The 55,668-nt window shown below is 57.7% G+C and carries 53 protein-coding genes (1 of these 53 running past the window's edge); 32 read left to right on the forward strand and 21 right to left on the reverse strand.

Annotated elements, in window-relative coordinates; all coding sequences use genetic code 11:
* The 5 genes in view from D467_RS0115880 to glyA are tightly spaced (at most 46 nt apart) and all read right to left on the reverse strand, a layout consistent with a single transcriptional unit that may run on beyond the window.
* Nucleotides 1-606, reverse strand: the 5' portion of a protein-coding gene (locus D467_RS0115880) for a sarcosine oxidase subunit gamma (RefSeq protein ID WP_018918525.1). It extends 27 nt beyond the left edge of the window; the window shows 606 of its 633 coding nt (coding positions 1-606); it begins with the start codon at nucleotides 604-606; its stop codon lies beyond the left edge, outside the window.
* Nucleotides 599-3,640 carry a sarcosine oxidase subunit alpha family protein gene (locus D467_RS0115885; protein ID WP_018918526.1) on the reverse strand — a complete coding sequence of 1,014 codons (3,042 nt, stop codon included), beginning with the start codon at nucleotides 3,638-3,640 and terminating at the stop codon, nucleotides 599-601. The genes D467_RS0115880 and D467_RS0115885 overlap by 8 nt, the downstream gene beginning before the upstream one ends.
* Entirely contained in the window at nucleotides 3,637-4,026 is a 390-nt protein-coding gene (locus tag D467_RS0115890) for a sarcosine oxidase subunit delta (protein ID WP_018918527.1), read from the reverse strand. The genes D467_RS0115885 and D467_RS0115890 overlap by 4 nt, the downstream gene beginning before the upstream one ends.
* A 12-nt stretch (nucleotides 4,027-4,038) precedes the next feature.
* Nucleotides 4,039-5,289, reverse strand: a complete 1,251-nt coding sequence (locus tag D467_RS0115895; protein ID WP_018918528.1) for a sarcosine oxidase subunit beta family protein — start codon at nucleotides 5,287-5,289, stop codon at nucleotides 4,039-4,041.
* A gap of 46 nt (nucleotides 5,290-5,335) precedes the next feature.
* The gene (gene glyA / locus D467_RS0115900) at nucleotides 5,336-6,661 is read right to left on the reverse strand and encodes a serine hydroxymethyltransferase (RefSeq protein ID WP_018918529.1); all 1,326 of its coding nucleotides are present in this window, start codon (nucleotides 6,659-6,661) and stop codon (nucleotides 5,336-5,338) included.
* A gap of 436 nt (nucleotides 6,662-7,097) precedes the next feature.
* Here glyA and fdhA point away from each other — a divergent pair, with 436 nt between their 5' ends.
* Nucleotides 7,098-8,285 carry a formaldehyde dehydrogenase, glutathione-independent gene (gene fdhA / locus D467_RS0115910; protein WP_018918531.1) on the forward strand — a complete coding sequence of 396 codons (1,188 nt, stop codon included), beginning with the start codon at nucleotides 7,098-7,100 and terminating at the stop codon, nucleotides 8,283-8,285.
* Between the two features lie 162 nt (nucleotides 8,286-8,447).
* Here the strand turns inward: fdhA and gbcB are convergent, their stop codons facing one another.
* Nucleotides 8,448-9,554 (reverse strand): glycine betaine monooxygenase reductase subunit, encoded by a 1,107-nt coding sequence (gbcB, locus tag D467_RS0115915; protein ID WP_018918532.1) that lies wholly within the window; start codon nucleotides 9,552-9,554, stop codon nucleotides 8,448-8,450.
* Between the two features lie 368 nt (nucleotides 9,555-9,922).
* Between gbcB and gbca the strand changes: the two genes are divergently transcribed.
* A complete protein-coding gene (gbca, locus tag D467_RS0115920) occupies nucleotides 9,923-11,209 on the forward strand; it encodes a glycine betaine monooxygenase oxygenase subunit (RefSeq protein ID WP_018918533.1) in 1,287 nt (428 codons plus the stop codon).
* 98 nt (nucleotides 11,210-11,307) lie between these two features.
* Here gbca and D467_RS0115925 read toward each other — a convergent pair whose 3' ends face one another.
* The gene (locus tag D467_RS0115925; protein ID WP_018918534.1) at nucleotides 11,308-11,541 is read right to left on the reverse strand and encodes a hypothetical protein; all 234 of its coding nucleotides are present in this window, start codon (nucleotides 11,539-11,541) and stop codon (nucleotides 11,308-11,310) included.
* A gap of 193 nt (nucleotides 11,542-11,734) precedes the next feature.
* Here D467_RS0115925 and D467_RS0115930 point away from each other — a divergent pair, with 193 nt between their 5' ends.
* The 3 genes from D467_RS0115930 (at nucleotide 11,735) to D467_RS0115940 (ending at nucleotide 16,205) form a co-directional block, all read left to right on the forward strand.
* On the forward strand, nucleotides 11,735-13,312 hold the full coding sequence (locus D467_RS0115930; RefSeq protein ID WP_018918535.1) for a BCCT family transporter: 1,578 nt from the start codon (nucleotides 11,735-11,737) through the stop codon (nucleotides 13,310-13,312).
* A gap of 163 nt (nucleotides 13,313-13,475) precedes the next feature.
* Complete coding sequence (locus D467_RS19340; RefSeq protein ID WP_018918536.1) at nucleotides 13,476-15,215, forward strand: sodium:solute symporter family protein; 1,740 nt, start codon at nucleotides 13,476-13,478, stop codon at nucleotides 15,213-15,215.
* 87 nt (nucleotides 15,216-15,302) lie between these two features.
* Entirely contained in the window at nucleotides 15,303-16,205 is a 903-nt protein-coding gene (locus D467_RS0115940) for a DMT family transporter (RefSeq protein ID WP_018918537.1), read from the forward strand.
* A gap of 260 nt (nucleotides 16,206-16,465) precedes the next feature.
* Here D467_RS0115940 and etfB read toward each other — a convergent pair whose 3' ends face one another.
* The 7 genes from etfB to gbdR all read right to left on the reverse strand — a co-directional run bounded on the left by etfB (nucleotide 16,466) and on the right by gbdR (nucleotide 25,775).
* Nucleotides 16,466-17,290: an electron transfer flavoprotein subunit beta gene (etfB, locus tag D467_RS0115945; protein ID WP_018918538.1), complete on the reverse strand. Its 825-nt coding sequence runs from the start codon at nucleotides 17,288-17,290 to the stop codon at nucleotides 16,466-16,468.
* A complete protein-coding gene (etfA, locus tag D467_RS0115950; RefSeq protein WP_018918539.1) occupies nucleotides 17,280-18,557 on the reverse strand; it encodes an electron transfer flavoprotein subunit alpha in 1,278 nt (425 codons plus the stop codon). Before etfA ends, etfB begins: the two co-directional genes overlap by 11 nt.
* Entirely contained in the window at nucleotides 18,554-20,575 is a 2,022-nt protein-coding gene (locus D467_RS0115955; protein ID WP_018918540.1) for a (Fe-S)-binding protein, read from the reverse strand. Before D467_RS0115955 ends, etfA begins: the two co-directional genes overlap by 4 nt.
* An 82-nt stretch (nucleotides 20,576-20,657) precedes the next feature.
* On the reverse strand, nucleotides 20,658-22,730 hold the full coding sequence (gene dgcA / locus D467_RS0115960) for a dimethylglycine demethylation protein DgcA (RefSeq protein WP_018918541.1): 2,073 nt from the start codon (nucleotides 22,728-22,730) through the stop codon (nucleotides 20,658-20,660).
* Nucleotides 22,731-22,741: 11 nt separating this feature from the next.
* The gene (locus tag D467_RS0115965) at nucleotides 22,742-23,275 is read right to left on the reverse strand and encodes a 4-vinyl reductase (RefSeq protein ID WP_018918542.1); all 534 of its coding nucleotides are present in this window, start codon (nucleotides 23,273-23,275) and stop codon (nucleotides 22,742-22,744) included.
* 90 nt (nucleotides 23,276-23,365) lie between these two features.
* Entirely contained in the window at nucleotides 23,366-24,343 is a 978-nt protein-coding gene (locus tag D467_RS0115970; RefSeq protein ID WP_018918543.1) for a dipeptidase, read from the reverse strand.
* A gap of 292 nt (nucleotides 24,344-24,635) precedes the next feature.
* Nucleotides 24,636-25,775: a choline metabolism transcriptional regulator GbdR gene (gene gbdR / locus D467_RS0115975; RefSeq protein WP_018918544.1), complete on the reverse strand. Its 1,140-nt coding sequence runs from the start codon at nucleotides 25,773-25,775 to the stop codon at nucleotides 24,636-24,638.
* A gap of 348 nt (nucleotides 25,776-26,123) precedes the next feature.
* On the opposite strand from gbdR, the gene mscL reads away from it, so the two are divergent.
* Nucleotides 26,124-26,636, forward strand: coding sequence for a large-conductance mechanosensitive channel protein MscL (mscL, locus tag D467_RS0115980; RefSeq protein ID WP_018918545.1), 513 nt, complete (start codon nucleotides 26,124-26,126; stop codon nucleotides 26,634-26,636).
* An 82-nt stretch (nucleotides 26,637-26,718) separates the two neighbouring features.
* On the opposite strand, the gene D467_RS0115985 is transcribed toward mscL, so the two are convergent.
* Together D467_RS0115985 and D467_RS19345 are read right to left on the reverse strand one after the other, a co-directional pair.
* Nucleotides 26,719-27,981: a heme biosynthesis HemY N-terminal domain-containing protein gene (locus D467_RS0115985; RefSeq protein ID WP_018918546.1), complete on the reverse strand. Its 1,263-nt coding sequence runs from the start codon at nucleotides 27,979-27,981 to the stop codon at nucleotides 26,719-26,721.
* Entirely contained in the window at nucleotides 27,978-29,216 is a 1,239-nt protein-coding gene (locus tag D467_RS19345) for a uroporphyrinogen-III C-methyltransferase (RefSeq protein ID WP_244147842.1), read from the reverse strand. The genes D467_RS0115985 and D467_RS19345 overlap by 4 nt, the downstream gene beginning before the upstream one ends.
* Between D467_RS19345 and D467_RS19880 the strand changes: the two genes are divergently transcribed.
* The gene (locus D467_RS19880; protein WP_155826516.1) at nucleotides 29,185-29,589 is read left to right on the forward strand and encodes a hypothetical protein; all 405 of its coding nucleotides are present in this window, start codon (nucleotides 29,185-29,187) and stop codon (nucleotides 29,587-29,589) included. The two genes, D467_RS19345 and D467_RS19880, sit on opposite strands and share 32 nt — an antisense overlap.
* Before the next feature lie 34 nt (nucleotides 29,590-29,623).
* Here the strand turns inward: D467_RS19880 and D467_RS0116000 are convergent, their stop codons facing one another.
* Both D467_RS0116000 and hemC read right to left on the reverse strand, forming a co-directional pair.
* Nucleotides 29,624-30,418, reverse strand: a complete 795-nt coding sequence (locus D467_RS0116000; RefSeq protein ID WP_018918549.1) for a uroporphyrinogen-III synthase — start codon at nucleotides 30,416-30,418, stop codon at nucleotides 29,624-29,626.
* On the reverse strand, nucleotides 30,415-31,359 hold the full coding sequence (hemC, locus tag D467_RS0116005) for a hydroxymethylbilane synthase (protein ID WP_018918550.1): 945 nt from the start codon (nucleotides 31,357-31,359) through the stop codon (nucleotides 30,415-30,417). The genes D467_RS0116000 and hemC overlap by 4 nt, the downstream gene beginning before the upstream one ends.
* A 228-nt stretch (nucleotides 31,360-31,587) precedes the next feature.
* Here hemC and argH point away from each other — a divergent pair, with 228 nt between their 5' ends.
* The 7 genes from argH to D467_RS0116040 are packed head-to-tail and all read left to right on the forward strand — an operon-like array spanning nucleotide 31,588 to nucleotide 37,625.
* Complete coding sequence (gene argH / locus D467_RS0116010) at nucleotides 31,588-32,991, forward strand: argininosuccinate lyase (RefSeq protein WP_018918551.1); 1,404 nt, start codon at nucleotides 31,588-31,590, stop codon at nucleotides 32,989-32,991.
* On the forward strand, nucleotides 32,988-33,110 hold the full coding sequence (gene lptM, locus D467_RS19735; protein WP_018918552.1) for an LPS translocon maturation chaperone LptM: 123 nt from the start codon (nucleotides 32,988-32,990) through the stop codon (nucleotides 33,108-33,110). Before argH ends, lptM begins: the two co-directional genes overlap by 4 nt.
* Nucleotides 33,111-33,133: 23 nt before the next feature.
* The gene (gene lysA / locus D467_RS0116020) at nucleotides 33,134-34,405 is read left to right on the forward strand and encodes a diaminopimelate decarboxylase (RefSeq protein WP_018918553.1); all 1,272 of its coding nucleotides are present in this window, start codon (nucleotides 33,134-33,136) and stop codon (nucleotides 34,403-34,405) included.
* Complete coding sequence (gene dapF, locus D467_RS0116025; RefSeq protein WP_018918554.1) at nucleotides 34,405-35,253, forward strand: diaminopimelate epimerase; 849 nt, start codon at nucleotides 34,405-34,407, stop codon at nucleotides 35,251-35,253. The genes lysA and dapF overlap by 1 nt, the downstream gene beginning before the upstream one ends.
* Nucleotides 35,254-35,273: 20 nt before the next feature.
* Nucleotides 35,274-35,984 (forward strand): DUF484 family protein, encoded by a 711-nt coding sequence (locus tag D467_RS0116030; RefSeq protein ID WP_018918555.1) that lies wholly within the window; start codon nucleotides 35,274-35,276, stop codon nucleotides 35,982-35,984.
* Nucleotides 35,977-36,888: a tyrosine recombinase XerC gene (locus tag D467_RS0116035; RefSeq protein ID WP_018918556.1), complete on the forward strand. Its 912-nt coding sequence runs from the start codon at nucleotides 35,977-35,979 to the stop codon at nucleotides 36,886-36,888. The genes D467_RS0116030 and D467_RS0116035 overlap by 8 nt, the downstream gene beginning before the upstream one ends.
* Nucleotides 36,885-37,625, forward strand: coding sequence for an HAD family hydrolase (locus tag D467_RS0116040; protein ID WP_018918557.1), 741 nt, complete (start codon nucleotides 36,885-36,887; stop codon nucleotides 37,623-37,625). The genes D467_RS0116035 and D467_RS0116040 overlap by 4 nt, the downstream gene beginning before the upstream one ends.
* Here the strand turns inward: D467_RS0116040 and yihA are convergent.
* Nucleotides 37,622-38,266, reverse strand: a complete 645-nt coding sequence (yihA, locus tag D467_RS0116045; protein WP_018918558.1) for a ribosome biogenesis GTP-binding protein YihA/YsxC — start codon at nucleotides 38,264-38,266, stop codon at nucleotides 37,622-37,624. The two genes, D467_RS0116040 and yihA, sit on opposite strands and share 4 nt — an antisense overlap.
* A gap of 347 nt (nucleotides 38,267-38,613) precedes the next feature.
* On the opposite strand from yihA, the gene D467_RS0116050 reads away from it, so the two are divergent.
* The 8 genes from D467_RS0116050 (at nucleotide 38,614) to dtd (ending at nucleotide 45,219) form a co-directional block, all read left to right on the forward strand.
* The gene (locus D467_RS0116050) at nucleotides 38,614-39,231 is read left to right on the forward strand and encodes a c-type cytochrome (protein ID WP_026285803.1); all 618 of its coding nucleotides are present in this window, start codon (nucleotides 38,614-38,616) and stop codon (nucleotides 39,229-39,231) included.
* Between the two features lie 97 nt (nucleotides 39,232-39,328).
* Entirely contained in the window at nucleotides 39,329-39,961 is a 633-nt protein-coding gene (locus tag D467_RS0116055) for a thiol:disulfide interchange protein DsbA/DsbL (RefSeq protein WP_018918560.1), read from the forward strand.
* A 35-nt stretch (nucleotides 39,962-39,996) separates the two neighbouring features.
* Nucleotides 39,997-40,833 carry an endonuclease/exonuclease/phosphatase family protein gene (locus D467_RS0116060; RefSeq protein ID WP_018918561.1) on the forward strand — a complete coding sequence of 279 codons (837 nt, stop codon included), beginning with the start codon at nucleotides 39,997-39,999 and terminating at the stop codon, nucleotides 40,831-40,833.
* A gap of 104 nt (nucleotides 40,834-40,937) precedes the next feature.
* Entirely contained in the window at nucleotides 40,938-41,486 is a 549-nt protein-coding gene (locus D467_RS0116065; RefSeq protein ID WP_018918562.1) for a TRAP transporter small permease subunit, read from the forward strand.
* Nucleotides 41,486-42,901: a TRAP transporter large permease gene (locus D467_RS0116070; protein WP_018918563.1), complete on the forward strand. Its 1,416-nt coding sequence runs from the start codon at nucleotides 41,486-41,488 to the stop codon at nucleotides 42,899-42,901. The genes D467_RS0116065 and D467_RS0116070 overlap by 1 nt, the downstream gene beginning before the upstream one ends.
* Nucleotides 42,902-42,909: 8 nt before the next feature.
* Nucleotides 42,910-43,731 carry a bifunctional hydroxymethylpyrimidine kinase/phosphomethylpyrimidine kinase gene (thiD, locus tag D467_RS0116075; RefSeq protein ID WP_018918564.1) on the forward strand — a complete coding sequence of 274 codons (822 nt, stop codon included), beginning with the start codon at nucleotides 42,910-42,912 and terminating at the stop codon, nucleotides 43,729-43,731.
* 156 nt (nucleotides 43,732-43,887) lie between these two features.
* Nucleotides 43,888-44,733 (forward strand): universal stress protein, encoded by an 846-nt coding sequence (locus D467_RS0116080; RefSeq protein ID WP_018918565.1) that lies wholly within the window; start codon nucleotides 43,888-43,890, stop codon nucleotides 44,731-44,733.
* 48 nt (nucleotides 44,734-44,781) lie between these two features.
* Nucleotides 44,782-45,219: a D-aminoacyl-tRNA deacylase gene (dtd, locus tag D467_RS0116085; RefSeq protein ID WP_018918566.1), complete on the forward strand. Its 438-nt coding sequence runs from the start codon at nucleotides 44,782-44,784 to the stop codon at nucleotides 45,217-45,219.
* Here the strand turns inward: dtd and abc-f are convergent.
* A complete protein-coding gene (gene abc-f / locus D467_RS0116090) occupies nucleotides 45,216-47,174 on the reverse strand; it encodes a ribosomal protection-like ABC-F family protein (RefSeq protein WP_018918567.1) in 1,959 nt (652 codons plus the stop codon). The genes dtd and abc-f overlap by 4 nt on opposite strands.
* A 28-nt stretch (nucleotides 47,175-47,202) precedes the next feature.
* On the opposite strand from abc-f, the gene D467_RS0116095 reads away from it, so the two are divergent.
* The 7 genes from D467_RS0116095 (at nucleotide 47,203) to D467_RS0116125 (ending at nucleotide 53,536) form a co-directional block, all read left to right on the forward strand.
* Nucleotides 47,203-47,766, forward strand: coding sequence for a TIGR02444 family protein (locus D467_RS0116095; protein WP_018918568.1), 564 nt, complete (start codon nucleotides 47,203-47,205; stop codon nucleotides 47,764-47,766).
* Between the two features lie 192 nt (nucleotides 47,767-47,958).
* A complete protein-coding gene (locus D467_RS0116100) occupies nucleotides 47,959-48,975 on the forward strand; it encodes a TRAP transporter substrate-binding protein (RefSeq protein WP_018918569.1) in 1,017 nt (338 codons plus the stop codon).
* A gap of 314 nt (nucleotides 48,976-49,289) precedes the next feature.
* Entirely contained in the window at nucleotides 49,290-49,868 is a 579-nt protein-coding gene (locus tag D467_RS0116105; protein WP_018918570.1) for a TRAP transporter small permease, read from the forward strand.
* 30 nt (nucleotides 49,869-49,898) lie between these two features.
* Nucleotides 49,899-51,182, forward strand: a complete 1,284-nt coding sequence (locus tag D467_RS0116110; protein WP_026285804.1) for a TRAP transporter large permease — start codon at nucleotides 49,899-49,901, stop codon at nucleotides 51,180-51,182.
* A gap of 20 nt (nucleotides 51,183-51,202) precedes the next feature.
* Complete coding sequence (locus D467_RS0116115; RefSeq protein WP_018918572.1) at nucleotides 51,203-51,646, forward strand: universal stress protein; 444 nt, start codon at nucleotides 51,203-51,205, stop codon at nucleotides 51,644-51,646.
* Nucleotides 51,647-51,793: 147 nt separating this feature from the next.
* The gene (gene bamJ / locus D467_RS0116120; protein WP_018918573.1) at nucleotides 51,794-52,474 is read left to right on the forward strand and encodes a BamJ family beta-barrel-assembly machinery protein; all 681 of its coding nucleotides are present in this window, start codon (nucleotides 51,794-51,796) and stop codon (nucleotides 52,472-52,474) included.
* Nucleotides 52,475-52,477: 3 nt separating this feature from the next.
* A complete protein-coding gene (locus tag D467_RS0116125; protein ID WP_018918574.1) occupies nucleotides 52,478-53,536 on the forward strand; it encodes an alpha/beta hydrolase family protein in 1,059 nt (352 codons plus the stop codon).
* A 53-nt stretch (nucleotides 53,537-53,589) separates the two neighbouring features.
* Here D467_RS0116125 and D467_RS19350 read toward each other — a convergent pair whose 3' ends face one another.
* Nucleotides 53,590-53,883: a hypothetical protein gene (locus D467_RS19350; RefSeq protein ID WP_018918575.1), complete on the reverse strand. Its 294-nt coding sequence runs from the start codon at nucleotides 53,881-53,883 to the stop codon at nucleotides 53,590-53,592.
* 105 nt (nucleotides 53,884-53,988) lie between these two features.
* Between D467_RS19350 and D467_RS0116135 the strand changes: the two genes are divergently transcribed.
* From D467_RS0116135 to D467_RS0116140, 3 genes are all read left to right on the forward strand, one after another.
* Nucleotides 53,989-54,903, forward strand: coding sequence for an AEC family transporter (locus D467_RS0116135; protein ID WP_018918576.1), 915 nt, complete (start codon nucleotides 53,989-53,991; stop codon nucleotides 54,901-54,903).
* Nucleotides 54,904-55,199: 296 nt separating this feature from the next.
* Complete coding sequence (locus D467_RS19740; protein ID WP_081621249.1) at nucleotides 55,200-55,337, forward strand: DUF2256 domain-containing protein; 138 nt, start codon at nucleotides 55,200-55,202, stop codon at nucleotides 55,335-55,337.
* Between the two features lie 86 nt (nucleotides 55,338-55,423).
* A partial coding sequence (locus D467_RS0116140; RefSeq protein ID WP_018918577.1) for a helix-turn-helix domain-containing protein occupies nucleotides 55,424-55,668 on the forward strand: 245 nt, incomplete at its 3' end.

Below are 55,668 nucleotides of genomic sequence, written 5' to 3' on the forward strand. Positions count from 1 at the left end.
TGAGGCGTCGAGCAGCCAGCGGTAGCAGTAGTCGGCAAAGCTGCGCCGCACGACTAGCTCCCAGTGCGCCTCGGAAGGGCGGCGTAGGACAACGGTAGCCTTGGCAAACACCGTGGTCACGCCCTTGCCGACCGGGAAGGCATTAGGATGTACATCGTAGGACGTCGACTTCATCAGCACATCGCGGGCGTTAGCGCCGCTAAGCGTCAATACCGTCTGGCCACCGCTGGCGTTGACGATGCTGAAGTGAGCGTCTCCCAGCGCCTCGCGCAGTGCACGTTCGAGTTTGAACTCCTCGCCACCCGGCACTATCACCAGCCACTCGTCAGGTGAGAGCCACTGGATGGAGCGCTCGCCACTGTCATCATGCTCCAGTGCATTGGGCTTGGCCGGTAGGTTCATACCCAGCGTTGCGCGAACTGCTTCATCCAGCACGATGGCTCCGCCACGTAGTACCAGGTGGCCCATCAGCGCTTTTTCACGCAGGACAACACCTGCCTGGCCGTTAGCGCGGGGCGCCGGGTGCTGCTGGTAGCTCCATGCCATTGGAGATTCGACCTGCGGGTTGCCGTCTGGCACGGTATTAAACTCGCATACATTAGACATGCTGGCGCTCTCCTTTCGGGTCGATAAACACAGGGCTTACGATTTCAGCTTCATGCACCGTGCCATCGGTCATGGGGATATAGACGGTCTGGCCCATTCTCTCGTGGCCACCCATCACCACGGCCAGGGCGAAGCCGTGTTTGAGCGAGGCGCTGTAGTAGCTCGACGTGACGTGGCCCTTCATGTCCATGGGAATCGACTGCTTGCCGTCGAAGACGATCTGCGCGCCTTCCTCCAGCACTACGCTTGGGTCTTTCGGTTTCAAGCCGACAAACTGCTTGCGGTCCTTGCGCCGAGTATCGGGACGCGACAGGGCCCGCTTGCCGACCCAGGGGAAAGGCTTGTCGTAGCCGATCGCCCACTGCATGCCGAGATCTTCCGGAGTCACCGAACCGTCGGTATCCTGGCCGACAATAATCAGGCCTTTTTCAGCACGCAGAACGTGCATGGTTTCAGTGCCGTAGGGCGTCAGGTTGTACTTCTCGCCGTGCTCGAAGAGTTTTTTCCAGACGTGCATGGCGTAGTTGGCCTGCACGTTGATCTCAAATGCCAGTTCACCGGTAAACGAGATGCGGAAAATTCGTGCGGGTACTTCGGCGACCGTGGCATCGCGCCAATCCATGAACTTGAAGTTCTCTTTATCGAGATCCATGTCCGTTAGTTCGGAGAGCAGCTTGCGCGCGTCTGGTCCGGTCACGGTCATGGTCGCCCAGTGATCGGTCACCGAATTGAAGTAGACCTGAAGCTCTGGCCATTCGGTCTGGTGCCACAATTCCAGCCACTCAAGCACGCCTGCCGCGCCGCCGGTGGTGGTGGTCATCAGGAAGTGGTTATCACCCAGGCAACTGGTGGTTCCATCATCCATCAGCATGCCGTCGTCTTTACACATCAGGCCGTAACGCACGCGGCCAGGGGCGAGCTGGGCCCACTTGTTGGTGTAAACGCGACCCAGGAACTCGCGGGCATCCGGGCCTTGAATATCGATCTTGCCAAGCGTCGAGGCATCAAGAATGCCCACGCCTTCGCGCACCGCCAGACACTCGCGGTTGACCGCATCGTGCATGGTTTCTTTCTTGCCATTCACAGTGCGGGGGAAGTACCACGGGCGTTTCCACTGGCCCACGTCCTCGAACTCGGCACCGTTTTCCACGTGCCACTGATGCAGCGCGGTGTAGCGCTCAGGATCAAACAGCTCGCCGCAGTGACGGCCAACGATGGCGCCAAACGTCACCGGCGTATAGTTGGGTCGGAATACAGTGGTGCCCACTTCGGGAATCGAACGCTTCAGGCAGCGTGCAGCAATCGCCATACCGTTGATGTTGCCAAGCTTGCCCTGATCGGTACCAAAGCCCAATGCGGTGTAGCGCTTGACGTGTTCAATGGATTCAAAGCCTTCGCGGGTGGCGACTTCAATACCCGCCGCGGTGACATCGTTTTGCAGGTCAACAAACTGCTTAGGCGCGCGCAAGGCGCTCTTTTCATGGGGTACCTGATAAAGCGCACAGGCCGGGGCATCGCGGCGCGCCCGCGTGGCGGGTAAAGCGATATCCTGAGCATTGTTGAAGCCGCTTTCCAGCGCTGCCTGGCGGCCAGCGCGAGCACCATCGGCCAGCGTCTCGCCAAGGGCGTAATAACCGGCCACGCCGCCTACCGACTGCATGCCTTTGACCTTGCCGGGTACAAAGCCCAGCAGCTCGTCATTCCATAGCGGCCGCGTACCGGTGTGCGATGACAAGTGAACCACTGGGCTATAGCCGCCGGAGGTAGCGATAGTATCGCACTCAAGCTCTTCGGCTTTCCCGGTCACCACGAAACGCTCAAGATCGATGGCCGAGATACGCGCCCCGGTAACGCGCTGATTGCCCCGCGCTTCGATCACGGCACTGCCGGTGATCACGCGAATACCGCTGTCGCGGGCCTGACGGACTAAGTCGCCGTCTGGGTTGGCACGCGCATCGACAATGGCCACTACCTTGCGTCCGGCTTCTTTCCAGTCAAGCGCGGCGCGGTAAGCGTGGTCGTTGCTCGTAGAAAGCACCAGACTGTTGCCAGGCACTACCGCATAACGACGAATGTAGTTGGAAACGGCGCCTGCGAGCATGTTGCCGGGCAGGTCATTGTTGGCATATACCAGCGGACGCTCATGAGTGCCGCTGGCCAGAACTACCTGGACGGCGCGCACGCGGTGCAGGCGTGCCCGTGATTCGCCGGGGAAGCCTGCTTCACGGGCAGTATCGGCCAAGTGTTCGGTACGCCGCTCGTGCAGGGTGACGAAGTTGTGGTCGTGATAGCCGTTGGCGGTGGTGCGAGGCAGCAGCGTCACGGTTTCCATGCTGGCAAGCTCATTGAGCGTCTGTTCAACCCAGCGTACGGCGGAAACACCATCCAGCGTCTCGCGGCTATCCAGCAGCGAGCCGCCCATCTCTTCCTGCTCGTCGCACAGGATCACGCGGGCACCGGCACGCGCAGCGCTAAGCGCGGCGGCAAGCCCCGCCGGACCTGCGCCAATCACCATCACATCGCAGTGATGATGCATGTGATCGTAGATATCCGGATCGGACTCAGTAGGCGCACGACCCAGGCCCGCGCCCATGCGGATATACTTCTCATAGGTCATCCACATTGAGGCAGGGGCCATGAACGTCTTGTAGTAGAACCCTGGCGGCATGAAACCACCGCCCAGTTTGCCTACCCAGCTCATTACGTCGCGCTGAACGTTGGGCCAACCGTTGGTGCTGCGCGCGACCAGGCCGTTATACAGGCCTTGTTGTGTGGCGCGTACGTTGGGCACCTGAGTGTCATCCCGCGCGCCTAGCTGAACCACGGCATTGGGCTCTTCGGCACCGGCAGCAACAATGCCGCGAGCGCGCGAATACTTGAAGCTGCGGTTGACGATATTGACGCCGTTGGCGAGCAGCGCCGAGGCCAGCGTGTCGCCCTTGAAGCCTTGATAGCGTTGACCGTTGAAGGTGAACTCCAGCACCTGCGAGCGATCGATACGCCCGCCTGCCGCGATACGATTGGACTGGGTCATGACGAGGCCTCCTCGTTCAGTGCTTTGTTTTCAGACCGGGCGCCCACGGTCTGCCAGCCGCCATCGGCCACCTGGACACCTTGTTCGTGACGAACGTCGGGCGTTGCGGCCGTAATGGTCGGCTGCTCGCCCATCGGATAGGTCTCGAGAATTTCGTAGGTCGCCGTGTTACGGGTGATATTGAAAAACTTGCGACAGCCCACCGAGTGCACCCACATCTCATGGTGAATGCCGCGCGGGTTGTTGCGGAAGAACAGGTAGTCGCCCCACTCCTCGTCGCTGGTGTTATCCGGGTCGGAAGGGCGCATCAGGTGGGCCTGGCCGCGAGCGTGGAACTCCTCTTCCTCGCGGTGCTCCTTGCAGTAGGGGCAGAAGATATAAAACATGATGGGCTCTCCTCAGTGCGCCACGCCAGCGGCGCCGTGTTCATCGATCAGCGCACCGGTATGGAAACGGTCGATGGAAAAAGGCGCAGCGATGGGGTGCATTTCACCCTTGGCCAGGCTCGCGGCAAAAACATGTCCGGAACCGGGGGTCGCCTTGAAGCCCCCAGTGCCCCAGCCACAGTTGAAATAAAGACCTTTGACCTTCGTCTTGGACAGGATCGGGCAGGCATCCGGGCAGGTATCCACGATGCCGCCCCACTGGCGGTTCATGCGCACACGAGAGAACATCGGGAACATCTCGACGATAGCCTGAAGGGTGTGCTCGATGGTCGGGTAGCTGCCGCGCTGGCCGTAACCGACGTAGCCATCGATACCCGCGCCGATAACCAGATCGCCCTTGTCGGACTGGCTGATATAGCCGTGAACATGGTTGGACATGGTGACCGTATTAAGGATCGGCTTGAGCGGCTCGGACACTAATGCTTGCAGCGGATGCGACTCTAGCGGCAGTTTTATGCCTGCCATATTGGCGAGTACGCCTGAATTGCCCGCCGCCACGCAGCCCACGGTATTGGCTTCAATATCACCGCGGTTGGTGTGCACACCCAGTATCTTGCCGTCGCGGATTTTGAAGCCGGTGACTTCGGTGTTCTGCAAAAGGTCGACACCCAGCGCGTCCGCGCCGCGCGCATAACCCCAGGCGACTGCATCGTGGCGCGCCACGCCGGCACTTTTCTGCCAGGACGCCCCCATGATCGGGTAGCGAGCACGGCTGGAAATATCCAGTTGAGGCTCGATCTCCTTGATCTGGCCTGGGGTGACCACTTCACTGTCGATACCGTTCAGGCGGTTAGCATGAACGCGGCGCTGAATGTCGCGCATATCCTGCAGGGTGTGACCCAGGTTCAACACGCCGCGCTGAGAAAACATCACGTTGTAGTTCAAGTCCTGGGAAAGGCCTTTCCACAGATCCAGCGAATGGTTGTAAAGCCGTCCCGCTTCGTCCCACAGATAGTTGGAACGTACAATAGTGGTATTACGTGCGGTGTTGCCGCCGCCCAGCCAGCCTTTTTCGACCACGGCGACATTCTTGACGCCGAACTCTTTCGCCAGGTAGTAGGCAGTGGCTAGCCCGTGACCGCCACCACCCACAATGATGACGTCGTAGCGCTTCTTGGGTTCAGGGTTGCGCCACTGGCGCTCCCAGTTCTCGTGATGACCGAGCGCATGTTTGACCAGTCCGAAGCCGGAATAACGTTGCATAAAGTTTCTCCTTGATCGGCTCCGTGGAGCCGGCTGGCGGCTATCGTCAGGCGACTGAGGCTGCGCTATCGACTACGTGCTCATTGGTGGCTTGGCCATATACCGGGTAGTGGGCACACAGATCGGCGACGTTTTCGCGCACCTGATTTTCTACATCCGTGGTGTCCTGCTGTTCGGCCAGCGCGTCGAGAATGTCGCAAATCCAGCCCGCCAGGTGTTCGCAGTCCGCTTCGACCATCCCACGGGTGGTTACCGCTGGAGTACCGATGCGCAAGCCCGATGTAACGAACGGGCTTTGCGGATCGTTGGGCACGCTGTTCTTGTTGACCGTGATATGCGCACGTCCAAGAGCTGCATCGGCGTCTTTACCGGTAACGCCCTGCTTGATCAGCGACACCAGGAACAGGTGATCATCGGTACCGCCGGACACCACATCAAAACCACGCTCAACAAAGACGCGGGCCATGGTCTGGGCGTTGGCGATCACCTGGCGTTGATAGTTGACGAACTCCTGGTTCATGGCCTCTTTGAACGCTACCGCTTTGGCCGCGATCACATGCATCAGCGGGCCGCCCTGCTGACCGGGGAATACCGCACCGTTGAGCTTCTTGTAGAGCGACTCGTCGCCATCGGCGGAGAGAATCAGACCGCCGCGCGGACCGCGTAGCGTCTTATGAGTCGTGGTGGTCACGACGTGGGCGTGAGGCAGCGGGCTCGGATACAGGCCTGCGGCGACCAAACCGGCCACGTGGGCCATATCGACCATCAAGTAAGCGCCCACTTCGTCGGCGATGGTGCGGAAACGGCGCCAATCGACCACGCGTGAATAGGCCGAGAAACCGGCAATGATCATTTTCGGTTGATGCTCGCGCGCCAGCCGCTCGACTTCGTCGTAATCGATCTCGCCGGTGCCTTCGACCAGCCCATACTGGATAGCGTTGTAGTGCTTGCCCGAGAAGTTCGGCGCGGCGCCATGGGTCAGGTGGCCGCCGTGAGCCAGACTCATGCCCAGAATAGTGTCGCCAGGGCTTACCAGCGCCATGAACACCGCGGCATTGGCCTGGGCGCCAGAGTGAGGCTGTACGTTGGCATAGTTGGCGCCAAACAGGCTGCAAGCCCGCTCGATAGCCAGCGCTTCCACCTTATCGACGAACTCACAGCCGCCGTAATAGCGCTTGCCGGGGTAGCCTTCGGCATACTTGTTGGTCAGCTGGGTGCCCTGAGCTTCCATGACCAGCTTGCTGGTGTAGTTTTCAGAGGCAATCAGTTCGATATGGGCTTCTTGACGCGCTGTCTCTTCAGCAATTGCCGAGGCAAGGGCTGTGTCGTAGTCGGCCAGGCGGGCTTTGGGAGAAAAATTGTTATGAGCCATCTGGGTCTCCAGGCTAGTCGCTTTGTTCGGTCTGGGAGTCTGTTAGCGCCGGTAATCACGTCACCATGAACGCTATCCTGCCGCGATAGTATCGTTGGCCTTGCTCCCCAAGATGCTTGCCGACGTCACCACTCGGCGTATTTGCGACATCGGCGTTAATTTTTTAGAGGGCTTTATAAGGCGTCGTCCATTTATTGTTCGACGTCGCTTATGAGTAATTGAGGGTGGGGTGAGTGCGTCATGCTGCGGCAACAGGTTGATGTTTTTAGTTGGCCTGCTTGTCGGGAAGCGCTTCTCGCAGGCGCTTCAAATACGTCAGCTTGATTCAAAAATAATGATGCCAGCGCAGTTATTGAGGCCACTCTTGAGATCGTCCTTGAGAAAGCTCTTGAAGGTCCCTTGAGACTGCGTCAGCGCCCAGAAGAGAGGATTCCGCATGTCCAACAATCGTGGTGTTGTTTATATCGGCGACGGTAAGGTCGAAGTCCAGGATATCGCCTACCCGAAAATGGAAACGCCCCATGGCAAGCCCATTGATCACGGCGTTATCTTGAAAGTGGTTTCCACGAATATATGCGGCTCCGACCAGCACATGGTGCGCGGACGGACTACGGCACCCACCGGCATGGTGCTGGGCCACGAGATTACCGGTGAGGTGATCGAGAAGGGTAAAGGCGTTGAGTTTCTCCAGATCGGCGATATCGTCTCGGTGCCGTTCAACGTGGCCTGCGGCCGCTGCCGCACCTGTAAAGAAGGTCACACCGGCCTTTGCCTGCATGTTAACGATGACCGCGCGGGCGGTGCCTACGGTTATGTCGATATGGGCGGCTGGGTAGGTGGCCAGGCGCACTACGTGATGGTGCCCTACGCCGACTTCAACCTTTTGAAGTTCCCGGACCGCGACCAGGCGATGACCCAGATTCGCGACCTGACCATGCTGAGCGATATTCTTCCGACCGGTTTCCACGGCGCGCTGAAAGCTGGCGTTGGCGCAGGCTCCACCGTGTACGTAGCAGGCGCTGGCCCGGTAGGCCTGGCGGCAGCTGCTTCGGCACGCCTTCTGGGTGCGGCCGTTGTCATGATCGGCGATTTCAACAAGGATCGTCTGGAGCACGCTCGCAAAATGGGCTTCGTGCCGATTGATCTGAGTAAGCATGACCGTCTGGGTGAGATGATTGCCGCAGTGGTCGGCGAACCCAGCGTAGACAGCGCCATTGATGCGGTAGGCTTTGAAGCCATTGGACATGGCGGTAAAGAGCAGCCCGCGGTAGTACTTAACCAGATGATGGAAGTGACCCGCGAAGGCGGTTCCATCGGCATTCCAGGGCTTTATGTGACCGAAGACCCGGGCGCGACAGAGAAGGCCGCACAAACCGGTAGCCTGAGCCTGCGCTTTGGTCAGGGCTGGGCCAAGGGGCTCTCGTTCCATACTGGCCAGACACCGGTGGTGCAGTACAACCGCCAACTGATGCAGGCCATTCTGCACGGGCGCCTGAATATCGCCGAGATCGTCAACGCCCAGGTTATTTCGCTGGAAGATGCGCCAACGGGCTACGAGCAGTTCGATGCGGGCGTGGCCAGCAAGTTTGTCCTTGATCCTCATGGATTGCTGGGCGCTGCCTGATTAGGCACTAAAACGCGCGGGTAACCGCCGCTGATAACGCTCATGGCTTCGGGCCATGAGCGTTTTTTGTGTCCGTTTATTGTGAATTTAAGACATAAAAAAACGGATACCGAGCTAGGCGGTATCCGTCTCTTGGCAGGCTTTGCCCTTTGGTTTGCCGCGTTAGAAATCGACCACCAGATCGCCTTTCGGTTTGCTGCAGCAGGACAGGATGTAACCCTCTTCAATATCTTCTTCGGTAATCCCGCCGTTGTGCTCCATTTCCACCTCGCCGGACTTCAGCTCCACCCGGCAGGTACCGCAGATGCCCATACCACAGGCCTTGGGGATATGCAGGCCAAGTTTGGCCGCTGCCGCGTGTACTGTCTCGCCTGGCTGAATACGCACGCTTTTATTTGACTGGGCGAATTCAATGTTGATCAGTTCTTCGGGCTCGGCCTGTTCGGCTTCAACTTCAGCCTGCTCGGCAAGCTCCAGAACGTCTTCCTGGACATCCATTGGCGTCGCGCCAAACGACTCCTCATGGTAGTGAGCCATGTCGTAGTTGTTGGCACGCAAGATTGCCTTGATAGCGTTCATGTAGGGCGTCGGGCCACAGCAGAATATTTCACGCTCAAGGAAATCCGGTGCCATCAGCTCAAGCATGGGCTGGGTCAGGTAACCGCGGTAACCGGCCCACGCCTCACCGATATCGTCTTTCTTTTCACACACGATATGCAGCTTGAACTCAGGGATACGCGAGAACATGTGCACAAGCTCGCGGTGATAGATAACATCACGTGGTGCACGTGCGCTGTGAATAAACTCGACGTCCACGTTGGCGTTGGTATCAAAGAACCAGCGCGTCATCGACATCAGCGGGGTAATGCCCACGCCGCCGGAGAGGAGCAGCACCTTTTCGGCTGGGAAGTCGATAGAGTTGAAGTTACCGACCGGCCCGTGTACCACCAGCTCGTCGCCTACCTTGAGATTGGCGTGCAGCCAGTTGGAGACATGGCCGCCCGGCACCTGCTTGACCGTGATTGAAAAGCTGTAGGGCACGGAGGGAGAGCTTGAAATCGTATAAGAGCGCATGACCGGCTGGTTATCGATTTCAAGCTCTAACGTCACAAACTGGCCCGGCTTGAAGAAGAACATTACCGGCTGTTCAGCCATAAAGCAGAAAGTGCGAACGTCCCAGGTTTCCTGAATGATCTTGACGCACCGCACATGGTGGCGGCCGTTGGTCCAGGTCTGGGTCGTGACGGGATTAAAGAAGTTCATTGTCATCGTCGTCTCAATATGGCCGTGCTATCGCGTTGCCTTCACCGGCCCGTCCTTTCTGCACGGTCCAGCACCATTAACCTGCATTCTGGGTACGCGCTTTGTGACCAGCTTGCCTGTTAGCGACACGCACTTACCTTACGGCACCTTCTGTTGACCAAAAATCTCCGCTCGCGTCGCCACTACGCCACATAGTGTCGTGGGTAGACAATTGATGGCACTAGCCCTGGACCACAATCCATCCACAAGTAGCAAGCGCTGTGCGCTTCACACAATCGCCAGGTTACGCAACTTAACAACAACACAATCATGTTTGGTTAACGACCCTGTCGCCGCCCTGAGTAAGGGGGGCGGTGTTTAAAAGGATATCTGGTATGAACAAGACAATGGATTACACACACAACGACCTACTGGCCTCCATGCGTGAAGCGACGGTTGAGATGTTACAGTCCCGGGCGCACGCCTTTTCTCTGCCCCAGCCGTTCTATAACGATGCCCGCTTGTTTGCGCTGGATATGCAGGAAATCTTTGAGAAGGAGTGGCTATTCGCGGGTATGGCCTGCGAGATTCCGGCCAAAGGCAATTTCATGACGCTGGAGATCGGCGACAACCCGATCGTGATCGTGCGCGGTGGCGAAGGCCAGATTCATGCTTTTTATAATGTATGCCGTCACCGTGGCTCACGGCTTTGTACCAAGGAAAAAGGTAAAGTCGCCAAGCTGGTATGTCCTTACCACCAGTGGACTTACGAACTTGACGGCCGCCTGCTGTTCGCCGGAAGCGACATGGGCACTGACTTCGACCTTAATCAGTTCGGCCTGAAGCCGGTTAGCGTGCGCACCGCCGGTGGCTTTATGTTTATCAACCTGAGCGATAACCCGCCCGCCATCGACGATTTCCTGGTGACGCTTGAGCATTACCTTGAGCCTTACCAGATGGATAACGTCAAGGTTGCCGTAGAGTCGAGCATTGTCGAGCAGTGCAACTGGAAGCTGGTTATTGAGAACAACCGTGAGTGCTACCACTGCAATGGCTCGCACCCAGAGCTTTTGAACTCGCTGATTGAGTTTGATGATACCGAAGACCCGCGGGCGACGGATAAGTACAAAGATCTGGTGACCCGCAAGCAGGCCGACTGGAACGGCGAGCAGGTGCCCTGGCAGCTCAAGCGCTTTGGCAAGCGCAACCGCCTGACCCGCACGCCGCTACTCGATGGCGTGGTCTCCATGACCATGGACGGCAAGCCGGCCTGCAACAAGCTGATGGGTCGCCTGACCAGCCCGGACATGGGTTCGCTGCGCATTCTGCACTTGCCCAACTCCTGGAACCACTTCATGGGCGATCACGCGGTTGTGTTCCGCGTACTGCCGCTTGGCCCGCAGCAGACCGTGGTGACTACCAAATGGCTGGTGCATAAGGATGCGGTGGAAGGCGTGGATTACGACCCGGAAAACATGCGTCGCGTGTGGGATGCCACCAATGATCAGGATCGCCAGCTAGCCGAAGAGAATCAGCGCGGCATCAACTCAAAGGCTTACCAGCCCGGCCCCTATTCACAAACCTACGAGTTTGGGGTCATCGACTTTATTGACTGGTACTCCGAGCGCATGCTCAGCAATCTGGGAAGCGATAGCATCGAGCTGCAGCTGGCCCAGGGCTAAAACGCATTAAGAGCTGGCCCGCCTTGGCGGGCCAGCTCTTAGCTGCTACTTGGCAACCACCCTCTAGTCGTCATCCTCTAGTCATTACTTAATGACCATCACTCAACGGGCAGGAAATGCTCGATGGCATGGCGTACCGACGGCAGCATGATGGCTTGCTGTTCCATAAGCTCATGCACCAATGCCGGGAGTTCAGGAATCGCTTTTTGCTGATGCGCCTGTGCCGCGATACGTGCACACGTCTCGGGGTCGGCATCCGCTGGAATATCGATACCCAGCGCGGTTAATCGCGCTCGAAAATCATCACCATCAATCAGGTCGACAATCATCATGACGGCATCCTCTCATATGTTGGCCGTTTAGCCTGTCAGTGTACCCATAACCTGCTGCCAATAGCGTGAGCGACGCGGCAATAGCTATGTCAGTGTCGGTTTTAAACAACTGCACGTGGGCGTATCGCCTAAGAATTCAAATGGCCGTATTCGGCGTATTGCTCGTCTCGAAAAATAACAACGAGGATAACCTATGGACCATGATGATCCCGTCCTGACTCCCGGTCAGGATAACAAGCAGGTCATGGGGCTGGATTTTCATAACCCCGTCTTTCCACTTTCCGCTCTCGCCATTCTGCTGTTCATTCTGTACGCGCTGGTCTATCCAGATGCCGCTAATACCCAGCTGGGGGTTGCCAAGAACTGGTCGATCGAGAACTTCGACTGGCTGTTCATGATTGCGGGCAATATTTTTGTGGTGTTCTGTCTTTTGTTGATCTGTTTGCCACTCGGACGGATACGTTTGGGCGGCGTTGACGCGAAGCCGGAATACTCGCGCACCTCCTGGTTCGCCATGCTGTTTGCGGCGGGCATGGGTATCGGCCTGATGTTCTGGAGCGTTGCGGAGCCGGTGGCCTATTACACCGACTGGTACGGCACGCCCCTGAATACTCCTGCAAATACACCAGAAGGCGCCAGCGCCGCGATGGGCGCTACCATGTTCCATTGGGGCCTGCACCCGTGGGCGATTTATGGCGTAGTGGCACTTTCGCTGGCCTTCTTTTCCTATAACAAAGGGCTGCCGCTGACGCTGCGTTCCGCCTTTTATCCGATTCTGGGCGAGCGTACCCGCGGATGGGCAGGCCATATCATCGATATTCTTGCCGTACTCGCGACTATTTTTGGCCTGGCGACCTCGTTGGGTTTTGGCGCGACCCAGGCGTCCAGCGGACTTGCCTACCTGTTCGATATTCCCAACACCATCGGTACGCAGCTGGCGATTATCTTAGTGGTCACGGTGATTGCGCTGATCTCGGTATGGCGGGGGCTTGACGGCGGCGTCAAACTGTTCTCAAACATCAATATGGTGATCGCCGCGATCCTGCTGCTGTTTGTGATTATCGCCGGGCCGACCCTCATGATTCTGACCGGTATTGGCACCACCGCGGTGGACTATGTAAGCCATATCCTGCCACTTTCGAACTGGATTGGCCGCGACGATGACGTCTGGTATCACGGCTGGACCATCTTCTACTGGGCATGGTGGATCTCCTGGTCTCCTTTTGTGGGCATGTTTATCGCTCGCGTCTCGCGGGGGCGTACGGTACGCGAATTCCTGATTGCGGTGCTGCTGGTGCCGACGCTGGTCACGCTGGTATGGATGAGCGCGTTTGGCGGCACGGCGCTGTTCCAGGCTGAAAACGGCGTGGGTGAGCTTGCAAACGGCATTAGCGACGTTTCCCTTGCCATGTTCCATATGCTTGAACAACTGCCGTTGACCGGTATTACTTCAACGCTTGCGATTGTTTTGGTGCTGGTGTTCTTTATTACCTCTTCGGACTCCGGTTCGCTGGTGATCGACAGCATCACCGCCGGCGGCAAAACCGATGCGCCCAAGGGCCAGCGTGTGTTCTGGGCGGCACTTGAAGGTGTGATTGCTGGAGTGCTGCTGTATGGCGGGGGAAGCACCGCGCTTAGCGCGCTTCAGGCGGGCGCAGTGGCCACCGGGCTACCCTTTACGCTGGTTCTCTTGTTAATGTGTTTCAGCCTTTACGTAGGGCTTCACAAAGAGTGGCGCCAGCTCAACGCGATACCCAAGGCTGTTAGATAAATAAAGTGCCTGCTGCATTCGGGGCGCCCATTTAAGGGCGCCCCGTTTGGTTAACCTGCCGGGCGTCGTAAATGCTGCATTGAGCGCCGCTGGTAACAATGAGCGTGCTGGCGAAGCGTTGCACCATGACTAACACAATATTAACAACTCCACGGCTATTCTTATGATCTACACCATCGCAATACTGCTCAGCCTGGTTGGCTACTTTGTTATCGGGCATCTGGCCGGGCGCCGCGTCAAGGGCCTGGACGACTATCTGGTGGCCGGCCGCAATGCGCCCACCTTCTTTATTCTGGGGACGCTGGTGGCGAGTTACCTGAGCACCAGCGCCTTTCTGGGTGAAACGGGCTTTGCCTATCAGGGCTATCCGTTTGTCATGCTCATCTTTGCCGCAATCAGTACCTCGGGGTGCTTGTTAGGCGCACTGGTGTTTGGCCGTTATCTGCGCCGCAGCGGAGCGCGCACCGTGCCGGAATTCTTTGGCAAGCGCTTCGCCTCGCGCCGCGTTCAGGTGATCGCCGGGTTGACCACCATCATCGGCTTGGGCGCGTATCTTCTGGGTGTAATGCAGGGCGCGGGCATCATGTTCTCCGAACTGACCGGTATGCCGTACTGGGTGGGTCTGGTACTGGTGTGGGCGACCTACACCGGCTTTATTCTCTATTCGGGCTCGCCCGGAGTCATGCTCACCGACACGATCATGTTCGTGATCTTCTCGCTGGCAGCGCTGGGTGGCTCAATCTATGTGATCCAGGATCTGGGCGGGTGGAGCGGGGTGGTCGAAGGGCTTCTGACCCAGACCGACAAGCCCGGCATCGCGCTGTGGCACGGTGTGCTGGAAGGCCCGAACGCGAGCTTCTCCTCGCCGGGTGAGGCGCTGACCTGGGGGCTGACGCTGGGGCTTGTATGGGCGGCGGTGCTGGCGGCCAGCCCCTGGCAGTCCAGCCGTTATCTGATGGCGCGCAACGAGCACGTGGTGATGCGCTCGGCTATGTTGACGGCGGTGGCATTGGCCATTTTCTACGCGTTGATGATGATGACCGGCGCGGCGATCAACCTGTATGACCCTCAGCTTGATCCTGAACGCTCCATGATCTGGGTGGCACTCAACATACTGCCGACCTGGCTTGGCGTGGTCATTTTGACCGGCGTGTTCGCCGCGGGGCTGTCGTCCTGCTCGACGTTCCTGTCGATTATCGGCTTTAGCCTTTCCAACGATATCTTGCCCGCTTCGCTGGATGAGAAATCGGCAATGCGCAAGAGCCGTATCGCAGTGCTGGCGGCGGGCTTGATTGCGCTGCTGCTGGCGCTATTCCAGCCGCCGGCGGTGATGTCGGTGGTGTGGTTTGCCGCTACGCTGTTTGCTTCCTCCTGGGGGCCGGTGGCGCTGATGAGTATCTGGAGCAAGCGGATCACCGCTGCGGGTGCCAGTTGGGGCTTGGCGGTAGGATTCGTTGGCAATGTGGCTCTATCGATGATGATTCAGGCCGAATGGCTTAGCCTACCGGTGTATCTGCACCCGGTGCTGCTGAGCACGCTGATGGCGCTTGTGGCGATTGTGCTGGCCTCTCGTGTAACCCGCGTTACCCAGGCCGAAAAAGCCTACCAGGCGTTTCTGCATGAGTTTGATGCCGAGGCCGTCAGCGGCTGGATGACGGGTACCCGTTTGATTGCGCTCTGCACCATGTTGTCTGGTGTGGCCATCGGAATATTCCTGTGGCAGCAGTATGCGGTGACGCTGGCCGGGTTTGCCGCGCAGTTTAATGTGGATGCCAGTGCCGTGCAGGGCGGCTACGCCTTGGCGATTGGCTGTGGCAGCATGTTATTGATGGCTGGGGCGGTGGGCTTCTGGGTGGTTCGCCCTCGCCAGCAGAAGGCATTAGCCGCGCGCATGACCAGCTAGTCGGGGAAGCCATTCATCGGCTGTCAGACTTAACCGCTCGCCCATTGGGCGGGCGGTTATCTTTTTTGCCAACCGGGAGACAATGTAATGCAGCTAAGTCCTAACCAACGCGGTCCTTACCAACGCGGTCTGCTTATGGTGATACTGGGCGTGGTGTTTCTCAGCTTTGATGGCCTGCTGATCCGCCTGGCGGATACCGATGGATGGACCATCGTGTTCTGGCGCGGCTTTCTGATGTTCAGCGTGCTGGGGCTGTTGTGCCTGGTAGGCAATCGGCTGGTCAGGCTACGCGCCAATCCATTCTCCTCGCTGGTCTCGGCAATACTGCTGGGGCTCATTTCAGCGCTTTTCGTGCTCGCGGTGATGAACGCCAACGTGGCTAACGTGGTGGTGATTCTTAGCACCGCGCCTCTTTTCGCCGCGCTGTTTTCGCGGATTTTTCTCAAAGAGCGTGTTGCCTTACGCACGCTGGTGGCGATTGTCATCTGCATGCTGGGCATGAGCCTGGTCTTTATGGGCGAGGGCGCCACAGGGATGCTGGTGGGCAACTTGTATGCTCTGGCCGCGGCGCTGGCAATCGGGGGCAATTTAACGGTGCTGCGCCGCTATCCCGATATTGACCGTATCGTGGTGATTGCCGGCGGGGGCTTGCTTTCGGCGGCCATCGCGCTGCCTTTGGCCGCGCCGTTTTCGTTGGATGCTCCGCGCTACGGCGTACTCGCCGTGATGGGGCTTATCCAGATGCCGCTGGCTACCGTGCTGATCAACAGCGCCACGCGCTATCTACCGTCGACCGAAGTGGCACTTTTCTACCTGGTGGAAACGGCGTTGGGCACGCTGTGGGTGTGGTGGTGGCTGGGCGAGGAGCCTACGGCCTCGACGCTGGCGGGTGGGGCAGTGGTGATTACTGTGCTGGTGGCGCATGCGGGGATTGGCCTGCACCGGGAAAGGCAGCGTTTGCGGCTGTATCCGGGGTTTGTTGGGAAGTAGCATTAAAGCCAACAAGCAATGCCATAAAGCCTGTTCGAAATAGCGGTTGTGCGCTCAAAAGTATACGCCGCTGGAGGGCGCGGGTAACCCGTAGCGGGGGTCTTTCGCCAGGGATGGCGAAAGTAGCCTACAGGGAGGTATTCATGGCGCCCCCGCGTAGGGTTGCCCGCGCCCGGCGCCGGCCCCGCGCTGCCTGGTGACGCACGTCGGCCCACCTAAAAGATGAGCCGACGTGGTTTCAAGGCAATCCGATGAGGGGGCTAACGCAACACTCCTTCCTCCTTGAGCAGTTTGAAGATCGCCTCGGCGCCCTGTTCCGGTGTGACGTCAGTCAGCGTTTGCCCGCCGCCGCCATCGGCCTTGGCCGCCGCGGCTTTGAAGCGGTCGCGCGCCGAGGAGGCCTTGACGATCTTGAGCCGCTTGGGACGTTTGCGCGCTGGCTGAATGTGCCATGCTCCCAGCGCTTCGTCGATCGCGCTGGGTTCTAGGTGAATAGCTAGCTCGCCACGTTTGGCCGGGCCGAAGGCGCTCTGACGCGCGGGGGGCGCGCTGCTGTCCACGGTGGCAATGGCGGGTAGGCGAATGCGCAGACGCCGACGCTTGCCGCGGGGTAGGGCCTGAAGCACCACCGCCGTGCCCTGCTCGATTTTCTCGACTGCGGCCAGGCCGGTAATGATCGGCCAGCCCAGCGCCTCTGCCAGCAGGTAAGGCGTTATGCCCGAGGCCTCGCCGGTTTCAGCGCGGGTACCGGTCAGCACCAGTTGCGCAGCGCTTGCGCGCAGCGCTTTGGCCAGCGCAGGTATTACATCGGCCTGGGGTTTTTGTTCGATCAAATTGACAGAGTCGATACCCATGCCGAGATAGCCGCGGATGGCCTCTTCGTTTTCACTATCTTGCTGGCCTGCATGCAGCAGGCTGACCGAAGCGCTTTGCAGGGTCAGGGCCATTTCCACCGCCCGGGCGTCCTGGTCGGCGCGGCGCGTGCGTGCGGTCAGCGGATGGCGGCCGATGGAAACCAGTACGGCCACGTTCAGTCCGCCAGGCGTTGTTGCCTTGGCACTTGTGTTACTGACATCATGCGGCATCACGGTTCTCCTGCTGTTCAGCGCGATACTGCTCGACGCGTTTCACTAGTGCGGCGAGCACGGCGCTGGCATCGCCGATCACAGCCAGATCAGCGCGCTTGACCATGTCGCAGCCTTCATCAAGGTTGACTGCTACTACTTTATCGCAGCTCTGAATACCCTGCAGGTGCTGGATGGCGCCGGAAATTCCTACCGCCACGTAAACACGTGCAGATACCCAGGTGCCGGTGGCGCCTACCTGGCGATCTCGCGGCATAAAACCGTCGTCCACCGCCACGCGTGACGCGCCCTTGGTGGCGCCGAGTACTTCGGCAGCGTGGTGATAGCTGTCCCAATCCTTGACGCCGTTACCGGCGGACAGAATGAATTCAGCTTCAGCGAGCGACACGCTGGCCGGGTCAACCGCCACTTCGCCCATATCCTCGATACGTCCGAGTACATCGGGAAGGCCGTGCGAAAGATTGATCGGCTCAGCCGCGTGCCGGGTTTCGCTGATCGGGTCGGCGCACTCGGCCAGGGCCAGCACGATACGCGGCAGGCTGCGGGTAATATCGTTTCTACCCGCTGCGCCACGTGCAGTACACCGCCAGCCGGTGGCACTTTCAGCATCTGCCTCGACCTGCCAGACCTGAGCGGCCGGGCGCTCGCCAAGCCGTGCAGCGAGGCGTCGGCCTAGCTCGCCGCCGACGCTTGAGTCGGGCAGCAGCCAGTAGCGGGGCGCCATTTCACGATCCACGCCCTGCAGGGTGGCGACGCTAAGCTCCGGCAGATAGCCCGAGAAGCGCTCGCCTTCCAGATGGATTAGCCGGTCAATACCTGCCTCGCCAAAGGCGGTTTCTTTATGTTCGCCAAAGACAATCGCCACCACGGCGCCGGGCTGGGCCGGGTCAGCGTCGGCCAGCTGGCGAGCAAGTCCAAGTAAATCGCGGTCATGGGAGGAGAGACGCCCGCCGGCCATATCGGGCACCACCGCGACCATAAACGCTGGCGCATCGATCGCCACGTGGCGTCGTGCATCCTTGGCTTCAACGCTGCGGCCCGGAGCCTGGGCTGCCTGCTGGGCACCGCTACGATCAATACGCCGAATGCCGTTGGGGCCTATAAAACCGACCGCGTGGGGGTTGCGTCGCATCACTCCGTTGGGGCCCATCCATTCACTGGCCACTGCGCCGCCACCCAGCTCGGCCAGCACCTCAAGGTGCTGCGGGTGCAGACGGTTACGGGCGATCCACGCTTTGCGAGGGTCGCGACGAACAAGCTCGCTCATGGCGTTGCCTCCAGGACGGTGCGCGGTGCTGCTGGCGCGGGCTTACTTTGGGTCGCCTTGTCGTCAGGCGTTTTGATGATCAACGCATCGGCGACCAGCTCGGCGATATCCTTGATGTCAGCGCGGGGCTCAACAACGCCTTCAAGCATGGCAGTGCACTGCGGGCAGCCCACCGCAACCAGGTCAGCACCTGTTTCGCGAACATCTTCCATACGCATATCGGGGATACGCTGTTTGCCGGGGATATCAGTGATCGGTGCGCCGCCACCGCCGCCGCAGCAGCGCGAGCGGTAGCCGGAGCGGGCCATCTCTTTCACTTCAATGCCTAGCGCACGGAGTACGTCCCTCGGTGCCTCGTACTCGCCGTTGTAGCGGCCGAGATAACACGGGTCATGGTAGGTTACGCTGCCGCCTTTCCAGGCCTTGAAGGTGAGCTTGCCCGCAACCACCAGCTCGTTGATATAGGTGCTGTGGTGCTGCACATGATAATTAGCGGGTGTCTCCGGCGTTCCCAGATCCCCATACTCGTTTTTCAGCACGTGGAAGCTGTGCGGGTCGCAGGTGACGATGCGCGAAAAGCGATACTGGGCAAGCGTTTTGATGTTGCGCTTGGCCAGGCTCTGGAAGGTGGCTTCATCGCCCAGGCGCCTTGCCACGTCGCCGCTGTCGCGCTCCTCTGTGCCTAGCACGGCAAAGTCGACGTTCGCAGCACGCAGCACGCTGATAAAGGCGCGTAGGGTGCGCTGGTTGCGCATATCAAACACGCCGTCGCCCAGCCACAGCAATACTTCAGCTTCGCGCTTGTCGGCCATCAGCGGCAGGTTCAAATCCGCGGCCCAATGCAGGCGCGAGTCAGGATCAAAGCCGCCCGGGTTATCCGTGGCAATCAGGTTATCCAGTACTTCGGCGCCCTTGTTGGGCGTGTTGCCGTGCTCCAGGGTCAGAAAGCGGCGCATGTCGACGATGGCATCAACATGCTCGATCATCATCGGACACTCTTCCACGCAGGCGCGGCAGGTGGTGCACGACCACAGCGTTTCGGCATCTACCAGCGCGCCGCCCGCACGGTTCACAATCGGCCCGTGAGGCGTACCAGCATGCTCACCCACCGGCTTGCCGGGATAGGGGGAGCCTGCATAGTGGGCGTCGGTGCCGCCAGCCATGCCGACCACCATATCCTGAATCAGCTTCTTGGGGTTAAGCGGCTGGCCGGCGGCAAAGGCCGGACAAACGGCTTCACAGCGCCCGCACTGGACGCAGGCATCAAAACCCAGCAGCTGATTCCAGGTGAAGTCGGCCGGCACTTCGACGCCCAACTTTGTCCGGTCGTCATCAAGCGCCAGCGGTTTGAGGCCGGTTGAGCGATGTTCCCCGCCGGCGCGGTTGGAAAAACGCTCCGGGCGACGATGGAAGGCCAGATGCAGGGCGCCAGCAAAGGCGTGCTTCATGGGCCCGCCCCAGGTCATGCCGAAGAACATCTCGCCCAGGCCCCAGACGATGACCGCCGCCAGCACTAAGGCAGCGATCCAGCCTAAGCCTTCCTGGAAAACGCCTTCCGGCAGAATACCCGCGGTGGGCAGGGTGACTATGAACATACCGATCGAGAACGCCATCAGGCTCTTGGGCAGGCGCATCCACGGGCCCTTGGAGAGCCGTGAGGGCGGCGGGCTGCGCCGCTTGGCGACCAGCAGGCTGCCGATGAACATGCTGGTGGTAGCGGCCAGCAGCACCCAGGCAAGAATGGCGCTGTCCAGGCCAAAGCCGTGGACCACGATAGCCAGTAATGCGGCCAGCACAAAGCCGCCGGCAGTGGCCACGTGGGTGTGTGAAATGTACTTGTCCCGCTCGACGACGTGGTGCAGGTCGACCAGATAGCGCCGGGGAACCTGCATCAACCCTTTGATTACGGGAACGGAAGAGGGGCGCCCCTGACGCCACAGGCGCACCCGGCGCACGGCCCCGATGGCGGCCAGAGCGAGCGCAGAAAACAGCAATATCGGCAGAAGGGTATCGAGCATGGCGTCTCTCCTCTCAGAGACACCGTAAGTACAAAACGTCATGAGCCTGACGGCCCATGACGTTCAGCTTACAGCGTTATTGTCAGAAGTCCTTGCAAAGCCGCAGCGCGTCATAGATGGCGGCGTGCGTATTGCGTGGTGCGGTGCAGTCGCCCAGGCGGAACAGGGCAAACCCCTCACCGCCGTCCGTCAGGCAGGGCTGAGGCTTGATCGCATAGAGCGCTTCGATATCCATCTGGCCCTTGTTACGTGACTGCTCCTTGAGGCTGTAGTAGAGCGCTTCGTCCGGACGCACGCCGTTTTCGACCACCACCTGATCCACCACCCGCTCTTCGAGCGCACCGGTGTACTCGTTCTCAAGCACTGCGACCAGTGAGTCGCCCTCGCGGTAGACCTTATGCAGCGCGAGATCCGAGGTCATGATCACTTCTTTCTCGTACAGGCTGCGGTAGTAGGTCGGGAAGGTGGTGCCGCCCACCGCCGCGCCTGGCTTGATATCGTCGGTAACGATCTCGACTTTTGATCCCTTGTCGGCCAGGTAGTCCGCCGCCGAGACGCCGGAAAACTCGCAGATGGTGTCGAAGATCAGCACGTTCTTGCCCGGTGCCACGGTGCCGTTGAGAATGTCCCAGGTGCTGACCACCAGGCTCTTGTCGGTATCCGCGTCGTAGCCCCACTCCGGTACCTGGGTGAGAAACGGCTGGCCGCCGGTGGCTAGAATCACCACATCCGGGCGCAGGTCCTGGATAGTTGCCTCATCGGCCTTGGTACCCAGGCGCTGATCCACTTCCAGACGGTTGAGCTCCAGCTGATACCAGCGCGTGATGCCTGCAATCTGATCACGCTGGGGTGCTTTCGAGGCAATAGTTATCTGGCCGCCGATCTGGTCATTGGCTTCAAACAGCGTGACATCGTGGCCGCGCTCGGCGCACACGCGGGCGGCTTCCATGCCCGCTGGGCCACCGCCCACAACCACCACCTTGCGTTTGGGACCTTCGCTCTTCTCGATGATGTGCGGCAGGCCCATGTACTCGCGTGAGGTTGCGGCGTTCTGGATGCACAGCACGTCGAGGCCCTGGTACTGGCGATCGATGCAGTAGTTGGCGCCCACGCACTGCTTGATCTGATCGATCTGACCCATCTTTATCTTGGCGATCAGATGTGGGTCGGCAATTTGAGCGCGGGTCATCCCCACCAGATCCACATAGCCACCTTCCAGAATCCGTTGGGCCTGGTTGGGGTCTTTGATGTTCTGGGCATGGATGACCGGAACATTGACCACTTCCTTGATGCCAGCGGCCAGGTGCAGGAAGGGCTCTGGCGGAAACGACATGTTAGGAATGACGTTGGCGAGCGTATTGTGGGTATCGCAGCCTGAGCCTACCACGCCGAAGTAATCGACCATGCCGGTAGCATCGTAATACGCGGCGATCTTTTTCATGTCCTCGTGGGTCAGGCCATCCGGATGGAACTCATCACCGGTGATGCGCATGCCCACCACAAAGTCGTCACCGACTTCGGCGCGCACGGCCTTGAGCACTTCCATGCCAAAGCGCATGCGGTTTTCAAAGCTGCCGCCCCATTCGTCGGTACGCTTGTTGACCCGCGGACTCCAGAACTGGTCGATCAAATGCTGGTGCACGGCGGAAAGCTCTACGCCATCCAGGCCACCTTCCTTCGCCCGGCGTGCGGCCTGGGTGAAGTCGTAGATGATGCGATGAATCTCTTCGACCTCAATGGTCTTGCAGGTCGAACGGTGAACCGGCTCGCGGATACCCGACGGTGACACCAGCGTTGACCAATCGTAGCCATCCCAACGTGAGCGACGGCCCATGTGGGTAATCTGGATCATGATCTTGCCGCCGTGCTTGTGCACGGCATCCGCCAGATTCTGAAAGTGCGGGATGATGCGGTCGGTGGAGAGGTTGACCGAACTCCACCAGCCCTGGGGGCTGTCGATAGAGACAACCGACGAGCCGCCGCAGATGCACAGGCCACAGCCACCCTTAGCCTTCTCTTCGTAATATTTGACGTAACGTTCGGTGGTCATGCCGCCGTCGGTGGCGTGCACCTCGGCGTGCGCTGTGCTGACCACGCGGTTACGGATAGTCTGGCTGCCGATCTGGATCGGCTTGAAAAGTGCTTCGAATGCCATGACGACGCTCCTCAGTGCTTGGGCGTGACAACAAACAGGCCGTGCTCACAGCCCTCTTCGGCGCCGCTTTGGGTCTGCTCGGCCACCGTGCGCATTTCGCTTCCCCGCGCCGCCAGAATCTGATCCATGGCCCCGGCGAACCAGCCAGTGAACATGTACTCGATCTTGCGGTTCACCTTGCCCATCTGATACACGAACGCGCTGTGCTCGAGACGGACGCGGGCGGTACCGGCATCCAGATCGATCTCTTCAGTGATGAACAGGCCCCAGCCGCGCTGGGAGAGGCGCTTCATGTAGTGCTCGAACACGTCAACACCTTCAAGCCCATGGAGCTCGGCCTCTTTCTCGCACCAGTGCCAGGCACTCTTGTAGCCGGCGTGGTAGAGAATCTCGGCGTATTTTTCGGCGCCCAACGCTTCCTCAACTGCCATATGGTTGTTGACGAAAAAGTGGCGCGGAACGTACAGCATCGGCAGGGCATCGGTCGTCCAGATACCAGTTTCGCTGTCGACTTCAATCGGGAGTTCGGGGGCAGTCGTGGTCACGGTTGTATTCCTTGCACTTATAGTTGTTCAAAACTGTTGTTCGAAACTGTTATTCAAAACAGGTGTTCAAAAAGCATCGGGTTATTGAGCTTATTCGCCCCACACGTCCTTCAGAGTGCGCACCCAGTTCTCGCCCATGATCTTTCTCACCTGAGATTCACTCATGCCGCGCTTCAAGAGCGCTTCGGTCAGGTTGGGGAATTCGCCGATGGTACGGATGCCCTCAGGGTTGATGATTTTGCCGAAACTGGTCAGGCGGCGGGCGTAGCCCTTGTCATGGGTCAGCCATTCGAAGAAGTTCTGGTCATGGCCCTGGGTGAAATCGGTGCCGATACCGATGGCGTCTTCACCGACGATGTTCATGATGTACTCGATCGCCTCGACGTAGTCGTCGATGGTTGAATCAACGCCTTTCTTAAGGAACGGGGTGAACATGGTGACGCCGACAAAGCCGCCGTGGTCGGCGATGAACTTGAGCTCTGCGTCAGACTTGTTGCGCGGGTGTTCTTTTAGCCCGGAGGGCAGGCAGTGTGAGTAGCACACCGGCTTTTTGGATTCGAGGATGACTTCTTCAGAGGTTTTGGCGCCCACGTGAGAAAGATCGCACAGCATGCCCACGCGGTTCATCTCGGCGACAATCTCGCGGCCGAAGCCTGATAGCCCGCCGTCGCGCTCGTAGCAGCCGGTACCCACCAGGTTCTGGGTGTTGTAGCACATCTGCACGATGCCTACGCCGAGCTGCTTGAAGATCTCGACGTAGCCGATCTGGTCTTCAAAGGCGTGGGCGTTCTGGAAGCCGAAAATAATGCCGGTCTTGCCTTCTTCCTTGGCCCGGATGATGTCACGCGTAGTGCGCACCGGGCGTACCAGGTCGCTGCACTCTTCCATTAGCTTGTTGGAGGCGACGATGTTATCTACCGTGGCTTTGAACCCCTCCCAGACCGAGACGGTGCAGTTGGCCGCGGTCAGGCCGCCACGGCGCATATCTTCCAGAAGCTCACGGTTCCATTTGGCAATGATCAGGCCGTCAATGACGATGGCGTCTTGGTGCAATTCAGCAGGGGTCATAACGTAGCTCCAGAATTGTTTATGTAGGGAGCATAGCGTTGAGGTGGTGTCGATCTGCGCTTGGAAACGACGACGGAAATTCCAAAAGCGTCATCGTGTGAAAAGCACCTGCTGGAAACCTGGCAAGCAGCCGGGTTAAGCGGTACAAAAGCATTAGGGTGAGTGAGGGGGCGCGCGATATAGCAAAAGGCTTAACGAAAAAGAGCCGCCTTTTGGGCAGCTCTTATAGCAACGATTAATACTGTGTCAGTAGTACCTTTTTCACTTAGTACTCTTTTCACTTAGTGCTCTGTCAGGTAACTAATGGCACGCTGGCAAAGGTTGGTTCACCCTGCGCATAGGCAAGCGCCAGTAAGGCACTTGATGCCGGTTCGCTGCTCGTCGCCGGTTCTACTCCCCAGCGTTTAAGCAAAGGGGGCGATTTTTCATATTTCTGGCGGGTATGGATGCCCAGGCGTTCATCGCGCGGCGGAATACCAAAGCATTCGCGGTAGCACTTCGAGAAGTGCGGGGTGGAAACAAAGCCGCACACCGAGGCAATCTCGATGATGGATAGTGGCGTCTGTTTAAGTAACTGACGCGCACGCACCAAGCGTAGCTTCAAATAGTACCTGGAGGGCGAACAGTGCAGATAGCGCTGAAACAGGCGCTCCAGCTGGCGACGGGAAACGTCGACGTAACTTGCCAGCTCGTCGAGCTCAAGCGGCTCTTCAAGATTGGATTCCATCAGCGCGACGATTTCCAGCAGCTTGGGCTGGGTGGTGCCCAGCACGTGCTTTAACGGCACGCGCTGCTGATCCTGCTCGTTACGCATACGCTCGTAGATGAACATCTCGGAAATGCCTGCCGAAAGCTCTTTGCCATGATCGTGAGCGATCAGGTTGAGCATCATATCCAGCGGCGCCGTGCCGCCTGAGGCGGTAAACCGATCGCGGTCGATAGAAAAAAGCCGCGTGGTCAGCACAATCTTCGGAAACGCTTCCTGGATAGACGCCAAACACTCCCAGTGAATGCTGGTTTCGTAATGATCCAGCAGACCCGCTTGTCCCAGCGCCCAGCTACCCGTACAGATAGCGCCCAAGCGTCGGAGCTGGCGCGACTGCGCCTGTAGCCAATGCAGGTGATCACGGCTGACACTATGCTGAGGGGCAACGCCGCCACATACCACGACCCAGTCAAGTGTGAGTGGTGCGTGCATTGAGGCGTCAGGCGTTACATGCAGGCCGTCGCTTGCACGAACCGGTGAGCCATCCTGAGTCAGTGTGTACCAGCGGTAAAGCTCGCGCCCCGCCAACTGGTTGGCCATGCGTAGGGGCTCAATCGCTGACGCCAGAGAGATGAGAGTGAAGTTGTCCAACAGCAGAAAACCGAGGGTTTGCGGTACGTTCGGGTGACCTACTGTGGTTGGTTTTTTTACTTGATCGATTGTCATGGTCTTTACCTCTATCACCTAAACGTCATTGGTTTTCTTTTTATTATCTTTCTATGTCGTTGGCGTTTTGTTCTGAGTCCCTGCGCTAGATACTTACTGCCTATCTGCATATTGGCACGAATGACACTTATACTGACAAAGCAATCTGAAAAGCAATCCAATAGTTGTCGCAAATAGAACACTAAGGGTCGTCGCTGAAGCGATTAAAGGCGATGTAGGGCGGGCATCAGTGATTAATGAAACGTTTGTTTCAATGTTAAACATCGTTTTAATAAGTCATTGAACCTAAAGGTTTTAAATTTAAAAAACGCTATAAGCTAATAAGCTAAATAACGTAAGGAGGCATCAATGGCCAAGTTTTTCAAAGAGTTCCGCGAGTTTGCCGTGAAAGGCAACGTAGTGGATATGGCGGTGGGGATTATTATAGGCGGCGCTTTTACGCTGATCGTACAAAGTCTCGTCAAGGATGTAATGAACCCGATTATCGGCCTGTTAGTGGGCGGTATTGATTTCTCCAATCTGTTTGTCGTGTTGCGAGAAGGGGCCACGTCAGGACCTTATCCTACGCTTGCCGCGGCGCAGGCAAACGGCGCGGTGACGCTGAATCTTGGCCTTTTTATCAATGCGGTCGTCAGCTTTACGATTGTTGCCTTTGTGGTCTTCATGCTGGTCAGAACGATCAACCGCTTAAAGCGTGAAGAGGTGGAAGCCCCCAAAAGCCCGGTCGAAAAACCCTGCCCGTACTGCTTTATGGCCGTGCCTATCAAGGCTACTCGCTGCGGGCACTGTACGTCTGAGTTGCCTGTGCCCACGGAGGCTGAACAGCAATCTCTCAAGGCGGCATCATCGCCATCCTCGTAACTGTTATTCATAACCCGTACTGTGATTCATAAAAAAAGGTGCCCCGAGAGGAGGCACCCTTTTTTGTAGCTTACGTTAAGTGCTAAGCGCGTTTTTTAGCCGCTTTCGTGTCTGGTTTCTGGCTGTCACCGGCATCGCTGGGTTGAGGTAGCGAGGGCAGCGACTTGGCGAGCATTTCCACGCTGTGGCGGTAGTAGAGCTGGCTCTTGTTGTGCTCGCCAAGGCTTGCGTAAAGGCGGGCAAGCTCGGCGCATACTTCGCCATTGGGCCGCTGGCGCTGGCTGGCTTCGAAGTACTCCAGGGCTTTCTCCCACTTGCCGGTACGCAGGGAAAGGCGGCCACAGGTCAGCAGCAGTTCAGGGTCGTTAGGACGCTCCTGCAGCCACTTCTCGGCTTTTGCCAGCTGGCGTGCGGCATGCACGTTAAGTAGGCCATAGCGTTTGACAAGGCGCGCATCCCAATGATGATCCAGCGAATGATTAAGCAGACGCTCGGCAATGGTTTCTTCATTGGCCTGAACCAGCGCATCGGTATACAGCACGATCAGCTCGGTGTTACCGCGCAGGTATTCGGGCATATCCGCCCACAACCCGCGAACCCGCTCGATATTGCTGGGGTTTTTGGCTTCAAAAACAATCAGCTCGCGGTACGCCTTGAACTCAAGCTGCTCACGCTCTTGCGGCGCAATCAGCTTTTGGGCCGCTAAACGTGGCAGCAGCCAGCGCAAGCCTTCCCAGTCGTTGACGCTTAGATGCACCTGCTTGAGCAGTTTCAGCACTTGCGGGTGATCGTTGAGCTTTTTATCCAGACGGTTGAGGATCGCCAGCGCCTCTTCAGGCTGCTGGCGATCAATCATCAGTTGCGCCTGCATCAAACCAATCGCGGTGTCGGCGCCTTCGGTGGAGAGTTGGGCCTGGTTCAAGTGCTCCTGGGATTTTTCGTGATTGCCCTGATAGTGGGCAGCCAACGCGGCCGAAAGATAGTTAACCAGCGGCGTGCTGGAGTCGTCGGCGGCGTGAACCAGGGTTTTTTCAGCTTTTTTCCAGCGGCCCTCGGTCAGAGCAACTAAGCCACGCACGGTACGCTTCATGGCACGGCGATTGCGGGCGCGGCCATTCCAGGTACGAAAGCGGCCCACCGGGCGAATAATGCCGGTCAGCAGGCGCAGCGCAAAGTGCACCACGATAAAGGCTGCGAGCAGAATGATCAGGCCAAACCAGAAGGAGGTCTGTACCGACGTGTCACCTACCCGGATTAGCCAGTAGCCGGGGACTGACATCATCAGGTGCCCGAGTAGGGCACCCACTGCCAGACCTGCGACCAGAAGGAGGACGAGTTTTCTCATGCATCACCTCCCTCTTCACCGTTTTGCTGGCGTGATCTAAAGCGGTTTTCAATAAAGTTGGCCATTGCTTGCTGAGAGGCGCTGATGTCCGGCAGTTCCGGCTCAATCTCAGCCTGCTTCAGCTCCTGAAGGCGGGCAATAACGCTCTGGGTCGCTTCACGCTCGACATCGTAGTAGCCGTTGAGTAACTCCAGCGCCTTGTCGATACTCGCTTCATACAGCGGCTGCTCTTCTTTAAGAAGCGCAAGCTGTGCCTGCTCGATAATCAGGCGCAGGCTTTGGCGCAGATAAGACTCCTGCTCTGGCGTGACCAGGGTTTCCATTGCCTCATCGTGATGGCGAATCATCACCAGATCTTTAAGCTCTTCGCCAAAGCGGGCCAGCTGACGCTGGAAGGTGCCGGTAGGCGGCTGTTCAATACCGGAAGTCACGGCACGCTCTTCCACTTCTTGCGACAGGCGCAGGCCGGCAACCCGCTCTTGCTGAGCATTAAGTGCCAGGTAGAGACCGGTGCGATCCACACGCGGCACACCATCCAGCTCGGCAAGTTCGTTGGCGATTTCACGACGCACGGCGGTTAGCGCCGGGTTATCGGCATCCGCCAGGCGGGCATCGGCGGTGCGTAGCAGGGCAGCGGCGCCATCTACATCACCTTCAAGCTGTAAGCGCTGGTTAGCCAGGCGTAGCAGGTAGGCGGCTTCGGCGTGCAGCCAGTCGCGGTCGTCGGTGTCCTGGGCTTGAGAAAGCTGGCTCAGTACGTCGTCAAGGGTGCTGTTAACATCGCTGCGATAGCTGTCCAGTTCGCCACGCAGCTCTTCCAGCGTGCCTTCAAGCGCTTGTGTGCGCTCGCTTTCACTGCTTTCAAAGCGTGACTCAAGATCGCTCACGGTTTGCTGAGTGGCGCTGTTTTCAGCCTGCTGGCTTAGCTCATTGATATGCTGCTGCTGGCTATCCAGGCGTTGCCAGCCCTGCCAGGCCACGACGATAAGCGCTACAGCCAATATCAGTACTAAAATCAGGGCTAACAGCCCGCCTTTACTGCCGCCGCGCTTACCGCCACCGCTGTTGGAAGCGGGCGGCGGTGTGCCTTTACCGCCATTGCCTGATGGCGTGTGCGGCGGGGGTGTGCTGCCCAGGGTATCTTTTTTAGCGGCCGCAGGCCCGCTGGTAGCGGTAGGCTCGTTGGCAAGTGTCGATGCCGGCTTGTCCGTTGTGGACGGTGTGCTCGACGACACGCTAGTCGAAGGCGATGCACTTGAAGACGGCGCACTTGACGGTGAAGTACTTGAAGATGAAGTACTTGAAGATGATGTACTCGAAGATCCCGCGCTTGGCATTGGCGTGGCTGACGATGAAGCCGCCGCAGGCGTTGCGTTAGAGGTGCCGCCGCCTTTGCCACGTCGGCGCGAACGGCCGTTTCTGGACGAATCGTTGGGCGGTGGCGACGTGGTCGCGCCAGCGGGCGGGCGATTTTCTGCCTCGCTGGCGGGCGGAGGAGTAGTGGCTGACGCGGCAGTAGCATCCGATTTGACGCTGTCCTTGGACGCATCAGCGGACGTTTTTTGTACGTCTTCCTGCTCGTTTGGTTGTTTGCTCATCTGTCGCTAGCCCTTAATTAAGTTCCTTGATCGACATCGGCACCCTAAGGGTGACAGGACCTGTTTAACGCAGCTGCCAGGGCAGCCGGCGTTGCTCCCGACGCCACCTTGAGGTCACAAAAACCCAGTGTACCGGCCAGTGTAGCTAAACGGCGACTGGAAACGATTAGCGGTTGGTTCAACGCTGTCTGATCACACCATTTTGCCAGATGTTCAAGCAGTTCGCCGCTAGTGACGATTAACGCTCGATAATCACCGGCTGCCAGGCGCGCCTGCATGGCTTTTGAAGGCGCTCGAAAAACCCGCCGATACACGGCAACCCGGGTAACCGTGGCTCCGCGCTCGGCCAGGGTATCGGCCAACAGCGTGCGGCCGCTTTCACCCGCCACCAGCAACACCCGCTGGTTCGCGACATCCTTGAGCGAGGCAAGTGATAAAAGCGCCTCGCTGGTGTTGTCGCCGCTACTTCTTTCAGCATGCGTATTGTCAGAATGCTGATTATCAAACCCCGCTGGAGGTATTCGTACTCTGACCCCGAGCTGGTTAAACAGTATGTCAGCTGTGGCGTGGCCCACGCTGTAGTAATCAATGCCGACCGGCAGCTGTGGCCAGTAGCGGTCCAGGGCGTCACTTAAACACTCGGCCGCGAAGGGGCTGATCACTACCACTTTGTCATACTGATCGATATCCAACCAGATACTGCGCATGACAGGGTCTTCCGGCAAGGCTTCAAGTGTCAGCACGTCGAGGGATTCGACACAGGCGCCCGCAGCGCGCAGCGTATCGGTTAGCGCTTCGCCTCGTTTACCCGGGCGGCAGATTAAAACCGGCAGTGTCATACGTTGTTGCCGTACACCTCGGCTAAAATTTCGCCCGCACCCTGGTCAAGCAGGTCTTCGGCAATGCGAATCCCCAGCGCCTCGGGTTCATGAATCGAACCGCTGCCTTCAGCGCGCAGCACTTCGGTGCCTTCGGGATTACCGACAAGCCCACGTAGCCAGATCGTCTCGTTGGTTTTGTCGAGCACCGCAAAGCCCGCGATAGGCACCTGGCAGCCGCCTTCCAGCCGCGTATTCATGGCGCGTTCAGCGCGTACGCGGGTAGCCGTGTCCGGGTCATCCAGTGGCGCCAGCAGGCCGATCAGCTCTGGGTCATGCAGGCGGCACTCGATGCCCAGCGCCCCTTGGCCGCACGCAGGCAGGCACACTTCCGGCGGCAGCGCCTGGGCGATGCGCGCATCAAGTCCTAAGCGCTTCAAGCCGGAGGTCGCCAGAATAATGGCATCGAATTCGCCATCATCAAGTTTCGCCAAGCGAGTTTGCACGTTGCCGCGTAGGTTAAGAATTTCCAGGTCGGGGCGTACTTCACGCAACTGTAAACCACGGCGCAGGCTGGCAGTACCAATCTTGGCGCCCTCGGGCAACTCATCGACGCTTTTGTAGTGGTTGGATACAAAAGCATCGGTGGGGTCAGCGCCTTCCAGAATCACCGAGAGCCCTAAACCCTCAGGAAACAGCATCGGCACATCTTTCATGGAGTGCACGGCGATATCCGCGCGGCCATCCAGCATGGCGTCTTCCAGCTCTTTAACAAACAGGCCCTTGCCGCCAATTTTGGAGAGGGGCGTGTCGAGGATCTTGTCGCCTTTGGTGGAAAGCGCCACCAGCTCGACTTCCAAGCCCTCATGTGCCGCCATCAGGCGGTCGCGAACGTGTTCGGCTTGCCACATGGCCAGCTGGCTTTTGCGCGTGGCGATACGCAGTTTGGTGATGGATGACACGTTATTCTCCCTTTGCCGCTGACGCGGCGCGTCAAGCTATGATGTGTCTCATCATAAAGCACCCGGCCACACAGTAAAAATCAGCCGCTTTATTTAAGATAAGCGCCAGATGGTTGAAACGCCATTGAGCTAAATATGCCGTGCCTTTGAACTCAAGCATTCAGGGCAATGACTCTGTTACACTTTCCGCAATCGACTCTTTTGTTTTGTCAGCAGGATATGCCTCCGATGAGCCAAACTACGAATCAGTCCTGGGGCGGTCGCTTCAGCGAGCCCACCGATGCCTTTGTTGCGCGCTTTACAGCGTCTGTGACGTTTGACCAGCGCCTGGCGCGCCAGGATATTCAGGGCTCCATTGCCCATGCCACCATGCTTGCCCGCGTCGGCGTACTTACCGACGAAGAGCGCGATGCGATCATTAACGGTTTGACCGAGATTCAGGGTGAAATCGAGCGCGGCGAGTTTAACTGGTCGGTGCCGCTTGAAGACGTGCACATGAATATCGAAGCACGCCTGACCGACAAGATCGGCATCACCGGCAAGAAGCTGCACACCGGGCGTTCGCGTAATGATCAGGTCGCCACCGACATTCGCCTGTTCATGCGTGACGAGATCGACGTCATTGAAGTGGAATTGAAGCGTCTGCGCGAAGGCATGATCGAGCTTGCCGACCGCGAAGCCGACACTATCATGCCGGGCTTTACCCATCTGCAAACGGCTCAGCCGGTGACCTTTGGCCATCATCTGCTGGCCTGGCAGGAAATGCTTGCCCGCGACCATGAGCGTTTGCTTGACTGCCGTAAGCGCGTCAACGTACTGCCGCTGGGCGCTGCAGCCCTTGCTGGCACTACGTACCCGATTGATCGCCACGTAACCGCTGAGCTTTTAGGCTTTGACCGCCCGGCGGAAAACTCGCTGGACGCCGTGTCGGATCGTGACTTTGCGATTGAATTCACAAGCTTCGCCAGCATCCTCATGATGCACCTGTCGCGCATGAGCGAAGAGCTTGTGCTGTGGACCAGCGCCCAGTTCAACTTTATCGACCTGCCTGACCGCTTCTGCACCGGCTCCTCGATCATGCCGCAGAAGAAAAACCCTGATGTGCCGGAGCTGGTGCGCGGTAAAACGGGCCGGGTATATGGTCATCTGATGGGCCTTTTGACGCTGATGAAGTCGCAGCCGCTGGCCTACAACAAGGATAACCAGGAAGACAAAGAGCCGCTGTTTGATGCGGTCGACACGGTGCGTGACTGCCTGAAAGCGTTCGCGGATATGATCCCTGCCATCGAGCCGAAAAAAGACAGCATGTATGAAGCCGCGCGGCGCGGTTTCTCGACCGCCACCGACCTTGCCGACTACCTGGTCCGTCGTGGCGTTGCCTTCCGCGATGCCCATGAAATCGTCGGCCAGTCGGTTGCCTACGGCTTGAAAACCCAAAAGGATCTGTCAGAAATGAGCCTGGAAGAGCTGCAGCAGTTCTCCACTATCATCGAGCAGGATGTCTTTGACGTGTTGACGCTTGAAGGCTCGGTTGCCGCGCGTAATCATATCGGCGGGACTGCGCCGGATCAGGTGCGTGCCGCGGCGCAGCGGGCCCGCGAGGCGCTCTCTTTACTGCAGGGGCAGGCATGAAAACGCTGGCGTGTATCGCGATCATCGCGCTATTAGTCGCAGGCTGCGGTCAGAAAGGACCGCTTTACCTGCCCGAGGATACTTCGCCCGATAACGGTGCTGCCGAGCAGGCTGGGTAAGCGGCTGCAGGAGAAACGAGTTCATGGATCACTTTAACTATCGCGACGGCGTGCTCTACGCCGAAGACGTACCGCTCTCGCAGATTGCCCAAGAGCATGGTACGCCTTGTTACGTATACTCCAAGGCCACGTTTGAGCGCCATTTTCGCGCTTACACCGAGGCCTTGGGCAGCCATCCGCACCTGATTTGCTACGCGGTTAAAGCCAACTCCAACCTGGCCGTATTGGGTGTATTAGCCAAGCTGGGCGCCGGGTTTGATATTGTTTCGGTCGGTGAGCTTGAGCGCGTATTAACCGCTGGCGGCGACCCTGCAAAAGTGGTGTTCTCAGGCGTTGCCAAGCAGCCCCATGAGATGGCCCGCGCGCTTGAGGTGGGCATCAAGTGCTTTAACGTTGAATCACGCCCCGAGCTTGAGCGCTTGAACGCCGTGGCGGGTGAGCTGGGTAAAGTCGCTCCGGTGTCACTGCGCGTGAACCCGGATGTAGATGCAGGCACTCACCCGTATATTTCCACCGGGCTTAAGGACAACAAGTTCGGCATCGCGGTGGACGACGCGCTTGAGGTCTACGAGCTGGCGGCCAGCCTGCCGAATCTTCAGGTCAAGGGGCTTGATTGCCATATCGGCTCGCAGCTAACCGAAACCGCGCCGTTCCTGGATGCCCTGGAGCGCCTGCTGGTACTTATGGAGCGTCTGCGCGAGCAAGGCATCGAGCTTGATCATCTCGATTTAGGCGGTGGTTTGGGCGTGCCTTACCGGGATGAAAAGCCCCCGCAGCCGTTTGATTACGCAAGCCAGCTTCTAGCTCGCCTGTCGCGCTGGCAAGGCGGCGAGAATCTGATGCTGCTGTTTGAACCGGGCCGCTCGATTGCCGCCAATGCAGGGGTCATGCTGACTCGCGTGGAGTTCTTGAAGCCCGGTGAAACCAAAAACTTCGCGATTGTCGACGCAGCCATGAATGACCTGATTCGCCCAGCGCTTTATCAGGCGTGGCAGGCCATTGTTGCAGTGGATACGCGTAACACCCGGCAAACGGCCACTTACGATGTGGTTGGCCCGGTGTGCGAAACCGGCGATTTCTTGGGTAAAGAGCGTGAACTGGCGATTGCCGAAGGCGATCTTCTGGCCGTGCGCTCGGCGGGCGCTTACGGCTTTGTGATGGCCTCGAATTACAACAGCCGCCCACGCCCGGCGGAGCTGATGGTCGATGGCGATACCTGTCACGTGGTACGGCGCCGGGAAACCGTGGAAAACCTTTGGGCGGGCGAAGCGCTGCTGCCCGAAGGAGCGCGCTGATGCTTTTACACTTCACCAAAATGCACGGCCTGGGGAACGACTTTATGGTCGTGGATCTGGTGACCCAGCGTGCCCGGCTGCGTGAAGATCAGATTCGCCAGCTGGCTGACCGCCGCTTCGGGATTGGCTTTGATCAGCTTTTGATCGTTGAGCCGCCGCGCGACCCGGAAATGGATTTTCGCTACCGGATTTTCAATGCGGACGGCAGCGAAGTGGAAAACTGTGGCAATGGCGCGCGCTGTTTTGCGCGTTTTGTGCGCGACCAACGCCTGACCCATAAACATGAAATCCATGTGGAAACCGCCGGTGGCCCGCTGGTATTGAAAGTGCAGCACGATGGCATGGTACGCGTGGATATGGGGCGCCCCCGCTTCAGCCCGGCGGCGCTGCCGTTTGAAGCCGAAGGCGACCAGCCGCTGCACGCGCTTGAAGTGGACGGTGAAATACTTCAGGTGGGTGTGGTCTCCATGGGCAACCCCCATGCCGTACTGCAGGTTGAAAGCGTTGAACAGGCCCCGGTTGAGCGTCTTGGACCATTGGTAGAAGCCCACCCCCGTTTTCCCAAGCGTGTTAACGTGGGCTTTATGCAAATCCTTTCGCCCAACCAGATTCGTCTGCGGGTATTTGAACGTGGCAGCGGCGAAACCCTGGCTTGCGGCACTGGCGCGTGTGCCGCCGTTGCCAGCGGTATTCGCCAGGGCTTATTAAAAAGTCCGGTGAGCGTCCATCTGCCCGGTGGCGAATTGACCATCGAGTGGCCTGACCCGGAAGCATCTCTGGTCATGGTCGGGCCTGCCACGCGTGTCTTTGATGGCCGCGTCGCGCTAATCAATGATGGTCGCGTTTAACTGATTCAAGGAGAACGGTGATGTCTCAAGCCCCTGAACCGCGCAAGACGCTCGATCCAGATCAAGTAGCATTTTGGCTTGCTCGTCATCCCGATTTTTTTGTAGGCCGTGAAGGGCTGCTTCAGCAGCTTAAAGTCCCCCATCCGCATATCGATGGCGCAGTATCGCTGCTTGAACGGCTGGTGCTGGATTTACGCAAACGCGCGGAAACCGCAGAAGGCCGCCTTGAGCACTTGCTGGAAACGGCGAGGCACAACGAGGCGCAGTATCGGCGCCTGCGGGAAACCCTGATGGTACTGGTAGAGGCTGACGACCGCGACGCGTTGGCCCAGGCCCTGGCCACGCAGCTAAGCGAGCGCTTTGATACTCCGGCGATGGCGCTGTGGTGCCCGGCCACGCTAAGCGATAATGAGCCGTCGATGCCCCAGCCGCCGCGGCATGTGCTGGACCAGCATGCCAGCGCGCGGTTAGCCGCGTTGCTCGACGGTAAAACCAGCCGCTGCGCCAAGCTGAGTGTCAGCGACTGGAAGTGCTTGTTGCCGCACACCAAAGCGCCGCGTAAGGCGGGCTCCTGCGCTGTTTCACGCCTTTCGGCGGGGGAGCCGTTAGGCTATCTGCTGCTGGCAAGCCCTAATCCCGAGTGTTATCGCGCCAGCATGGATACCCTGTTTACCGAGTATCTGGGCGATATCGTGGCGCGCTTGTTGATCCGCCTGGGTCAGCATGGCTGAGTCGCCTCTTGCGGTTGCCGTAACGCGCTACCTGCAAGGGTTGGCCCGTCACGCAAGCCCCGCTACGGTGGCGGCCTACCAGCAGGATTTGCGCGCCCTGTGCCGGTTTGCCGAGCAGCGCGAGATTGATGACCCAGCCACATTGGACACTGCGCTACTGCGCGCTTTTCTAGGCACCGAGCGTAGCCGTGGGCTGGGCGCCCGCAGCCTTGCCCGGCGCCGTGCAGCACTGTCGCGCTTTGCCGATTATCTGGTTAAGCAGGGCATTCTGGCCGACAACCCGGTCGGCCTGCTGCGTACTCCCAAACAGCCTAGCCATCTGCCGCGCCCGGTCGATGTCGATGCCCTCGCGCATTTTCTGGATAGCCCCCACGATGGCTCGCCTTTGGCGGTGCGTGATCAGGCGATGCTGGAGCTTTTCTACTCCAGCGGCTTGCGCCTGGCAGAGCTTGCGGCGCTTGATCTTCATGACCTGCAGGCCAGCCGTGTCCGGGTAATCGGTAAGGGAAGCAAGCCGCGCCAGGTGCCCGTGGGACAGCGTGCCCAGCATGCCTTGGCTGACTGGCTGAGCTGCCGGGCAGCGATGGCGCCAGAAGGTGAGACGGCGCTGTTTGTTGGCAAGCAGGGTGCGCGGTTGGGACATAGGGCGATTCAGAAACGCTTGGCCCAGCTCTCTGTCAGCCGCGGCTTGCCTGAGCATCTGCATCCTCACCGGCTGCGTCACTCGTTTGCCAGCCATCTGCTCGAATCAAGTCAGGATTTGCGCGCGGTTCAGGAACTTTTAGGCCACGCTAATCTCTCCACCACCCAGGTATATACCCGACTCGACTGGCAGCATCTGGCGACCAGTTACGATTCCGCCCATCCACGCGCCAAGCGTCGCCCTTCTGGAAGTAAACCATGACCGCACTGCAAGCCATCACATTTGATTTAGACGATACGCTTTGGGATAACCACGGGGTGATGCTGCGTACGGAGGAGGGGCACTACGCCTGGCTACTTGAGGCGCTGAGCATATGGCGCGCCACGCGTCATGAGGCGCCGTTACCGCTGGGTTATGAAGAAGGCATAGCGGATTATTTACAGCGCCGTCAGCAGTTCGCCAAGGATGTGCCCGAGCGACGTGGCGACTTTACCTGGCTGCGCCTGCGCGCGTTGGAAGCCCAGTTGGAAGCCGAAGGACTGCCGCGCAGTGCAGCGATTTTATGGGCGGCGGCCGCGATGAATGAGTTTCATCGCCTGCGTGTGCAGGTATCACCCCACCCAGAAGCGGCGGGGTTGCTGTCGGCGTTAAGCGAGCGCTACCAGCTTGCCGCTATCACCAATGGCAATATTCACCTCAAGCGCCAGCCGTTGGCGGCCTACTTTCCGGTAGCCATTGCCGCCGGCGAGCTCTTGGCCCCCAAGCCTGATCACACGCCTTTTCTGACCGCACTCTCAAAGCTTAACGTCTCGCCAAAATACGCCATGCATGTGGGTGACTCCTGGGCGGAAGACATTCTGCCTGCCCAGCAGCTGGGTATGCATGCGGTGTGGGTTTCAAACGATACCGACCAGGCATTGCCGCCCAGAGTGCACCGCATTGCGCATATCAAGGAACTGCCTGGCGTGCTTGACCGGGTGGAAAGCTCACTGGCCTAGGTGTCTTCCTCGGGCGTGTACAGCCACTGGTCGAGTTTCTGGGACAGCGTATCGACCCCATCACGCTTGAGCGATGAGAAAAGCTGTACTGACACCAGATCTTCCCACTCTTTGAGCCGCGAACGGACCTTTTGTAGCGCGGCGCTGGCGGGGCCTTTTTTCAGCTTGTCAGATTTGGTCAGCAGAATGTGCACCGGCATATTGCGCTGGTCGGCATAGCTGAGCATCATCTGGTCAAATTCGGTCAGTGGATGGCGAACATCCATTAACAGCACCAGGCCGCGCAGGCTGAAACGCCCGCGAAGATAGTCAGACAGGTGCTTTTGCCATTCGATTTTGACGGCCTCTGGCACTTTCGCGTAGCCATAGCCAGGTAAATCGACTAAACGCAGCGCTTCATTATTCATTACGCTGAAAAAGTTGATCAACTGTGTACGACCCGGTGTGCGCGAGGTACGGGCCAGGCCGTTTTGCTGGGTTAGCGCATTGATCGCGCTGGATTTACCTGCGTTCGAACGTCCCGCAAACGCTACTTCAGCACCCGTGTCGTCCGGACAGGTTGCCAGAGTAGGTGCGCTGATGACAAAGCTGGCGGTGTGGTAGTTCAGCCGAACGACGGGGCTATCTTGGGGGGTGGACATGAAATGAATCCTGAAATCGAACCTATAAAACAGTCTGCGTTAACCACGCGTATAATGGCATGGCACGCTGCGCTGCGACGAATGACCCCGTCAGGCAGGTCAAGCGTTCTGCCAAAGCGGTGATACCTGTGGCCTGGGGCGCTAGTGTACCACCGCGCTTAAGCCAACCGCGACTAATCAGCATGCTGTTGGTTTGGCTTGAATTGGGATGGGTAAACGGTGCCTATCCAGGCGGCGCGAGAACCCTCCATCATTCAACAGACTAGTGAGTTCGTATGCTGGTTTTCATGCGAGTTGTGATAAGGGTTGTGATGAACGTTTTTATGAAAGTATTTATGAAAGTATTTATGAAAGTATTGTCGGCGGGTTTAGCGGTTATCTTGAGTAGCGCGGGAAGCGCTTATGCCCAGCCCGAGGCCGACCCAGTTGCTGGCCAGCAAAAGGCCCAGACGTGTGCGGCTTGCCATGGTCCAGCCGGTATCAGCCCTGTTGAAGCCTTTCCCCACTTGGCGGGGCAGCAAATGTCCTACTTGGCCAAGCAGATTAAAGATATTCGTGATGGTGAGCGCATCGTGCCGCAGATGATGGGCATGGTCGACGGTTTTTCCGACCAGGATGCCTGGGATGTGGCGGCTTATTACGCCGAGCAGCAAGCCAATCTGGGCCATGCCAAAGCCGATGATGTGGCTCTGTTGGCGCGCGGAGAAGAGCTTTACCGCGCAGGCGACAGCCGCCTCGGTGTACCTGCCTGTAGCGCGTGCCATACGCCTACCGGGGCAGGCATAGGCAGTGCTGTTTATCCGGCCATTGCCGGGCAGTACCCGGCCTATACCATTGCCACGTTACGCGCTTTTGCCTCAGGCGATAGGACTAACGATCCTAATGACAGCATGCACGATATTGCCACAAAACTAAGCGATGATGACATGCAGGCCGTGGCTAACTATCTCTTTGGCCTGCATTAAGGTCTGTTGGCTTAATTAATCCGGTTTCCTATCAGTAGGGGAACCTGATAGCGTTATTAGTAGTCCCAGCTTGGCTTACTCTTGGAGAATTGTCGCTATGTTCAAAACGTTATTGGTTGCCCTGACGGGCTTAAGTCTTTCGGCGGCCGTCAGTGCTCAGGAATTGGTAGAAGGTAAAGACTACACGCTGCTGGAATCACCGGTAGCGACCCAGGTCGATGAAGATCAAATCGAAGTCACCGAAGTTTTCTGGTTTGGCTGCCCGCACTGCTACCGCCTGCAAACACCTGTCAACGAGTGGTATGACACGTTGGAAGACGATATCAGCGTAGTACATATGCCAGCGACCATGGGCGGCAACTGGAATACCCACGCCACGGCTTTTTACGCGGCGGAGTCGTTAGGCATTGAAGAAGACCTGCATGCTGATTTTTTTGATGCGATCCACCAGGATGGCCGCAAACTGACCGATTCCGACGAGATTGCCGAGTTCTTTTCCGACTATGGGGTAAGTGAAGAGGACGCTAAAAAGGCGTTAACGTCTTTCAATGTACGTAGCGACGTCAACAAGGCCAATAGCCGCATGCGCGAAATGCGCTTGATGGGAGTGCCTGCGCTGGTGATCGACGGCCGTTTCGTAGTGACGCCAAGCTCAGCCGGCAGTCTTGAGAATATGCCGCAAGTCGCTGAAGCGCTTATCGAGCGTGTACGCACGGAACGCGAGCAGTAAGGTTTTTTTAAACCAGGGAGCCAGGTGATAAGCCGATGGTCGATATGACAGCGATGAACCAGGGATCCGGGCCATTGCCTCTGCGAGAGCGGGGGCATCTTCGCCTGCTGACCTTCAATTTGCAGGTCGGCATTCAGACGTCCGCTTATCATCACTATTTCACTCGTAGCTGGCAGCACTTTTTGCCTAATCCTCAGCGGGTAAAGCGCTTGGATATCATGGGGGATGTGCTGGGTCAGTTTGATGTGGTGGGCCTTCAGGAAGCCGATGGTGGCAGCTTCCGCTCCAGCCGTATCAACCAGGTAGAGTATCTGGCAGCCAAAGCCGGATTTCCCCACCACTTTCAGCAGTTGAACCGCAATTTGGGGCGTATTGCCCAGCACAGTAACGGGCTGCTTTCGCGCCTGGTGCCTTCCAAAATTGAAGAGCATCGCTTGCCCGGCATGCTGCCTGGCCGCGGGGCGATACATGTGCGGTTTGGCAACGGCCCGGATGCGCTGCATATCTTTATTGCGCATCTGGCTCTTAGCCATCGGGGGCGGGTACTCCAGCTTAACTACTTAAGCGAGATAATTGAGCCACTTCGCCATGTGGTCGTCATGGGGGATCTCAACTGCACTCCAGATCAGTTGCATGCCCACGAGCGCTTCAGCACCTCGTTGCCGTTGCATCCGGTCAAGCCACTACTCAGCTACCCATCCTGGCAGCCCCGCCGTGCGCTTGACCATATTCTGCTCTCGCAAACTCTGGAAGCGGCGGAAGTGCGGGTGATGGATCATCTGTTTTCCGACCACTTGCCTATCGCCGTGGATCTACCGCTTCCAGCGGCCTGTCTGCTGGCTATTGAGCAAGCCGCGCCTTCCGTTTCATAAGTCGCTTAGCGGTAATAAAAGGTCGCACAAGCGCGCTTGGGGGATGACGTTCGGCCCAGAATCAGCGATGATTCTGGGCCGTTTTCTTTTCCAGGACATTTAACATGCTCGTCAATGCCCATGAGCCGCGCCTGCTACGCTGGCTCGACTGCGTGACTGAGGGAGTGGGCCGGGCCATTGCCTGGCTGGTTGTGATCATGATGCTTGTGCAGTTCGCTATCGTTGTGCTGCGCTACATCTTCGGTATTAACAGCATCGTGATGCAAGAATCCGTGATGTACATGCACGCCGCCGTGTTCATGCTCGGCGCCGGATGGACGCTACGCCACGATGGTCATGTACGAGTCGATATCTTTTACCGCAAGATGTCTGACCGGGGTCGCGCATGGGTCGACCTGCTCGGCACGCTGTTCTTGCTGATTCCGGTCATGTCGTTTATCGCTATTTCAAGCTTCCGCTATGTGATTACCAGCTGGGCCATTATGGAGCGCTCGGGGGATGGCGGCATTCCTGCTGTGTTCCTGCTTAAAACGCTGATTCTGGTCATGGTGGCACTGCTGCTTTTACAGGCGGTCGCGCAGCTGATTCGTCAGGTACTGATTATCCGCGGCAAGCTATCCGGTTCTGCCCCCGTGCATGAGGAGATGGTCTAGTGCTGGCGACTCTATTGGAAGGCATGCCGCTAGTACTGTTTGCCACGGTATGCGGCGTCTTGATGCTGGGGTATCCGGTGGCGCTTTCGTTGGCGGGAACGGCGCTGGCCTTTGCCGGGTTAGGTTTTCTGCTCCAGTCGATGGGTGTGCCGGTACACTTTGAAGCACGCTGGATGGGCTCCATGCCTAACCGAATTTACGGCATCATGACAAATAACACCCTGCTGGCGGTGCCTTTATTCGTGCTGATGGGCGTGCTGCTTGAGAAGTCACGGGTCGCGGAAACCCTGCTGGATGCCATGACCATGGCATTTGGTGCGCTGCGCGGCGGCTTGGGTATTGCCGTGGTATTGGTGGGCATGCTGCTGGCAGCGTCTACCGGCATCGTGGGGGCAACGGTGGTTACCATGGGCCTGCTTTCGCTACCCACCATGCTCAAGCGCGGCTACTCACCGGAGCTGGCAACCGGCACCATTTGCGCTACGGGAACGCTTGGCCAGATCATCCCGCCCTCCATCGCCCTGGTGCTGCTGGGGGATGTACTTAACAATGCCTACCAGCAGGCTCAGCTCTCGATGGGGACCTGGAGCCCCAAGACGCTCTCTGTGGGCGATCTGTTTATCGGCGCGCTGGTGCCCGGCCTGCTGCTAGTGGTGGCCTATATTATCTATCTGCTTGTGGTGGCGTGGCTAAAACCCAGCACGGCCCCGGCGGCGGATCGTGAAGCGTTGATGGAAGAGCTTGGGCATACCGGCAGCATCTGGCCGCTTATGTTGAAGGGGCTTTTACCGCCCGTGCTGTTGATTGTGGCCGTGCTGGGCTCGATCCTGGGCGGCTTTGCCACGCCCACAGAAGCCTCGGCGGTGGGCGCATTCGGTGCGCTGCTGCTGGCCGCGGCTAACCGGCGGTTAAGCTTTTCAATGCTGGGCGAGGTGGTGCGCTCCACCGCCCAGGTGACCAGCATGGTGTTTTTGATCCTGATTGGCGCGGCGCTATTTTCGCTGGTGTTCCGGGCGTTTGGCGGCGAAGAGCTAGTCAACCATATGTTTGAGGCCATGCCGGGTGGCGTTGTAGGCGCGACCATTGTGGTGATGCTGGTAATCTTCCTGCTCGGGTTCATTCTCGACTTTATCGAGATCACCTTTGTGGTGGTGCCGATTGTCGGCCCGGTGCTGCTCGCCATGGGGCTTGATCCCATCTGGCTTGGCATCATGATCGCCGTCAATCTGCAGACATCGTTTCTGACGCCGCCGTTCGGGTTCGCGCTTTTCTATCTGCGCGGCGTTACTCCGCAAAGCGTACCCACGTCTGCTATCTACCGCGGGGTTATTCCGTTTATCGTCATGCAGCTGGCAATGCTGCTGGCGCTGGCGCTGTTCCCAGGTCTTGCCACCTGGCTACCGTCGATCATGTAGGAGGCGCCATGACATCCAACGTCAATGTACTGACGATTGCCGGCTCCGACCCTTCTGGTGGAGCCGGTATTCAGGCCGATTTGAAGACCTTTTCAGCGCTGGGGGCCTATGGCACCAGCGTGATTACCGCTTTGACGGCGCAAAATACCCAGGGCGTGCAGAGCGTTTATCCTATTCCGGCCGAGTTTATCCGCGCGCAGCTCGAAACCCTGCTGGATGACGTTGAACTCGATGCGGTCAAAATCGGTATGGTGGCGAGCCGCGAAGTGGCTGAGGTAATTGCCGACGTGCTGCGCAGGCGCCGCCCACGCTGGATCGTGCTCGACCCGGTGATGGTTGCCAAAAGCGGCGATATTCTGGTCGATGATGCGGGGATTCGCGCGGTGCGCGATATTCTGGTGCCGCTTGCCGATATCATCACGCCCAACCTTCCCGAAGCCGCGGTGCTGCTTGCGTCGCCCTTGCCAGAGAGTCTGGATGCCATGGAGGCGATGCTGCCGGGGTTAACCCAGCTGGGGGCGCCTTACGTAGTGCTCAAAGGCGGTCATTTACGCGGCGAGACTTGCCCCGACCTGCTGGCAACACCCACTAGCCATGAATGGCTACCCGCTTCACGCATTCAGACCGATAACCTGCATGGCACCGGCTGCGCGCTATCGTCTGCCATCGCCGCCTGTTTGGCAAAGCTGCCGGCTGACGCCCCTGATCAGGCGACCGTCGCCGCCATTGGCGATGCCAAACGGTGGCTGCATGCAGCGCTTGAAGCGAGCGTGCGTCTTAGTGTGGGTAAAGGCCGTGGGCCGGTGCATCACTTCCATGCCTGGTGGTAATGCGCTTCAAGTGCGTTTTAAAGCTTAGATGCACTTTAAAACGTACCTTGAGGCTTAGTTAGCTTGCGGGATATGGCTTCGCCCACCATGCTGAGGGGTGTCTGTGTGACGACAACTGCCCAACGGTTTGGATGCTTGTTCGAGGAGCGTTATGCCATGACCCGCACGTTTGTGTTTGCCACCGACCTCTCCGCTGATAATCGCGCTGGCTTTGCTCGCGCATTGCGCCTTGCGTATGCCCAGCACGCCCAGTTAGACGTACTGCACGTACTCGACCCCCATTTGCCGGCCCATCTACTTCATGAGCTGGAGCAGGCGGTGAATGAGCATATTGGCGCCACACTGACCGATATTCGCGAAGACTATGCGCTCGAAGCACCCAAAGCGGTGGTGCAAACCGTGATTGGCGAGCCCCATGTGGAAATCGTGCGTAAGGCCCATGAGGAGCGGGCAGAGCTCATTGTGCTGGGCATGCATCGTAAGCGGGGACAGCCGGAACTCTTGGCAGGCACTACGCTGATGCGCGTATTGCGCAGCGCGCCATGCCCGGTGGTGGTTGTCCGCCACGTACCTACCCAAGCCTGGCAGCATATCCTGATTCCGGTTGATTCCTACCTGGCCGCACGCCAGACCCTGATCGAGGCATTAAACCGCTTCCCCGAAGCCAAGCTGACGTTGCTCCACGCCTGGACGCTGCCGGGTGAAGGCGAGCTTGGCTCAGAGATCTATTACGCCCAGTGGCGCGAGCAGGAAGTGGCGCGCTTGCGTGAGATGCTCAACAGCGAAATAAAGTGCCTGGTGCAAGATAGAGACGGCGCCCCCGATATCGAGCTGGTGCTCGAACCTGGTACGCCGTGTGAGGTCGTCAAAGACTATATCAAGTGCCATTCGCCTGATCTGGTGATAATGGGCAGCCGAGGCCAGCCTTATCACACCAGCCAGCTAACCCAGGCGCTGCTGAGTGAACCGCACTGTGACTTGATGCTGTGTCGTGCCTGGTAAGAAGCCAATGGGTACACTAGGCCTTTTACCTTGTCAGGAGAGGCGGCGTTGAAAGTACTCATACAGCGAGTTAAGCAGGCGAGCGTAGTGGTGGAAGGGCAGACCATCGGCGCCATTGATCAGGGGCTTTTAGCGCTGGTCGGCGTTGAGCGAGACGACAGCGACGCCGCGGTTGAAAAAATGCTCCACAAGCTTTTGCACTACCGCGTGTTCAGCGATGCCGAAGGCAAGATGAACCTGAATCTTCAGCAGGTAAACGGCGGATTGCTGCTGGTCTCGCAGTTTACCCTGGCCGCCGAGACGCGAAAGGGCCTGCGCCCCGGCTTTTCAAGCGCCGCTGCCCCGGCTGAGGGAGAACGGCTATTTAATCAGCTGGTCACCAAGGCCCAATCGGCCTGGCCGAACGTCGCCACCGGCCAGTTCGGTGCCGATATGCAGGTGGCGCTGGTCAACGATGGGCCGGTTACCTTTCTATTGGAAAGCTAAACGTTTTCACTGGCGAGAAGCTCCGCCTCCATGGCTTCCAATGACTCCTCAGCTGCTAACCACTGCTGCTCGGCACGGTCTAGCCCAGCCTTGATATCAGCCTGTTTGGCGAGTACTTCCGTGAGTTGGGCTTTGCGGCTGCTGTCGGTATATAGCTCGGGGTCGGCCAGAATCGCCTCTATCTCTTCCAGCGCTGCCTGGGCCTTTTCCATGGTTTTCTCAGCCTGGTCGCGCTCCTTTTTCAGCGGACGCAGCTTTTCACGCAGTTCGGCGGCCGCCTTGCGCGAAGCTTTGCGCGCCTCGCGGCTATCGCCACTGGGCTGCTGGTTCTGGCGTTCGGCTTTTTCGCTGCGCGAATCGCGGCGGCTCTCTTCAAGCCGCGCTTTTAACCAGGCGCGATAATCCTCAAGGTCACCATCAAACGGCTCAACCCGATTGTCCGCCACACACCAGAACTCATCGACCGTGGCACGCAGCAGGTGGCGGTCGTGAGATACCAGAATGACCGTACCTTCAAAACCGGCCAGCGCTTCGGTCAGCGCTTCGCGCATTTCCAGGTCCAGGTGGTTGGTAGGCTCATCCAGCAGCAGCAAGTTGGGTTTTTGCCAAGCGACCAGCGCCAGTGCCAGGCGCGCCTTTTCACCGCCTGAGAACGTGGCCACTTCGCCAAAGGCATCATCGCCCTTGAAGCCAAAGCCGCCCAGGAAGTTGCGAATCTCCTGGTCGCTGGCTCTAGGGGAAAGGCGCTGGACATGCACAAACGGGGTCGAGGTGACGTCCAGCCCTTCCAGCTGGTGCTGGGCAAAGTAGCCAATCGCCAAGTGCTCGCCGGGAATGCGCTTGCCGTTCAGCAGTTCAAGCTCACCGGTCAGGGATTTGATTAGCGTCGATTTACCCGCCCCGTTAGGCCCCAGCAGGCCAATGCGGCTGCCTGGCAGCAGGGTGATATTGACCTTATCGAGCTGAACGGTGTCGCGCTCTTTGCCCCGGTAGCCCAGCTGGGCCTGGTCGAGCACCAGCAGCGGGTGCGAGGTTTTATCGGCGGCTGGCAGCGTGAAGTGAAAGGGCGAATCGACATGGGCGACGGCAATGTCTTCCATGCGCTCCAGCATTTTTACCCGGCTTTGCGCCTGCTTCGCTTTGGTTGCCTGCGCTTTGAAACGGGTAATAAACCGCTCGATCTCTTCCCGACGCGCCTGCTGCTTCGCTGCTTCCGCCTGCTGCAACGCTAGCTTCTCGGCACGGGTGCGTTCAAAGCGGGAGTAGTTGCCCCGGTAAAGTTCCAGCGTTTGGTGATGCATATGCACGATGTGGTCACACACTGCATCCAGAAAATCGCGGTCGTGAGAAATCAGCAGCAGCATGCCGGGGTAGCGGGTCAGCCACTGTTCAAGCCAGAGCAGCGCGTCGAGATCCAGGTGGTTGGTCGGCTCATCGAGCAGCAGTAAATCCGAGGGCATAAACAACGTGCGCGCCAGATTAACGCGCATCCGCCAGCCGCCGGAAAAATCGGATAGCGGGCGCGCCAGGTCAGCCTGCATAAAGCCAAGCCCCACCAAAAGCTGCGCGGCGCGGGATTCGGCACGATAGCCATCCAGGGTTTCGATCAGCCCATGCAGCTCGGCTTCCCGGTGCGCTTCGCCTGCTTGTTGAGCGGCCAGCAGCGCGGCTTCAGCCTGGCGCAGGGCATGGTCACCGTCGAGAACATATTCAATAATCGGACGGTCGAGGGCCTCTACTTCCTGCGCCATGTGCGCAATGCGCTGGCCGCCACTCATTTCAACGTCGCCTTGGTCAGGGCCCAGCTCATTCAACAACAGCTTGAATAAGCTCGATTTACCAGCGCCATTTGCCCCGATAATGCCTGCCTTGATGCCATCATGTAGCGTTAGGTCAGCGTTATCGAGTAGCGTTTGCTTGCCGCGTTGCAGGGCGACTTGGCGCAGTGCGATCATGCTCTCTCCCGAAAAAGTGGGTAAACCAATGCTTGATTCTAACCGATTGTGCCGCCTGGAGCAGGCGCCGCTATGGGATTTTGCCCTGGCGTTTTATGCCGAGCCCGGTATAGAGAGCGCCTGCCTGACACTGCAGGACACGCTTGATGTGGATGTATGTGAGCTTTTAATGCACAGCTGGCTATTTGTGCATGGGCTTGAAGCGCTGCCCCGAGCGCTTGCAGTGCAGCGTGAAGAGCGCAATCTCTGGCAGCGTGATATCACCCAAGTATTGCGTCATTTACGGCGCACGTTAAAGCCTCAGGCATTGCAAAGTTCTTCTATTAGCGCTCTTCGCAAAACGATTCAGCAGGCCGAACTCCAGGCTGAGCGTGAGAACCTTCAACGCTGGCAATCGTGGGCAATGCAGATGCCAGAAAATAATCCTCACTTAACCAAACGTGCTGAAAATATACAAAATGTTGCACAATGGCTGCAGGATAAGCTGCTTTTCGGCGAACTTGACAAGCATTGCTTGCCTGGGTCAAGCGCGCGCGAAAGCGTGATGCAGGCCTGGCAAACCCTGGCCGCTCGGCTTGACCGCTTTGAATGAGCGCGCTAGCCTAAAATCAAGCTGCTTTTGATTAACCATTCGTTATACGTCCGCTGACTGACAGCAATGAATAACGTTTATGCATGTCAGCGAAGGTAAAACAAATCGTTAAAGTGCGTTTCTCAACGCTGAAAAACAAAAGCAGAATTTTGCGCACTCGTATCGCGCTTACCACTGCAAGGGGAACATCGCATGAAGGCAAGCAAGTTAATAACGACGGCTAGCGTCGGCGCATTGCTGTTTGGCATGACAGCAGCTGCACAGGCGGATAACTGGCGCTTCGCGCATGAAGAGTACGAAGGCGATGTACAGGATGTGTTCGCCTACGCGTTCAAAGAATATATCGAAGAGAATTCCGATCACACGCTGCAGGTTTACCGCTTTGGCGAGCTTGGCGAGTCTGACGACATTATGGAGCAGACTCAAAACGGCATTCTGCAGTTCGTTAACCAGTCGCCTGGCTTTACCGGTGCGCTGATTCCTGAAGCGCAGATTTTCTTTATTCCCTACCTGCTGCCTACGGATGAAGACACGGTTCTCACGTTCTTCGACGAAAGCAAAGCCATTAACGAAATGTTCCCTGAGCTTTACGCCGAGCAAGGCCTTGAGCTTTTGAAAATGTATCCTGAAGGTGAAATGGTCATCACCACTAACGAGCCGATCAGCTCGCCAGAGGATATGAACAATAAGAAAATCCGCACCATGACCAACCCGCTGCTTTCCGAAACCTACGATGCATTTGGCGCAACACCGACGCCGCTGCCGTGGGGTGAAGTGTATGGCGGTCTGCAAACCGGCATTCTGGATGGTCAGGAAAACCCGATTTTCTGGATCGAGTCAGGGGGCCTGTACGAAGTCTCTCCGCATCTGACGTTTACCGGCCATGGCTGGTTCACGACCGCGATGATGGCGAACCAGGACTTCTATGAAGGTCTTTCTGAAGAAGATCAGCAACTGATTCAAGACGCATCCAATGCCGCTTATGACCAGACCATTGAGCACATCAAAGGGTTGGCCGATGAAGCGCTGGAGAAAATTCAGGCCGCTTCTGATGACGTGACCGTTACCCGCCTGGATGAAGAACAGATCCAGGCGTTCCGTGATCGCGCGCCGCAAGTGGAAGAAGCTTTCCTCAGAATGACCGGTGAAGGCGGTGCTGAGCTGCTTGAGCAGTTCAAAGCCGACCTGGAAGCCGTCAGCAACGAGTAACCGTAACGTTTCCGCCTCGGCGGATAGGGTGACTCATCAAGGGGCAGCCACGCTGCCCCTTTTTTATTGGTCCTAAGGGCGATGAGAGCGGGCTTGAAAGGTGTAGAGAGCGTTGGAGAATAGTTTTCCAAGGTTAACGCAAAAACGCCAAGCACCCGTTACGCTAAGAAAGTGGCGATACGATTTCATCACTGCACTGCTTTTTCACTGCCGCTATTTCATTAATGCCATCGTGAGTGTGGAATGCTCACGATATTGAGCGTGCTGTGGGCGGTTGTAAGCCACAGTCATGCTGCTAAAAGGGGAATCCGGCCATGACCGATGAAGAATCCGAAAAGAACTACCACTCAGGTTTGCCCGGCGTATTAGGGATAATCGACACTGCAATTAGCAAAATCGAGTCAGTGATTCTGGCGCTAGGGGTTTTGCTAATGGCGCTGAATACGGTTACCAACGTTGTGGCTCGTTTTGTGTTTGGTAACAGCATCATGTTTTCCGGCGAGCTAAACCGCATCTTGATCATCATGATTACATTTGCCGGTATTGGCTATGCGGCGCGCCATGGGCGCCACATTCGCATGTCGGCGATCTATGATGCGTTGCCGGTTGGAGGGCGCAAAGCACTCATGATCTGTATTGCGCTATTTACCTCAATGATCATGTTCTTTCTACTTTATTACTCTGTCGTTTATATCCTGGATCTGTATAGCAAGGGGCGGGTACTGCCCTCGCTAAGCCTTCCGGTCTGGATTATTTACCTGTGGGTGCCAATGGGCTTTTTGATCACTGGTCTTCAATACCTGCTGACCGCGGTCAAAAATTTCACTTCCCATGATGTGTATCTCTCAACCGGCGTTGTGGACGGTTACAAAGATACTGAAACCGAAGTTTGACGTAGGGCATCGCACTCTAGGGGAATAGTTATGACGACAATAATGGTAGTCACCATGATTGCCCTGCTGCTGCTGGGCTTTCCAATGATGGTTCCGCTGATTGCGGCGGCGATCATCGGCTTTTACATGATGTTTAATGGCTTCGGCCAGATGGATACGCTGATCCAGCAGATGATGGCGGGTATTCGTCCGGCATCGCTGATTGCCGTGCCCATGTTTATTCTCGCTGCCGATATCATGACGCGCGGCCAGTCGGCCAACCGGCTGATCGATATGGTGATGGCGTTTATCGGCCATATCAAAGGCGGGCTTGCGGTCAGTACGGCGGCGTCGTGCACACTGTTCGGTGCTGTTTCAGGCTCTACTCAGGCAACCGTGGTGGCAGTCGGTTCACCGCTGCGACCCAAAATGCTCAAGGCCGGTTATTCGGACTCGTTTACCCTGGCGCTGATTATTAACGCCAGTGATATTGCCTTCTTGATCCCGCCGAGTATCGGCATGATCATCTACGGGGTTATTTCGGGTACTTCAATTGGCGAGCTGTTTATTGCCGGTATCGGGCCGGGTCTGCTGATTCTGGTTATGTTTTCGGCCTACTGTATTGCTTACGCAATCATTAAGGATGTACCAACTGAGGCGCGAGCCAGCTGGAAAGAGCGCGGCACTGCAGTTCAAAAGGCGCTCTGGCCGCTGGGTTTCCCGGTCATTATCGTAGGTGGCATTTATGGGGGCATCTTCAGCCCCACCGAGGCCGCGGCTGCCTGTGTGCTTTACGCCATACTGCTGGAGTTCGTGGTGTTTCGCTCGCTCAAAATGGGTGATATCTACACTATCGCCAAGTCTACTGGTTTGATTACGGCCGTAGTGTTTATCCTGGTGGCGGTAGGTAACAGCTTTTCGTGGATCATTTCCTTTGCCCAGATCCCCCAGGCGATTCTGGAATCGGTCGGGGTGAATGACGCAGGGCCGACCGGCGTTCTAATCGCGATTTGTATCTCTTTCTTTATCGCGTGTATGTTCGTTGATCCTATCGTGGTCATTCTGGTTTTAACGCCTATTTTTGCCCCTGCTATTGCGGCCACAGGCCTGGATCCCGTATTGGTGGGTATCCTGATTACCCTGCAGGTGGCGATCGGGTCGGCGACACCGCCGTTTGGGTGCGATATCTTTACCGCCATTGCGATCTTTAAACGGCCCTACTGGGAAGTCATTAAAGGCACGCCTCCGTTTATCTTTATGCTGATCCTGGCGGCGGCGCTGCTGATTATGTTTCCGCAGATTGCGCTGTTCCTGCGTGATGTGGCCTTCCGCTAACTTTCCACAAGGAGAATTGCATGTTTAATCGCATTTTAGTCCCGGTGGACGGTTCGAAAGGGGCTATCAAAGCACTTGATAAGGCGGTTGGGCTGCATATGCTAACGGGCGCCGAACTGTATTTTCTGTGTGTATTCAAGCATCACAGCCTGCTTGAGGCGTCGCTTTCCATGGTGCGTCCAAGCCAACTGGATATACCCGATGATGCTTTGAAAGAGTACGCCACCGAGATTGCCGTGCATGCGAAATCCCACGCGATCGATATGGGCGCTGAAAGTAGCCGCGTCCGCGCTTTTGTGAAAGGTGGGCGCCCATCACGCACCATCGTACGCTTTGCCTGGAAGCGGGAGTGCGATCTAATTGTCATTGGTGCCCAGGGCACCAACGGCGAAAAAAGTATGCTACTGGGCAGCGTTTCCCAGCGGGTTGCCGGTGCAGCCCACTGTCCGACGCTAGTTGTATAGGGTGGCGTAAACCTCTGGGTAAACGCGCTGTCCTATTTTTTGAAGTACTCTAAATTTTTGAAGTACTCTAAATTTCTAAAGTACTCTAAATATTTTTGAAGCATCCTAAATATGGCGTATCACGCCAACGAATAAGGTTATTTTTTAATGAAAACACTGCTCTCTACAACGGCCTTGACCAGTCTGCTTTTGGTGGCACCTTTTGTTGCCGCCGCCCCTGATACAGACGAGCAGCGTCTTGCCTACAGCCTTGGGGTTACTCTGGGCGAAAGCATGAAGGCCGATATCGAAGATCTGGACCTGGATGCGTTTAACGACGGCATGCGCGATGTGTTCGAAGACAACGATCTGGCGCTCAGCGAAGACGAGATGGTTGAGTCGATCATGGCCTTCCAGGCACGCTCTCAAGAGGCGCGTGAAAAAGAAGCTGCCGAGATGGCCCAGCTAAATCAGGAAGAAGGCGATGACTTCCTGGCGGAAAACGCCGAGCGTGAAGGTGTTGAAGTAACCGAGTCGGGCCTACAGTACGAAGTGCTGGAGTCGGGCGATGGTGAAACACCTGGGCCTGAAGATACCGTGGAAGTGAATTACGAAGGCATGCTCCTGGACGGCACCGTATTTGACAGCTCGTTTGAGCGCGGCGAACCGGTAAGCTTCCAGGTTAACCAGGTAATTGAAGGCTGGCAGGAAGCGCTGCAGCTGATGAGCGTTGGCGACAGCTGGATGCTATACATTCCTGCTGATCTTGCCTACGGTGAACACGGCCAGGGTCCGATTGGCCCCAACGAAATGCTTACCTTCCGCGTTGAACTGCTAGGCGTCGAATAACCTATGTTCCTGGCCCCTGTTGTTGCCCGTTACACCAGTTTCATACTCTTGGTAGGCGGGCCTCTGGTGGCCAGTGCTGCTGAAACGCCTGATCGCTTGCCTGCGCTAAATGCGCTGACGGAACAGGCAAGCGTGGTAGGCGTATCCTCGGGTGGTTATATGGCCACACAGCTAGCGGTTGCCTGGCCTGAGCGCTTTAGCGGCGTTGGGGTACTGGCAGCGGGGCCTTGGGGATGTTCTCAGGGCTCGCTGAGCATGGCGCTTAATCAATGCATGATGACGCGTGGTGGTCTGCCTGATCTTGAGGATCTTGAAGACCGCCGTGAGCGTTATACGCAAAACGAGCAGGCGGGCGATCAGGCAGCTCTTGGCAAGCTAAGAGCCTTTATCTGGCATGGCGGGGCGGATAACGTTGTTGATCCTGAGCTGGTTGAGCTTTTAGCCGGGCAGTGGCGGCAGTGGCTAGCAGCGCCTGACCAATTAAGAGTCGTGCGCAATCCGACAGCGGGCCACGGCTGGCCGGTACGCCTGCACGAAGAGGAAACAGTTGGCCCCCATGAGCTGGGGAACTGCCGTCAGGGCGGGGGAAGCCATGTGCTCGCCTGCGATGAAGACGTCGCCCGCGAGATGCTTGACTGGCTATACCCAGAGCGCGAAACGGTGAGTCCAGAGTCAGGTGAACTGGTCGCGTTCGATCAGTCAGAGTTTGCCGTCAAGGGGCTTGCGGATACCGGCTATCTATTTATCCCCGCTTCCTGTGAAGATGAAGCCTGCCCGGTCACGATTGCCCTGCACGGCTGCCAGATGAGCACTAATGCCATCAATGACACCTTCGTCAGTCACAGTGGATTAAATCACTGGGCCGCAAGGCATCGTCAGATAGTGCTTTACCCGCAAATCGACAGCAGCTTATCCAACCCGCAGGGGTGTTGGGATTGGTGGGGATATGCCGAAAGCCTTTGGCAGCAAAATCCGCTCCACGATACCCGTGAAGGCAGCCAGGTGAGCGCGCTGATAGCCATGCTCGACCGATTGCAAACGGCCTCTAACGACGCCGACTAAGCTTTTTTCTGGCACATTAACGTCAAACCGACTTTGATCTCCCTTTCGGGGTATCAAGGATGACGCGTGCCTGCCATAGGCATAATGGCTTGAGAGGCGGCTTTTGCCGATCTGTCGACATTAATATGCAGCGTTAACTTCCCCTCATCGCCCAAAATAGCTGAGCAGGCCTGACCCTTGAGATCACAGATGGCCATTGTGGGATGCCCGGCCGTTGGGTGGCTATCGTGAAGGTGGTGAAAAAACACATACCAAGTACACACCGCCAGCGCTAGGCCGGTGACCAAAATCAGTACTTTGAGTCCCTTTAAACCCGCAAAGTAAGCAGGTTGAGGTAGTATCTTCATGGCAGAATGTCGCTACGCAAGCCGTGAGGCGGGGATTCGTTTCATGGTAACAGTAAATGTGTCGATGTCGTTGTGCTGTGATGTCGCAGGCCATAAGGAAATTCCATGGAGAGTATTACCGCTGCGTTAGGGCCTTTGTTTCTTTTAATACTTTTTGGCGCAGCGCTGGGTTACTGGCGCTGGCCGAGCCCGGATTTTTGGCCCGCTATGGAGCGGTTAATCTACTTTGTGCTTTTCCCAGCCATGCTGGTAGGGACGCTCGCGACCGCCGATGTCAGCCAGGTACCAGTGGGGCGCCTAGCACTAGTATTGTTAGGCGCAATAGCATTTTTTGGGTTGCTGATCTGGTGGCTGCGCCATTGGCTACAGCTAACACCCGCGGCGTTTACCTCCGTGTTTCAAGGAGCGGTGCGCTTTAACACCTATGTTGGCGTGGCAGGGGCGGCAGCATTGCATGGCGAGTTAGGAGCAACGACCGCTGCTGTGGCCGTGGCGTTAATGGTACCTGTGGTTAACGTGATGTGTGTGGCAAGCTTTGTTGCTGCGGGCACGTTAGGCAGTGCCAGTATGGGGAAAAGCGTGATGGCGCTGGTGAAAAACCCGCTGATACTCGCTTGCTTAGCGGGCATTGCGTTAAACCTGACCGGTATTGGTCTGCCAGGGTGGAGCCAGGATACCGTGGGCCTTCTGGGACGAGCCGCCTTGCCGCTGGGGTTGATTGCCGTGGGGGTAGCCCTGCGCCCGGCAGCGCTATTACGGATCGACCGCGGCCTGCTCGCCACCAACAGTATCAAGCTAATGCTGATGCCTGCATTGGTATTGGCACTGGCGTGGGCATTAGGGCTGGACACGATCAGCCGAGACGTTGCGCTATTGTTCGCCGCCCTGCCTACTGCCACTTCAGCCTATATTCTGGCCCGCCAGCTGGGCGGCGATGCCGAGCTAATGGCGGCCATTATCACCGGTCAGACGCTGCTCGCCATGCTCTCACTACCGCTATGGCTTCAGTTAGCCGGCTAAGATGCAAAAATAAATAAAAAGTATTCGCATTTGTATTGACGAGATAAATACGAATGATTATATTGTCTGTGTAGCGTTTAATGAGTCGCTACAGACCACGACAGATTACCGCCAGTTTTTTGTCATGGTTTCTCCCTCTCATTGCTAGTCACGGTCTTTTGCCACTCCCTTGGAGTGGCTTTCTTTTTTTTGGGGCAACCTGAACCGTAAAATGACGCAGTGCTTGAGGCGCCGCCTTGGTAAGTCTCTACACTGATGCAGTCATTCGTTTTCACGCCTCAACCGCCGGTAATTACATGGCCCACCAGAAACCCCACCTCCCAACGAAAATATGCCCGGTCTGCGAGCGCCTCTTCACTTGGCGCAAGAAGTGGGCTCGGGACTGGGAGAATGTCGTCTATTGCTCGCAGAGGTGTCGGCGTAATGGCGTGTGATGTAGCGACCAGCCAACGCTTAAAAGCCGCCAGACTGAACTGCACCCCAAAAGTTGGACACTCATCCAACGATTGGGGTGTTTTTCATGGCGAAATACAATGAAGCATTTAAGCTATTAGTAGTGCAAAGCTATGTAGAAGGACAACACGGTTATAAGAGGCTGGCTAAACAATACGGCCTTGACCATGCCATCGTTAGGCGTTGGGTCAAAAGCTATGAACAGCATGGTCTGAGCGGCCTGCAGAAAAAGTTCAGCCACTACAGCGCCGAGTTCAAATTAGCGGTGTTGCAACAGATGAGGCAAGAGGAGCTATCAGCTTTACAAGCGAC

This window comes from Vreelandella zhanjiangensis DSM 21076, assembly GCF_000377665.1.
Lineage (GTDB): Bacteria > Pseudomonadota > Gammaproteobacteria > Pseudomonadales > Halomonadaceae > Vreelandella > Vreelandella zhanjiangensis.

What these genes read in the sequence shown, in the direction of transcription:
- D467_RS19350 (WP_018918575.1), bottom strand. Translation starts at nt 53,883, where the DNA reads ATGAAGATACTACCTCAACCTGCTTACTTTGCGGGTTTAAAGGGACTC.
- D467_RS0116080 (WP_018918565.1), top strand. Translation starts at nt 43,888, where the DNA reads ATGACCCGCACGTTTGTGTTTGCCACCGACCTCTCCGCTGATAATCGC.
- D467_RS0116035 (WP_018918556.1), top strand. Translation starts at nt 35,977, where the DNA reads ATGGCTGAGTCGCCTCTTGCGGTTGCCGTAACGCGCTACCTGCAAGGG.
- D467_RS0116125 (WP_018918574.1), top strand. Translation starts at nt 52,478, where the DNA reads ATGTTCCTGGCCCCTGTTGTTGCCCGTTACACCAGTTTCATACTCTTG.
- D467_RS0116065 (WP_018918562.1), top strand. Translation starts at nt 40,938, where the DNA reads ATGCTCGTCAATGCCCATGAGCCGCGCCTGCTACGCTGGCTCGACTGC.
- etfB (WP_018918538.1), bottom strand. Translation starts at nt 17,290, where the DNA reads ATGCCGCATGATGTCAGTAACACAAGTGCCAAGGCAACAACGCCTGGC.
- D467_RS0115985 (WP_018918546.1), bottom strand. Translation starts at nt 27,981, where the DNA reads ATGAGAAAACTCGTCCTCCTTCTGGTCGCAGGTCTGGCAGTGGGTGCC.
- D467_RS0116105 (WP_018918570.1), top strand. Translation starts at nt 49,290, where the DNA reads ATGACCGATGAAGAATCCGAAAAGAACTACCACTCAGGTTTGCCCGGC.
- D467_RS0116110 (WP_026285804.1), top strand. Translation starts at nt 49,899, where the DNA reads ATGACGACAATAATGGTAGTCACCATGATTGCCCTGCTGCTGCTGGGC.
- D467_RS0115955 (WP_018918540.1), bottom strand. Translation starts at nt 20,575, where the DNA reads ATGCTCGATACCCTTCTGCCGATATTGCTGTTTTCTGCGCTCGCTCTG.
- D467_RS0115890 (WP_018918527.1), bottom strand. Translation starts at nt 4,026, where the DNA reads ATGTTTTATATCTTCTGCCCCTACTGCAAGGAGCACCGCGAGGAAGAG.
- etfA (WP_018918539.1), bottom strand. Translation starts at nt 18,557, where the DNA reads ATGAGCGAGCTTGTTCGTCGCGACCCTCGCAAAGCGTGGATCGCCCGT.
- glyA (WP_018918529.1), bottom strand. Translation starts at nt 6,661, where the DNA reads ATGGCTCATAACAATTTTTCTCCCAAAGCCCGCCTGGCCGACTACGAC.
- mscL (WP_018918545.1), top strand. Translation starts at nt 26,124, where the DNA reads ATGGCCAAGTTTTTCAAAGAGTTCCGCGAGTTTGCCGTGAAAGGCAAC.
- dapF (WP_018918554.1), top strand. Translation starts at nt 34,405, where the DNA reads ATGCTTTTACACTTCACCAAAATGCACGGCCTGGGGAACGACTTTATG.
- D467_RS0116135 (WP_018918576.1), top strand. Translation starts at nt 53,989, where the DNA reads ATGGAGAGTATTACCGCTGCGTTAGGGCCTTTGTTTCTTTTAATACTT.
- abc-f (WP_018918567.1), bottom strand. Translation starts at nt 47,174, where the DNA reads ATGATCGCACTGCGCCAAGTCGCCCTGCAACGCGGCAAGCAAACGCTA.
- lptM (WP_018918552.1), top strand. Translation starts at nt 32,988, where the DNA reads ATGAAAACGCTGGCGTGTATCGCGATCATCGCGCTATTAGTCGCAGGC.
- D467_RS0116040 (WP_018918557.1), top strand. Translation starts at nt 36,885, where the DNA reads ATGACCGCACTGCAAGCCATCACATTTGATTTAGACGATACGCTTTGG.
- dgcA (WP_018918541.1), bottom strand. Translation starts at nt 22,730, where the DNA reads ATGGCATTCGAAGCACTTTTCAAGCCGATCCAGATCGGCAGCCAGACT.
- gbcB (WP_018918532.1), bottom strand. Translation starts at nt 9,554, where the DNA reads ATGACAATGAACTTCTTTAATCCCGTCACGACCCAGACCTGGACCAAC.
- D467_RS0116115 (WP_018918572.1), top strand. Translation starts at nt 51,203, where the DNA reads ATGTTTAATCGCATTTTAGTCCCGGTGGACGGTTCGAAAGGGGCTATC.
- D467_RS0115940 (WP_018918537.1), top strand. Translation starts at nt 15,303, where the DNA reads ATGCAGCTAAGTCCTAACCAACGCGGTCCTTACCAACGCGGTCTGCTT.
- D467_RS0116000 (WP_018918549.1), bottom strand. Translation starts at nt 30,418, where the DNA reads ATGACACTGCCGGTTTTAATCTGCCGCCCGGGTAAACGAGGCGAAGCG.
- D467_RS0115970 (WP_018918543.1), bottom strand. Translation starts at nt 24,343, where the DNA reads ATGACCCCTGCTGAATTGCACCAAGACGCCATCGTCATTGACGGCCTG.
- lysA (WP_018918553.1), top strand. Translation starts at nt 33,134, where the DNA reads ATGGATCACTTTAACTATCGCGACGGCGTGCTCTACGCCGAAGACGTA.
- gbca (WP_018918533.1), top strand. Translation starts at nt 9,923, where the DNA reads ATGAACAAGACAATGGATTACACACACAACGACCTACTGGCCTCCATG.
- D467_RS0115930 (WP_018918535.1), top strand. Translation starts at nt 11,735, where the DNA reads ATGGACCATGATGATCCCGTCCTGACTCCCGGTCAGGATAACAAGCAG.
- D467_RS19740 (WP_081621249.1), top strand. Translation starts at nt 55,200, where the DNA reads ATGGCCCACCAGAAACCCCACCTCCCAACGAAAATATGCCCGGTCTGC.
- D467_RS0116100 (WP_018918569.1), top strand. Translation starts at nt 47,959, where the DNA reads ATGAAGGCAAGCAAGTTAATAACGACGGCTAGCGTCGGCGCATTGCTG.
- D467_RS0116030 (WP_018918555.1), top strand. Translation starts at nt 35,274, where the DNA reads ATGTCTCAAGCCCCTGAACCGCGCAAGACGCTCGATCCAGATCAAGTA.
- bamJ (WP_018918573.1), top strand. Translation starts at nt 51,794, where the DNA reads ATGAAAACACTGCTCTCTACAACGGCCTTGACCAGTCTGCTTTTGGTG.
- D467_RS0115885 (WP_018918526.1), bottom strand. Translation starts at nt 3,640, where the DNA reads ATGACCCAGTCCAATCGTATCGCGGCAGGCGGGCGTATCGATCGCTCG.
- D467_RS0116055 (WP_018918560.1), top strand. Translation starts at nt 39,329, where the DNA reads ATGTTCAAAACGTTATTGGTTGCCCTGACGGGCTTAAGTCTTTCGGCG.
- D467_RS0115925 (WP_018918534.1), bottom strand. Translation starts at nt 11,541, where the DNA reads ATGATGATTGTCGACCTGATTGATGGTGATGATTTTCGAGCGCGATTA.
- thiD (WP_018918564.1), top strand. Translation starts at nt 42,910, where the DNA reads ATGACATCCAACGTCAATGTACTGACGATTGCCGGCTCCGACCCTTCT.
- D467_RS19340 (WP_018918536.1), top strand. Translation starts at nt 13,476, where the DNA reads ATGATCTACACCATCGCAATACTGCTCAGCCTGGTTGGCTACTTTGTT.
- fdhA (WP_018918531.1), top strand. Translation starts at nt 7,098, where the DNA reads ATGTCCAACAATCGTGGTGTTGTTTATATCGGCGACGGTAAGGTCGAA.
- yihA (WP_018918558.1), bottom strand. Translation starts at nt 38,266, where the DNA reads ATGTCCACCCCCCAAGATAGCCCCGTCGTTCGGCTGAACTACCACACC.
- gbdR (WP_018918544.1), bottom strand. Translation starts at nt 25,775, where the DNA reads ATGACAATCGATCAAGTAAAAAAACCAACCACAGTAGGTCACCCGAAC.
- D467_RS0116060 (WP_018918561.1), top strand. Translation starts at nt 39,997, where the DNA reads ATGGTCGATATGACAGCGATGAACCAGGGATCCGGGCCATTGCCTCTG.
- D467_RS0116095 (WP_018918568.1), top strand. Translation starts at nt 47,203, where the DNA reads ATGCTTGATTCTAACCGATTGTGCCGCCTGGAGCAGGCGCCGCTATGG.
- argH (WP_018918551.1), top strand. Translation starts at nt 31,588, where the DNA reads ATGAGCCAAACTACGAATCAGTCCTGGGGCGGTCGCTTCAGCGAGCCC.
- D467_RS0115895 (WP_018918528.1), bottom strand. Translation starts at nt 5,289, where the DNA reads ATGCAACGTTATTCCGGCTTCGGACTGGTCAAACATGCGCTCGGTCAT.
- D467_RS0116050 (WP_026285803.1), top strand. Translation starts at nt 38,614, where the DNA reads ATGAAAGTATTGTCGGCGGGTTTAGCGGTTATCTTGAGTAGCGCGGGA.